General features: G+C 74.8%; 46 protein-coding genes (2 of these 46 cut by a window edge). 27 read left to right on the top strand and 19 right to left on the bottom strand.

Annotation, left to right across the window (positions count from 1 at the left end):
• Positions 1–697 carry the 5' portion of a carotenoid oxygenase family protein gene (locus IE329_RS17805; protein WP_190211879.1) on the bottom strand. 668 nt of this gene lie to the left of the window's left edge, so only the first 697 of its 1365 coding nucleotides appear in the window; it begins with the start codon at positions 695–697; its stop codon lies beyond the left edge, outside the window.
• Positions 698–773: 76 nt separating this feature from the next.
• On the opposite strand from IE329_RS17805, the gene IE329_RS17800 reads away from it, so the two are divergent.
• Complete coding sequence (locus tag IE329_RS17800; RefSeq protein WP_190211878.1) at positions 774–1415, top strand: TetR/AcrR family transcriptional regulator; 642 nt, start codon at positions 774–776, stop codon at positions 1413–1415.
• 37 nt (positions 1416–1452) lie between these two features.
• On the opposite strand, the gene IE329_RS17795 is transcribed toward IE329_RS17800, so the two are convergent.
• Positions 1453–2430, bottom strand: coding sequence for a hypothetical protein (locus tag IE329_RS17795; protein WP_190211877.1), 978 nt, complete (start codon positions 2428–2430; stop codon positions 1453–1455).
• Between the two features lie 187 nt (positions 2431–2617).
• Between IE329_RS17795 and IE329_RS17790 the strand changes: the two genes are divergently transcribed.
• Together IE329_RS17790 and IE329_RS17785 are read left to right on the top strand one after the other, a co-directional pair.
• A complete protein-coding gene (locus tag IE329_RS17790; RefSeq protein WP_190211876.1) occupies positions 2618–3598 on the top strand; it encodes a DUF1702 family protein in 981 nt (326 codons plus the stop codon).
• The gene (locus IE329_RS17785) at positions 3595–4968 is read left to right on the top strand and encodes a cytochrome P450 (RefSeq protein ID WP_190211875.1); all 1374 of its coding nucleotides are present in this window, start codon (positions 3595–3597) and stop codon (positions 4966–4968) included. The genes IE329_RS17790 and IE329_RS17785 overlap by 4 nt, the downstream gene beginning before the upstream one ends.
• A gap of 74 nt (positions 4969–5042) precedes the next feature.
• Here the strand turns inward: IE329_RS17785 and IE329_RS17780 are convergent, their stop codons facing one another.
• Genes IE329_RS17780 through IE329_RS17760 form a run of 5 tightly spaced genes read right to left on the bottom strand, consistent with a single transcriptional unit; the run spans position 5043 to position 14936 of the window.
• Positions 5043–5597 (bottom strand): flavin reductase family protein, encoded by a 555-nt coding sequence (locus IE329_RS17780; protein ID WP_190211874.1) that lies wholly within the window; start codon positions 5595–5597, stop codon positions 5043–5045.
• A 3-nt stretch (positions 5598–5600) separates the two neighbouring features.
• Complete coding sequence (locus tag IE329_RS17775; RefSeq protein ID WP_190211873.1) at positions 5601–6089, bottom strand: acyl-CoA thioesterase; 489 nt, start codon at positions 6087–6089, stop codon at positions 5601–5603.
• Between the two features lie 2 nt (positions 6090–6091).
• Entirely contained in the window at positions 6092–11974 is a 5883-nt protein-coding gene (locus IE329_RS17770; protein WP_190211872.1) for a type I polyketide synthase, read from the bottom strand.
• Complete coding sequence (locus IE329_RS17765) at positions 11971–12987, bottom strand: enediyne biosynthesis protein (protein ID WP_229927531.1); 1017 nt, start codon at positions 12985–12987, stop codon at positions 11971–11973. The genes IE329_RS17770 and IE329_RS17765 overlap by 4 nt, the downstream gene beginning before the upstream one ends.
• Positions 12984–14936 carry a CRTAC1 family protein gene (locus IE329_RS17760; RefSeq protein ID WP_190211871.1) on the bottom strand — a complete coding sequence of 651 codons (1953 nt, stop codon included), beginning with the start codon at positions 14934–14936 and terminating at the stop codon, positions 12984–12986. The genes IE329_RS17765 and IE329_RS17760 overlap by 4 nt, the downstream gene beginning before the upstream one ends.
• A gap of 292 nt (positions 14937–15228) precedes the next feature.
• Between IE329_RS17760 and IE329_RS17755 the strand changes: the two genes are divergently transcribed.
• From IE329_RS17755 to IE329_RS17715, 9 genes are all read left to right on the top strand, one after another.
• Positions 15229–16779 (top strand): GMC family oxidoreductase, encoded by a 1551-nt coding sequence (locus tag IE329_RS17755; protein ID WP_190211870.1) that lies wholly within the window; start codon positions 15229–15231, stop codon positions 16777–16779.
• 162 nt (positions 16780–16941) lie between these two features.
• Positions 16942–17643: a DUF899 domain-containing protein gene (locus IE329_RS17750; RefSeq protein WP_190211869.1), complete on the top strand. Its 702-nt coding sequence runs from the start codon at positions 16942–16944 to the stop codon at positions 17641–17643.
• Positions 17613–17819 carry a hypothetical protein gene (locus IE329_RS17745; RefSeq protein WP_190211868.1) on the top strand — a complete coding sequence of 69 codons (207 nt, stop codon included), beginning with the start codon at positions 17613–17615 and terminating at the stop codon, positions 17817–17819. Before IE329_RS17750 ends, IE329_RS17745 begins: the two co-directional genes overlap by 31 nt.
• Positions 17820–18364: 545 nt before the next feature.
• The gene (locus IE329_RS17740; protein ID WP_190211867.1) at positions 18365–18736 is read left to right on the top strand and encodes an ArsR/SmtB family transcription factor; all 372 of its coding nucleotides are present in this window, start codon (positions 18365–18367) and stop codon (positions 18734–18736) included.
• Positions 18737–19062: 326 nt separating this feature from the next.
• Entirely contained in the window at positions 19063–19725 is a 663-nt protein-coding gene (locus tag IE329_RS17735) for a carboxymuconolactone decarboxylase family protein (protein ID WP_308438384.1), read from the top strand.
• On the top strand, positions 19725–20600 hold the full coding sequence (locus tag IE329_RS17730) for an SDR family NAD(P)-dependent oxidoreductase (RefSeq protein WP_190211906.1): 876 nt from the start codon (positions 19725–19727) through the stop codon (positions 20598–20600). Before IE329_RS17735 ends, IE329_RS17730 begins: the two co-directional genes overlap by 1 nt.
• 20 nt (positions 20601–20620) lie before the next feature.
• Positions 20621–21409, top strand: coding sequence for an SAM-dependent methyltransferase (locus IE329_RS17725; RefSeq protein ID WP_190211865.1), 789 nt, complete (start codon positions 20621–20623; stop codon positions 21407–21409).
• Between the two features lie 80 nt (positions 21410–21489).
• Positions 21490–22494: a carboxymuconolactone decarboxylase family protein gene (locus tag IE329_RS17720; protein WP_229927530.1), complete on the top strand. Its 1005-nt coding sequence runs from the start codon at positions 21490–21492 to the stop codon at positions 22492–22494.
• 73 nt (positions 22495–22567) lie between these two features.
• A complete protein-coding gene (locus IE329_RS17715) occupies positions 22568–23335 on the top strand; it encodes a helix-turn-helix transcriptional regulator (protein ID WP_190211863.1) in 768 nt (255 codons plus the stop codon).
• Between the two features lie 136 nt (positions 23336–23471).
• On the opposite strand, the gene IE329_RS17710 is transcribed toward IE329_RS17715, so the two are convergent.
• Together IE329_RS17710 and IE329_RS17705 are read right to left on the bottom strand one after the other, a co-directional pair.
• Positions 23472–24467, bottom strand: coding sequence for an ABC transporter permease (locus IE329_RS17710; protein WP_190211862.1), 996 nt, complete (start codon positions 24465–24467; stop codon positions 23472–23474).
• Positions 24464–25405 carry an ABC transporter ATP-binding protein gene (locus IE329_RS17705; RefSeq protein WP_190211861.1) on the bottom strand — a complete coding sequence of 314 codons (942 nt, stop codon included), beginning with the start codon at positions 25403–25405 and terminating at the stop codon, positions 24464–24466. Before IE329_RS17705 ends, IE329_RS17710 begins: the two co-directional genes overlap by 4 nt.
• Positions 25406–25666: 261 nt before the next feature.
• Here IE329_RS17705 and IE329_RS17700 point away from each other — a divergent pair, with 261 nt between their 5' ends.
• The 8 genes from IE329_RS17700 (at position 25667) to IE329_RS17665 (ending at position 40083) form a co-directional block, all read left to right on the top strand.
• Positions 25667–25831 carry a hypothetical protein gene (locus IE329_RS17700; protein ID WP_190211860.1) on the top strand — a complete coding sequence of 55 codons (165 nt, stop codon included), beginning with the start codon at positions 25667–25669 and terminating at the stop codon, positions 25829–25831.
• A 171-nt stretch (positions 25832–26002) separates the two neighbouring features.
• Positions 26003–27310 (top strand): cytochrome P450, encoded by a 1308-nt coding sequence (locus IE329_RS17695; RefSeq protein WP_190211859.1) that lies wholly within the window; start codon positions 26003–26005, stop codon positions 27308–27310.
• Between the two features lie 206 nt (positions 27311–27516).
• On the top strand, positions 27517–28350 hold the full coding sequence (locus tag IE329_RS17690; RefSeq protein ID WP_190211858.1) for an acyl-CoA carboxylase biotin carboxyl carrier protein subunit: 834 nt from the start codon (positions 27517–27519) through the stop codon (positions 28348–28350).
• Entirely contained in the window at positions 28347–30713 is a 2367-nt protein-coding gene (locus IE329_RS17685; protein ID WP_190211857.1) for an ATP-binding cassette domain-containing protein, read from the top strand. Before IE329_RS17690 ends, IE329_RS17685 begins: the two co-directional genes overlap by 4 nt.
• A complete protein-coding gene (locus tag IE329_RS17680; protein WP_190211856.1) occupies positions 30710–32920 on the top strand; it encodes an ATP-binding cassette domain-containing protein in 2211 nt (736 codons plus the stop codon). The genes IE329_RS17685 and IE329_RS17680 overlap by 4 nt, the downstream gene beginning before the upstream one ends.
• Before the next feature lies 1 nt (position 32921).
• Positions 32922–36242, top strand: coding sequence for a DUF4135 domain-containing protein (locus tag IE329_RS17675; RefSeq protein ID WP_190211855.1), 3321 nt, complete (start codon positions 32922–32924; stop codon positions 36240–36242).
• 28 nt (positions 36243–36270) lie between these two features.
• Positions 36271–38532 (top strand): TOMM precursor leader peptide-binding protein, encoded by a 2262-nt coding sequence (locus IE329_RS17670; RefSeq protein ID WP_190211854.1) that lies wholly within the window; start codon positions 36271–36273, stop codon positions 38530–38532.
• A gap of 60 nt (positions 38533–38592) precedes the next feature.
• Entirely contained in the window at positions 38593–40083 is a 1491-nt protein-coding gene (locus IE329_RS17665) for a SagB/ThcOx family dehydrogenase (RefSeq protein WP_190211853.1), read from the top strand.
• 156 nt (positions 40084–40239) lie between these two features.
• Here the strand turns inward: IE329_RS17665 and IE329_RS17660 are convergent, their stop codons facing one another.
• From IE329_RS17660 to IE329_RS17650, 3 genes are all read right to left on the bottom strand, one after another.
• Entirely contained in the window at positions 40240–40908 is a 669-nt protein-coding gene (locus tag IE329_RS17660; RefSeq protein WP_229927529.1) for a response regulator transcription factor, read from the bottom strand.
• Positions 40909–40969: 61 nt separating this feature from the next.
• Positions 40970–41215: a hypothetical protein gene (locus IE329_RS17655; RefSeq protein ID WP_190211852.1), complete on the bottom strand. Its 246-nt coding sequence runs from the start codon at positions 41213–41215 to the stop codon at positions 40970–40972.
• A gap of 289 nt (positions 41216–41504) precedes the next feature.
• Complete coding sequence (locus IE329_RS17650) at positions 41505–41831, bottom strand: hypothetical protein (protein ID WP_190211851.1); 327 nt, start codon at positions 41829–41831, stop codon at positions 41505–41507.
• 360 nt (positions 41832–42191) lie between these two features.
• On the opposite strand from IE329_RS17650, the gene IE329_RS17645 reads away from it, so the two are divergent.
• Complete coding sequence (locus tag IE329_RS17645; RefSeq protein WP_229927528.1) at positions 42192–43196, top strand: LuxR C-terminal-related transcriptional regulator; 1005 nt, start codon at positions 42192–42194, stop codon at positions 43194–43196.
• A gap of 96 nt (positions 43197–43292) precedes the next feature.
• On the opposite strand, the gene IE329_RS17640 is transcribed toward IE329_RS17645, so the two are convergent.
• Together IE329_RS17640 and IE329_RS17635 are read right to left on the bottom strand one after the other, a co-directional pair.
• Complete coding sequence (locus IE329_RS17640) at positions 43293–43508, bottom strand: hypothetical protein (RefSeq protein WP_190211850.1); 216 nt, start codon at positions 43506–43508, stop codon at positions 43293–43295.
• A gap of 83 nt (positions 43509–43591) precedes the next feature.
• Positions 43592–44734: a sulfite oxidase gene (locus IE329_RS17635; RefSeq protein ID WP_190211849.1), complete on the bottom strand. Its 1143-nt coding sequence runs from the start codon at positions 44732–44734 to the stop codon at positions 43592–43594.
• Positions 44735–44904: 170 nt separating this feature from the next.
• Between IE329_RS17635 and IE329_RS17630 the strand changes: the two genes are divergently transcribed.
• Together IE329_RS17630 and IE329_RS17625 are read left to right on the top strand one after the other, a co-directional pair.
• Positions 44905–46251 (top strand): MFS transporter, encoded by a 1347-nt coding sequence (locus IE329_RS17630; protein WP_229927527.1) that lies wholly within the window; start codon positions 44905–44907, stop codon positions 46249–46251.
• Positions 46252–46483: 232 nt separating this feature from the next.
• On the top strand, positions 46484–47239 hold the full coding sequence (locus IE329_RS17625) for an alpha/beta fold hydrolase (RefSeq protein ID WP_190211848.1): 756 nt from the start codon (positions 46484–46486) through the stop codon (positions 47237–47239).
• Positions 47240–47400: 161 nt separating this feature from the next.
• On the opposite strand, the gene IE329_RS17620 is transcribed toward IE329_RS17625, so the two are convergent.
• Positions 47401–48393, bottom strand: coding sequence for a hypothetical protein (locus IE329_RS17620; protein ID WP_190211847.1), 993 nt, complete (start codon positions 48391–48393; stop codon positions 47401–47403).
• Positions 48390–48737, bottom strand: a complete 348-nt coding sequence (locus IE329_RS17615) for a PadR family transcriptional regulator (protein ID WP_190211846.1) — start codon at positions 48735–48737, stop codon at positions 48390–48392. Before IE329_RS17615 ends, IE329_RS17620 begins: the two co-directional genes overlap by 4 nt.
• 144 nt (positions 48738–48881) lie before the next feature.
• Here IE329_RS17615 and IE329_RS17610 point away from each other — a divergent pair, with 144 nt between their 5' ends.
• The gene (locus tag IE329_RS17610) at positions 48882–49361 is read left to right on the top strand and encodes a hypothetical protein (RefSeq protein ID WP_190211912.1); all 480 of its coding nucleotides are present in this window, start codon (positions 48882–48884) and stop codon (positions 49359–49361) included.
• A 104-nt stretch (positions 49362–49465) separates the two neighbouring features.
• Here the strand turns inward: IE329_RS17610 and IE329_RS17605 are convergent, their stop codons facing one another.
• The 3 genes from IE329_RS17605 to IE329_RS40715 are packed head-to-tail and all read right to left on the bottom strand — an operon-like array spanning position 49466 to position 52338.
• The gene (locus IE329_RS17605; RefSeq protein WP_190211845.1) at positions 49466–50140 is read right to left on the bottom strand and encodes a hypothetical protein; all 675 of its coding nucleotides are present in this window, start codon (positions 50138–50140) and stop codon (positions 49466–49468) included.
• A gap of 51 nt (positions 50141–50191) precedes the next feature.
• The gene (locus tag IE329_RS17600; RefSeq protein ID WP_190211844.1) at positions 50192–51100 is read right to left on the bottom strand and encodes a hypothetical protein; all 909 of its coding nucleotides are present in this window, start codon (positions 51098–51100) and stop codon (positions 50192–50194) included.
• Positions 51097–52338 carry a ParA family protein gene (locus IE329_RS40715; protein WP_229927526.1) on the bottom strand — a complete coding sequence of 414 codons (1242 nt, stop codon included), beginning with the start codon at positions 52336–52338 and terminating at the stop codon, positions 51097–51099. Before IE329_RS40715 ends, IE329_RS17600 begins: the two co-directional genes overlap by 4 nt.
• A gap of 213 nt (positions 52339–52551) precedes the next feature.
• Here IE329_RS40715 and IE329_RS17590 point away from each other — a divergent pair, with 213 nt between their 5' ends.
• From IE329_RS17590 to scpA, 3 genes are all read left to right on the top strand, one after another.
• On the top strand, positions 52552–53388 hold the full coding sequence (locus IE329_RS17590) for a nucleotidyltransferase domain-containing protein (protein ID WP_190211843.1): 837 nt from the start codon (positions 52552–52554) through the stop codon (positions 53386–53388).
• A gap of 434 nt (positions 53389–53822) precedes the next feature.
• Complete coding sequence (gene mutA, locus IE329_RS17585; protein WP_190211842.1) at positions 53823–55715, top strand: methylmalonyl-CoA mutase small subunit; 1893 nt, start codon at positions 53823–53825, stop codon at positions 55713–55715.
• Positions 55715–57671, top strand: partial view of a methylmalonyl-CoA mutase gene (gene scpA / locus IE329_RS17580; protein ID WP_190211901.1) — the 5' portion only. Its footprint extends 248 nt past the window's final position; the window shows 1957 of its 2205 coding nt (coding positions 1–1957); the start codon lies at positions 55715–55717; its stop codon lies beyond the right edge, outside the window. The genes mutA and scpA overlap by 1 nt, the downstream gene beginning before the upstream one ends.

The following is a 57671-nucleotide window of genomic DNA, read 5'->3' as shown; positions in this document are numbered from 1 at the left end:
AGCCGGCGGCGGCCGCCGCCGGGTCGTAGGTGACCGGCAGGTCGTAGATGATCGCGTGCCGGTCGGTCAGTGAGAAGGCGTGCACCATCGGCGTGCCCTTGACGGTGATCGGCTCGGCCCGCCGGACCTTGCCGAGCGCGTCGACGGTGAGGTGGGTGAGGTGCGGCAGGGTGTGGTCGTGGGTGAGCGCGTGCAGTTCGCCGGTGAGCGGGTCGCAGACCGGGTGGGCGGCGAACCCGGCCGGCAGGGTGCCGTCGAGGTCGATCCGGGCCAGGGTCTCCAACTCGTCGCCGATCTGGACCGGGAGCGCGCCGCCGTCGCCGAGCGCGAGGGTGCGGCCGGCGTGCCGGACCAGGCCGGCGTTGACGGTGTCGGCGAGGCCCCGGCGGGGCCCGGGGGCGGGCAGTTCGCCCAGGGCGCGGGCGACCCGGTCGCTGCGCAGCCAGCGGTTGCGGTACCACTCGGCGCGGCCGCCGCGCAGCCGCAGGCCGTGGACCATCGCGTCGCCGGCGAAGGCGTGGTCGAGCGCGGGGTCGTGCGCGCCGAGCGGGTTGGCGCCGATCCGCAGCAGGGTGCCGTCGAGCTCGGGCGGGAGCTGGCCGCGGACCGGCAGGCCGTGCTCGGTGGTCTCCTCGGTGACCGGCCGGTATCCGCCGGTCAGGAGGTGGGAGGTGGTGTGGGCGTGGGCGGTGGGCATCCGGCGTCTCCTTGCATATCGACGTTATATAACACTGTTGTGTCAAGGTTCGCGCGGCCGTGAGAGGATGTCAAGGGTGAGCCCACGTCAGATCGACCCCACGCTAGGACCGCAACTCGTGGAGGCTGCCGCGAGGTTGCTCGCGGAGGAGGGCCCGAAGGCGCTGTCCACCCGCCGGCTGGCCGCCGAGGTGGGCACCTCCACGATGGCGGTCTACACGCACTTCGGCGGCAAGGGCGACCTGGTCCGGGCGATGGTCCGGGAGGGCTTCAGCTACCTCAACCGCAGCCTCACCGAGGTCCGCGAGAGCGAGGACCCGGTCGCCGACGTGGCCGTGCTCGGCTGGGCCTACCGCCGCAACGCCCTGGAGCACCGCAACCTCTACAACGTGATGTTCGGCGGCTCCGTGCTCGGCAGCTTCTCGCTCGCCGACGAGGACCGCCAGCACGGGCGGTACACCCTGGAGACCCTGATCCGCGCCGTCGGCCGCTGCATGGAGACCGGACGGCTGCGGCCCGGCGACCCGCAGTCCGTGGCCCACCAGCTCTGGATCGCCCTGCACGGGCTGGTCACCCTCGAACTCGGCGGTTACCTGATCCCGCCGAACGACGCGGACACCTGCTTCGAGGCCCAGGTCGGCGGGCTGCTGATGGGCGCCGGCGCCGACCCGGCGCAGACCCTGGCCTCGCTGGAGCGGGCACGCGGACGGCGGACCTGAGCGCGTCGCGCCCAGGTCCGCCGAGGTGCCGCTCGGGTCAGTGCGGGGCGTTCCAGGGCGCCGTGGGCCACCAGATGTAGCCCAGCCGGCCCAGGATCCGCACGTCCCAGTACACCAGCGTGAAGACGCCGGCCACCAGGAAGGCCGCGGCCGTCACCGCCGCCACCCGGCCGGGCGAGGCCGACAGCCAGCGCTGCAGCCGTCCGCCCAGCCCGTACGTCAGCGCCACCACCAGCACCGACATCACCAGGATGTTGCCGAGCGACTGCAGGGTGAAGGCCGCGGCGCCGTACAGCGGGTTGTGCGTGGTGGCGGCGTGCCGGAAGAGATCGCGGAACAGCGGGTACGGGCGCCCGATCAGGAACCCGCCGACCAGCGCGCCCAGCACCACCATCGGCGCGTTCGGGAACCGCCGGGACAGTGGGCCCAGCGGGTCCTTGACCACGCCCGCCGCGGCCAGCCCCAGCACGATCATGGCCAGCCCGATCAGACCGAAGGCGATCATCGACTGGGCGCTGCGCGCCGAGATGGTGCCGGGCGCCGCCGTGGCCGTCGAGAACTGCGGCATCCGGGTGCCGACGAACCCGACCAGCGCGCCGTACGCGGCGGACACCGGGATCATGCCCGCCGCCATCCAGGCCAGCGGCCGTGCCGTCTGCAGGAGCTTCTCCCGGCGCGAGCCGGCCCGGCCCACCATCGGGCCCACCGCGCCGAACACGGCGATGTTGCAGGCCGTGAAGGAGCCGGCCAGGCCGGTCACGAACGCGAACAGCACGCCCGACGCGACACCCGCGATCGGTGTCTTGTGGGCGTCGTGGCCGAGCAGCGCGTTGGCCGTGTTGACGCCGATCTCGGTGTCGACCAGTTTCGAGGACCACGCGTAGGAGAGGAACAGGGCGAAAGCGGCGCTGAGCAGTACCAGGAGTCCGCGGCGGCGCGGAAAGCTCCCACTGACGAAGAGCGAGGTACGGGGGGCCTCGGTGACGGGCTCCGGCGCACGCTTGAGATCACTCACGTAGGTGTTCTTCCTCTGGAGGGGCGGTGCGGGACGGCTTGATTCTGGGGGGGCCGGAGCCGCCGCGGCTTCTTCCGTCGTGCTCTCGGCTGGGCACGTTCGAAGTAGACGGCCCTTCGGGCGGACCGCAAGGATTTCGGTTGGAGAGCTGCGCCCAATAGCAGCTCCGATCCCCGGAGGAAAAAACATGACGGGTTCCTGGCGTGCGCTCAGGCGCCGCATTCTGACCCCAGATCATTCGGAAACACTGCTTTCCAAGCGGGGCTTCCACGAGAAGAGCGCGGAATCCAGGGACCTCCTGGAGACGGTCGGCGCGACCTTTCTCACCGGCTACGCCTACGTGATGGAGGCGCGGACGGTCGCCGACGCCGAGACCCGGTTGGAGGGGATTCCCGAGCAATTCCGGGGATTCGCCTACGAGGGCGCCGGAATGGGCGCCGCGATGCTGGACGGCCTCGGCCTCGGCAACGGCCGCAAGGTGGCCGACCTGCTCGCCGGCCGCGGCCGCCACCACAGCTACATGGTCTACGTCGGCGTGGGCTGGGCGATGGCCCGGCTGCCGCGGTTCCGGTGGGCGGCGGTCAGCCCGCCGGACCCGCTGCTGCGCTGGCTGGTGCTGGACGGCTACGGGTTCCACCAGGCGTACTTCCACACCCGCAAGTACGTGCACGAGCACTACCAGGAGCGCGGCTTCCCGTGGCCGAAGGGCGGCCCGGCCGGCTACTCGGACCGTGCGCTCGACCAGGGCATCGGCCGCGCCATGTGGTTCGTCGGCGGCTCCGCCCCCGACGTGGTGGCCGACCTGATCGACCGGTTCCCCGAGTCCCGCCGGCAGGACCTCTACAGCGGCGCCGGGCTGGCCGCGACGTACGCGGGCGGCGGCGACGAGTCCGAGCTGCAGGTCTTCCTGCGGCGGGCCGGCCGGCACCGCCCGCAGGTCGCCCAGGCCTCCGCCTTCGCCGCCACCGCGCGGGTGGAGGCCGGCCTGGTCACCCCGCACACCGAACTCGCGGCGCGGTTCTTCTGCGACCTGACGCCGCAGCAGGCGGCCGCGCTGTGCGACAAGGCCCGGCCCGTCCCGGTGGTGGACGGCGCGGTGCCCGCGTACGAGGTGTGGCGCCGGCGGATCGCCGAACAGCTGGTCGCCCAGGGCGACGTGGTCGCATGAGCGCCCCCGACGCCGCGCGCACCCGGGCCCGGCGGCTCCCGCCCGGCCCGCCGGCCCGCCGGGCCCCGGCCCTGCTGGCCAGCATGGCGCGCGACCGGCTCACCGTGATGACCTCGGCGGCGCTGCGCTACGGCGACGCCGTCCGGCTGCCGCTGGGCCCGAAGACGCTGTTCTTCTTCAACCACCCGGACCACGCCAAGCGGGTGCTGGCCGACAACGCGGCCAACTACCACAAGGGGATCGGCCTGGTGCACGCCCGCCGGGCGCTCGGCGACGGGCTGCTGACCAGCGAGGGTGAGCTGTGGCGCACCCAGCGCAAGGTCATCCAGCCGGTCTTCCAGCCGCGCCGGATCAACCGGCAGACCGGGGTGATCGCGGAGGAGGCGGCCAAGCTGGTCGCCCGGCTGCGGGCCCGCGCCGGCACCGGCCCGGTCGACATCCGGGAGGAGATGACCGGGCTCACCCTGGGCATCCTCGGCCGCACCCTGCTCGACGCGGACCTGGGCGCCTACGAGTCCATCGGGGAGTCCTTCGAGGTCGTCCAGGACCAGGCGATCTTCGAGATGATGTCGCTCAGCGCCGTCCCGTCCTGGCTGCCGCTGCCCCAGCAGCGCAAGTTCCGCCGGGCCCGGGCCGACCTGGAGCGGATCACGGCGGCGCTGGCCGCCGAACGCGCCGCCAACCCCGGCGAGGACGGCGACGACGTGCTCTCCCGCCTGATCGAGGCGACCGCCGCCGAACCGGACGAGGCCGTCCGCCGGCAGCGGATGCGCGACGAGCTGGTGACCCTGCTGCTGGCCGGGCACGAGACCACCGCCTCCACCCTCAGCTGGACCTTCACCGAGCTCGACCAGCACCCGCTGGTGTGGCAGAAGGTGCACGACGAGGTGGTGAGCGTGCTGGGGGACCGCCAGCCGACCCCCGAGGACCTGCACCGGCTGACCTACACCTCGATGGTGCTGGAGGAGGTGATGCGGCTCCACCCGCCGGTCTGGATCCTGCCCCGCAAGGCGCAGCAGGAGGACGAGATCGGCGGGTTCCACGTGCCGGCCGGCGCCGAGGTGCTGATCTGCCCGTACACGCTGCACCGCCACCCCGAGTTCTGGGAGGCGCCGGACCGCTTCGACCCGGAGCGGTTCGCGCCGGACCGCGCGGGCGGCCGGCACCGGTACAGCTACATCCCGTTCGGCGCCGGCCCGCGCTACTGCGTGGGCAGCAGCCTGGGTCTGCTGGAGGCGACGGTGGTGATCGCGGCCGTCGTCCGTGAGCTGAAGCTGGCGAAGGCCCCGGGCCACGTGGTCCGGCCGGAGCCGATGCTGACCCTGCGGGTCCAGGGCGGTCTGCCGATGACCGTGCACCCGGTCGACTGACCCGGTCCCGCCCATGAAGGAGCCCCCCGGCCGGGTGCACGGCCGGGGGGCTCCTTCAGGGGCGGGGCGGTCGGTCAGTCGTCCAACCGGTGGAAGCCGCCCGCGAAGTAGAGCAGCGGGTCGTCGGCCGGCCCGCGGCCGATGTCCAGCACCGAGCCGAGGAAGATCGAGTGGTCGCCGCCGTCGTACTCGGCGGTCAGCTCGCACTCCAGCCAGGCCTGCGCCCCGACCAGCACGGGTGCCCCGGTGAACCGGCCGGGGACCGTCTCCACGGCCTCGAACTCCTGGGCGCCGCGGGGCCGGTGGCGGTCCGCGAAGTGCCGGGCCGCCTTCTCCTGGGTGCCCGAGAGCACCGAGACGGCGAAGGCCTGCTCGGCCAGGATGGTCTCGTGCACGGCGGCGGTCCGCAGCACGCAGACCAGGATCACCGCCGGGTCCAGCGAGACCGAGGTGAACGAGTTGGCGGTCATCCCCCGGGGGGCGGTCCGGCCGGCCGTGAGCACGGTGACCCCGGTGGCGAACCTCCCCAGCACGCCGCGCAGTTCGCCCCGGTCGTGGGCGGGGCGCGGGTGCCGGCCGGGCCGGGCGGCCGGGGGGCCGCCCGCGGGCAGTCTGTCGGTCGAGGTCATCGGCTACGCCTCGCTCGGGACGGGGACGGGCTGCCCGGCGGCCCGTGCGGCGGCGCCGGCCGGCACCGCCGCGAACGGCTCCAGGGCAAGGCGCAGCTGCTCCGGGACCCTGGTCGGCCGGGTGTCGTTGTTCGGCCCGCGCATGCACGCGACCCGCTGCTGACCCCGGGCGACCAGCTCCTCGCCGCCGCCGGCGGGCAGCCGGACGTAGTCGAAGGCGAAGCCGATCTGGGTCTGGGTGAGGTCCTGCAGCCGCATCCGGATCGACAGCTCGTCGAAGGCGGTGATCTCCGCGAAGAACTCGCAGTCCACCTTGAGGGTGAACAGCTTCAGGTCGTCGCGGATGTCCGCCAGCACCTCGGGGGCCAGCTCCCGCAGGAACATCTCCCGGCAACGTCCCTGCCAGCGCAGGTAGTTGACGTAGTACACATTGCCGACCAGGTTGGTCTCCTCGAAACCGACGAGGTGGCGGTACTCGTAGAACGGCTGCATGCTCAGTCCTCGCTTTCCGACATCAGGGCGAACATCACCGGCACGTCGACCCCGTGCAGGGCCGTCGGGAAGGTCGCGATCAGCGCCTGGCCGGACCGCAGCATCACCCAGCGCTCCGGCACGTCCGGCGCCTCGGCCAGCGTCAGGCCGGCCAGCGCACGGCCGTTCTTGCGCAGGCACTCGGTCGCGCCCCAGACCCGGGCCGCCGCGGGGGAGAGCTCCTCGCCCTGCTCGGTGGCCAGCAGCTCGGCCAGGGCGAAGCCGTCCGGGCCGAGCAGTGCGGCCCAGTCGGCCGCCGAGCGGTCCGTCACGGGCTCCACGTCGCAGCCCACCGGGCCCGCCCCGAGCACCGTGAAGGTGACGCCCGCGCCGTGCGAGGAGGACACCCGGCCGGCGTCGATCTCCGGCCGGCCGTCCGGGCGGTAGCGCACCGGCGTCTGCTGCCCGAGCGCCCAGGCGACGGCGGCCGCCGTCCGCTCCCGCCGCTCCGCCACGCCCTCCGCGGGCCGGTAGCCGTCCGGCAGGACGACCCCCCGCAGGGGCGTGCCCAGCAGCGTCTCGGCGCGGCGCTCCAGGTAGCCGCCGAGCAGCGCGGGGTGCCAGGGGCCGGTGCCGTCCTGCTTGCGCACCGCCCGCAGCTCCAGGCCCTCCCAGCGCTCGACCAGCAGGCCCGCCTGGTCGCGCACGTCGAGGTCGTACAGATAGGTGTCACCGTCGCGGGAGCGCTCGACGGCGTGCAGGGTGACCTGCTTGTCGGTCGCCCCGTTCGCCGGCGCGGCCAGGTGCAGCCGCCGGACGCTGACCGGGAGCAGGGTGGCGTCCGGGACGCAGGCCTGGATCGAGTGCATCAGCGCGTCCCGGGTGCCCGGGTCGGCCAGCACCATGCCGTCCGGCAGGTAGCCGGCGAACCAGGGTGCGGTCGAGGCGGTGGCGATCTCCGCGACGCAGCCCTTGGCGGCCAGCTCCCGGTAGCCGAGCAGGCGCTGGAAGCGTCCGCCCTGGAAGAGCACCGGGCCGTAGAGGTCACGGGCCGGGTCCAGCGGCACCCGCGGGGCGTCCTCGGCGACCGGCCGGGGGCCGGCGTCCTCGGGAGCCGGGGCGCCGAAGCGCAGGGTCGCCCGGAAGTGGTCCGCCAGGAAGCCGGTCTCGCTGCTGCGGATCACCGCCTGGACGGTCCCGGCCTCCTTGGCCAGCACCGCGACCCGCACGGTGGTGGTGCCCCCGACCGGGACGACGATCGGCCGCAGGAACTCCATGTCCTCCAGCGTCGGCACGCCCGGCAGCCCGAGCAGGGCCGAGCCGGCCTGCGACATCGCCTCCATGCCCAGCACGGCGGGGAAGAGCAGGTCCCCGTCGAGCAGGTGGTCGGAGAGGTAGGGGTCGCCGGCCGCGGAGAGGTCCGCGTCGGCCACCAGCTCGATGCCCGGGTAGTACGCCTGCGGCCGCTCCAGGAAGCGCAGCAGCGGCAGTTCGCGCCGGCCGAGGTCGAGCGTGGGCAGGCCGCCGGCCCGGCCCATCACGACCATCGCGGTGGGCGCGGCCGGGTCGGCGAGCAGCTGCTTGAGCAGCGCGACGCCCTGCTCGGTCGGGATCGGCTCGATGCCCTCGCGGATCAGCGCCTCCAGCACGCCGAGCCGCTCGCCCATCCCGGCCCCCGACCACACCGACCACTCCAGGGCCAGGCAGCGGCAGTCCGGATAGTCCTCCTGCACCCGCAGGGTCAGGTCGGTGAGCCAGTCGTTGGCGGTGGCGTAGTCCGCCTCACCGCGCAGGCCGGCCCGGCCGATGATGGAGCCGAAGGTGACCAGCAGCCGCAGCGAGGCCGGGTCGGTCGCGGCCAGCACGTTCTCCAGGCCGGTGATCTTGGTGGCCAGGGTGCGCCGGAACGAGGACTCGTCCAGGTTGGCGAGGCCGTGCGGCTCGTTGCGGCCGGCGCCGTGCAGCACGGCGGTGACCGGCCCGAGCGCGGTGCGGATCTCGCTGACCGCGTCCTTGACCTCGTCGGCGGAGGTGACGTCGGCCCGCGCGTAGTGGAACGCCACGCCCGCGGCCGTCATCCGCTCCAGGTTCGCCGCCAGCTCGGCGTCCTGCGCCGGGTCCGAGCGGCCCAGCAGGCCGATCGAGGCGCCGGTGTCGAGCGCGAGCTCCAGGGCGCACTCGGCGGTGATGCCCTTGCCGCCGCCGGTCACCAGCAGCACGTCGGTGCCGTCCAGCGCCGGGCGTCCGGCCCCGTCGGCGGCGGGTGCCAGCGGCCGCAGCACCGGGACCCGGCGCACGCCCTCCCGGTCGTAGTGGATCTCGGCGAAGCCGGAGGTCCCGGCGACGTCCGCGGCGATCCGCGTGCTCAGCTCCCGCGCGGCGGCGTCCGCCAGGTCGTCCGGCAGCGGCAGGGTGACCAGCGTGGTGGTGACCCCGGGGGCCTCCAGGTGCAGGGTCTTGGCCAGGCCCGCCGCACCGCGGCGGTCGCCGACCGCGACGAACCGGCCGCCGCCGCCCGTGGACAGCGCGGCCCGCGCGGCGCTCAGCATCAGCGCCGCGTGCTCCTGCCCGCAGTCCCGCGGCAGGCAGAGCAGCACCCCGCCGCCCAGGCCGGCCGCGTCCAGCGAACGGCGCAGCGCCTCCGCCAGCGGGTGCCGCTCCGGGGCGAAGAGCTGCCACCGGCCGGGCGTCTGCCCGGGCCGGGCCGGCGCCGCCGCCGGGGCCGGGACGAGGTCGACGGCGAACGCCCGGACCCAGGGCGCGACGCCGGTCGCGATCCGCGGCGCCTCCTCGCTGCCGTTCGCAGTCTCGGCCAACTCGTCCAGCATCCCGGCGAGTTCACCCAGGGTGGAGGTCGCGAAGGCGGAGGTGACCATCGGGGCGGAGATGCCGAGCTCCTGCGCCGCCTGGTTCATGATCTGGCCGACCGTGATCGAGCTCAGGTGCAGCTCGTCCAGCGGGTTGATGCCCGGGTTGACCGCCTCGATGGGCAGTTCGGCCCGGTCGGCGGCCAGCTTCAGCAGCACCTCCAGGCTGCCGGCGCCCGGCTCGGCGGTGGCCGGGGCCGTGGCCGTTGCCGTGGCCGGGGCGGCCGTCGTGGCGACGGCGGCCGGCGCCGCGGGCAGCGCCTCGCGCCGCACGCCCGCGAAGGAGAAGTCCCCCTCGGGGGCCGACTCGGCGGGGCTGGCGAAGAAGCGGAACTCCTTGTCCAGCGGCAGCGGCCGGGTGAACCGGTCGCGGAACAGCTCCGCGTGCCGGACGGGCGCGCCCAGCGCGAACGCCGCCGCCACCGCGCCGAGCAGGCCGGCCAGCGAGGCGCTGTCCGACTCCAGCGAGACGGTCGGCACCGACGGCGCGATCTCGCCCGCCAGCCCGCGCAGCACCCGCCCGGGGCCGACCTCGACCAGCAGGTCGACGTCGGAGGCCAGCGCCCGGACGGCCTCGTCGAAGCGCACCGGGTCCAGCACCTGCCGGGTGAGCAGCTCCACCACGTCCACCTCGGGCGGGAGTTCGCCGCCGGTGACGGTGGAGAGCATCCGACCGGTCAGCGGGGCGAAGGCCTCGGTCGCCAGGTGGGCCCGGAGCCCCTCGGCGGCCGGGGCCACCGCCTCCGAGTGGAAGGCGTGCGACACGTTGATCCGGGCGGTGCCGAGTCCGGCGGCGGCGGCCTTGGCGCAGACCCGCTCCACCGCCGCGACCGGCCCGGAGACGACGGTCTGCGCGGGGCTGTTGTAGCCCGCGATCACCACCGGCTCGCCCGCCAGCAGCGGTTCGACCAGCGCGGCCTCGGCCGCGATGCCCGCCATCGTCCCGCCGCCGTCACTGGCGTCCGCCATGATCCGGCCGCGGGCGGCGGCGGTCCGCAGCAGCGCGGCCTCGTCCATGGCGCCGGCCCAGTGCAGGGCGGTCACCTCGCCGAGGCTGTGCCCGGCGGCGCCGACGGCCTCGATGCCGAGGGCGGACAGCACCCGCAGCCCGGCGACGGAGGCGGTGACGATCCGCGGCTGCGCCACGGCGGTGGCGACCAGGTCGCCCTCGGCGGGCTGGGCGTGGGTGCGGTACAGCTCGTCCACGGTGGCGAAGCGCTTGCGGAGCGCGCCGCCGTCGCCCCGTCGCCCGGCGCCCTGGCCGGGGAAGAGGAAGCCGATCCGCGGGTCCGTCCCGGCGTTGCCGAGGTACACCCCGCCGTTCGGGTCCAGCACCGAGCGGGCGCCGGAGTCCAGCAGGGACAGCAGCTTGGTGAAGCGCTGCTCCGCCTGCTCGGGGTCGGCGACGACCACGGCGGCACGGAACCGGCGGTCGGCGAGGTCGCCCTGCAGCGTGGCGGCCAGGTCGCCGAGTTCGGCGAAGGACAGCCGGGGGGTGAGCCCCGCGAGGGTGGCCACCTTGCCGCGCAGCTCGGCCATCCCGTCGGCGTCCAGGAGCAGCAGTTCGACGTCCTGCCGGGAGGCGACGAGCCGGCGGGTGGTCGACCCGACGCCGGTCTTGCGGACCCCGTCGGCGTGCTCGACCACCACGTGCGCGTTGATGCCGCCGAAGCCCATCGAGGAGACGCCGGCCCGGATCGGCGCGTCCGCCGGCCACAGCTCGGCCTGGTCGGGCACCCGCAGGGCGGGCCGCTCGCCGGTCAGCTCCGGGTGCGGGTCGTGGTGGCTGGTGGCCGGGGGGATCACCTGGTGGCGCACCGCGAGGATGGCCTTGAGCAGGCCGGCCACGCCGGCCGCCGCCTTGGTGTGGCCGAAGTTGCCCTTGACGGTGCTGATCGCGGCGGGCGGCGCGTCCGGGTCGGCCGCGCGGCGGGCCTCGGTGAAGGCGCGCAGCTCGGTGGCGTCCCCGACCGCGGTCCCGGTGCCGTGGCCCTCGAAGTACGAGACCGTCTCGATGCCGAACCCGGCCGTGGCGTAGGCCCGCTGGAGGGCGAGCCGGTGCCCGCTGGCCTCGGGGCGGGTGATGCCGCCCTTGCCGTCCGAGGAGTAGCCCCAGCCGGCGATCGACGCGTAGCGGAACCGCCCCTCGGCCCGCGCGTCCTGGTCGCGCATCAGGACGAGCATGCCGCAGCCCTCGCCGGGCCAGAAGCCGTTGGAGCCCTTGTCGTAGACCTTCATCTCGCCGGTGGCCAGCGCGCCGGTCTTGGCGAAGCCGATCACCTCGAAGGGGTCGATGCTGAGGTCCACGCCGCCGACGATCGCGACGTCCAGCCGCCCGTCGACCAGCGCGTCGCAGGCGGTGGCGACCGACAGCAGCGAGGAGGAGCAGGCGCCGTCGACGGTGAACCCGCCGCCCTTGAAGTCGAAGTGGTTGCAGATCCGGCCGGCGATGGTGTTGGCGAGCCCGCCGGCCAGGGTGTCCTCGCCGATCGGCGGGAACGGGCTCTTGTAGCGCTCCTCCAGCCCCTCCAGGAAGCCGGCCAGCGAGGCGTCGTCCCAGCCCTGCTCGCGCAGGGCCGCGCCGACCGTGCGCCGCACGTACGGCCAGCGCAGCCGCATCAGGTTGGCCCGGCTGAACTCGCCGGTGAGGGTGTTGCCGATGATGACGCCGGTGTTGGCGTCGGCGAGACCGGCGCCGAGCGGGAACCCGGCGTCCTCCAGGGCCCGGGCGGCGGTGTCGAGCGCCAGCCAGTGCGTCATGTCGGTGGCGCGGAAGGTCGAGCCGGCGACCCGGTGCTTGACCCGGTCGAACTCGAAGCCCTCGATCACCGCGGCCTTGGCGGAGTAGAACTTGTCCGGCGCGGACGGGTCCGGGTCGTAGTAGTCCTCGGCCCGCATCCGCTCGTCCGGCAGCCGGCGGAACGCCCGGCGGCCGGTGAGCACGTTCTGCCAGAGCTGGTCCGGCGAGTCGGCGTCGGGGTAGCGGCAGGCGACGCCGACGACGGCTATCCCTGTCGGTTTGGCGGGGTTGGTGGTCATGCGGCCATCGCCTCGGATCCGGTCTGTTTGCCAAGCTCGGCGGCGATGCTGTCGCCGAGTCCGGTCCCGTTCGCCTTGGCGGCCCGGGACCGCTTGATCAGGTGCGCCACCCACCAGCCGGCCCCGCGCAGCCCGCAGACCACGGTGACCGCGAAGAACAGGGTGTAGACGACGTTGAAGAGCATCAGGACGCCGTAGACCATGGCGACCCAGGAGCCGAACATGAACTGGTTGCGGGCCTTGGACGGGGTGGTGCCCGGGTCGCTGATCATGTAGTTGGTGAACAGCACGAAGGCCACGCCGCTCATCGGGCCGAGCGCCGAGAAGATGGCGACGTCCCAGACCCAGTGCCGGATCAGGGCCTGGATCACGAACCCGCCGAGCCAGCCGACGATCAGCGCGACCTTCTTGGTCAGCAGCGCGTTGATCACGGTGCCGGAGGTGACGATGATCAGCGGGATGGCCACCCGGAAGAAGGTGTTGGCGTTCTCGGTGAACTCGTACGGCGGGGCGATGCTCACCCAGGAGCCGTAGCAGACCAGGGTGACGGTGATGCCGAAGTTGGACGGGTTCATGAAGTGCCGCATCCGGCCGGCGACCGGTGCCTGCAGCGCGTGCTTGCCGGCCACGCCGACGAAGGTGGCGAAGAGCACCGGGAGGATCTGGTCGTTCGCGTAGAGCAGCATGTTCGCGGCCAGCGCGGTGATGTGCGAGGGCAGCAGGAACTCGTACATGCCGCGCATCCCGTTGCCGAGGAAGCGCGGGGTGCGGCGCTGCGCCCAGGCGCTGAGGACCTCGAAGACGATCTCGGTGAAGTACGCGGTCAGCACCGCGATGATCGGCCAGAGCCAGGGCTGCTCGAAACCGAGCAGGGTGTAGCCGAAGGCGTTGAAGACCGAGATGGAGATCGCGAAGTTGCGCAGCGCGAGGTAGCGCGGGTCCTTCGCGGCGGGGGGCGCGGTGGCGGGCACGGGCACGGGCTTGGGCGCCGTGCGGGGGGTCACGGGACTCATCGGTTCGGAACCTCCTGGGCGTCACTGGTCAGCAGCAGCGAGTGGGTGCCGGGCCGCAGCTGCTCGGTCTTCTCGTGCATGGCGCCGGAGGTGTCCCGCCAGCAGAGCTCCACGGTGACCGGGCCGTCGTAGGCGGCGAGGCCGAAGTGCACGTCGAAGCTGCGGTACCCGCCGTGGCCGCTGCCCCCGTCCAGCTGGGACACCCGGGTGCCGTCCGGCGTGGTGATCTTGACGGTGGCGCCGTAGGCGGGGGTGCCGGTGTTGGTGATGCCCTGGCCGGCCGTGCTCTCGCCGGACGGGCGGTACAGCCGCAGGTTGAGGAAGTTGCCGGGCTTGGGAGCCTGGTTGGCGTAGAAGGCCGGCGGCCCCCACTGGCGGGCGACGGCGAAGTCCAGCAGGCCGCTGCCGGTGGTGTCCCCGGTGGCGATGGCACGGGTCGGGGTGGGTACCGCGAGACCCAGCTGCTTGCTGATGTTGGCGAAGGTGCCGCTCGGCGTCCGGGCGTAGAAGGCGAGCGCGTCGTCGCCGGCCAGGTCGTCGCCGGGCTGGACGTTGGGCCACATCGCCGGGTTGGAGAGCAGGTCGTCGTTGGTCATGGCCATCTCCTGCAGCCAGGGCCACCGGTCGATGTTGCCCTTGACGAAGCCGTCGGCCTGGAGGATGGCGAGATCGCCGTCGTTGCGGAAGTCGGCCATCTTGGTGTCCCAGCCCCAGCCGGTCCACGCGACGCCGTGCTCGCGGGCCTCCTGGGTGAACGGCGCGACGCCGTCCTCCAGCTGCCGCTTCATGTCGGCGTTGTCCTTGGCCTGGTTCACCCAGAGGAAGTTGGACTCCTCCAGGCCCCAGGCCGCGGTGATGTTGCTGACCATCATGTCGAAGCTGCCGTTGTTGTTGATGTCGGCGAAGTCGACGCCCATGCCCTTGAACGAGCCCTTGCCGAGCACGAAGGACTTGGGGGTGGTCGCGTCCCGCCGGCCGGTGGCCTCGATGAACTTGATCCGGCCCGGGGTGGACTGGTTGTGCAGCAGGTGCGCGTGGCCGAAGTCGTTGGCGATGTAGAGGTCCGGGCGGCCCTGGCCGGTGAGGTCGGCGCCCGCGATGGCCAGCGTCCAGCCGGTGGAGGCGTCGAAGGGGATGGCGTCCCGCTCCTCGACGAAGGTGACGTCCGGCTCGGGGCCGGCGCTGGCCTGCGCCCAGCGCAGCACGTGGTCGCCGCCGGCGTTCTTGGCGCTGGAGAGCGACTCGTTCATCTCGACGTTGTTCAGGCCGTTCGGGTCGAGCACGTCCGAGTCGGGGAAGTAGTTCCCGATCACGATCGACGGGTGGCCGCTGCCGTCCAGGTCGCCGACGTAGGCCGCGTCGGTGTTCCAGCGGGGGCCGTGGTACCGGCCGTCGAGGGACTGCGAGGGCACCACCTCGCGCGGTGTGTAGCTGCTGGGCGAGAGGGTGCCGGCGTCCGAGTTGGCCAGGAAGACCACCGGGGTGCGGCCCCAGTAGGTGGCCAGCAGGTCGGTGCGGCCGTCGCCGTTGAAGTCACCGGGGGTGCAGCCGGTCGGCGCCATGGTCTTGTCCATCGGCAGCGGCGCGGCGTCCAGCACGAACGGGGTGAAGCGGTCGGCCTGGCGGGCCGTGGGGGTGTACGTCACCACGATCTGGTCGGTCCTGGTGTCGACGATGCACATGCCGTCGGCCAGGCCGTGACCGGTCAGGTCGTTGATGGCGATGCCGGCGCCGACCGACGAGATCCAGGAGCGGATCTTGTGGTACGCCGGGTTCACCACCCGGACGGTGTTCATCGGCTGGGACTCGTACCCGGGAGGCAGCGCGATCGGCATCTCCTGGAACTTGTACTGGGTGGCGACCTCGTCGCCCCCGGCCACCGCCACCCCGTCCCTGACGGCGAAGAACAGCGAGGTGGCCACCACCACCGTCGCCACTCCCGGAATCATTCTACGAATTCGCTCGCGATACAACGCATTCCCCTCTCCATGCAGGCATTCCGTGCAGGAATAACAATGTGATGGATGCTCGGCCGATAGGCGCTTCAACTCCCTTTGTAGGCCGTCATAGTTTTTGAGCATGGATGAGCCCCTGCCGTGACGCTTCTCTCATCTTGCCCACCGGTTCTGCGGCCCCGGCCAGGAGGGAGAGCACGCTGGGAGAAGACAGCCGACCCGGCGGCTGTGAAGCTCGTGGACAGAAGGTTGTTCCAATCGGAATCCGCGACCCCGAGGACGTTCCATGACGCAGACTTATGACGACATCGTTGTCGGATCGGGCTCGGCCGGCGCGGCGATCGCCGCACGGCTCAGCGAGGACCCGGCGCGCAAGGTGCTCCTGCTGGAAGCAGGTCCCGACTTCCCGGGGAAGGACGACCTCCCGGCCGACATCCGGGACGGCAACGCGATGTCCCTGAGCGCGCACGACTGGAAGTTCAGGGCCGAGATCAGCGACGGCCGCCGGATTCTCTTCCCCCGCGGGAAGGTGTCCGGTGGATCGTCCTCGGTGGGTGCGACGATCGCCCTGCGCGGCGTTCCCGAGAATTTCGACGAATGGGCCGGCGCCGGAAACCCGGAATGGTCCTGGTCCGAGGTGCTGCCCTTTTACCGCAAGCTGGAGGACGACCTCGACCGGGGCGACGAGGAGATTCACGGAAAGGGCGGCCCGATACCGATCCGGCGGTGGCGCGCGGACGAGCTGACGCCCGCCCAGGCGGCATTCATCGACGCGAGCCTGGGGGCCGGCTTCCCCGAAGTTGCCGACCACAATCACCCGGAGGCCACCGGAATCGGGCCGATTCCGTCCAACCGGCGGGACACCGAGGTCCGGGTCAACGCGGCCCTGGGCTACCTCACCCCCGAGGTGCGGTCGCGGGAGAACCTGACCGTCCGGTCGGGCGTGCTGGTCCACCGGGTGCTGTTCGAGGGCGTCCGCGCGGTGGGCGTGGAGCTCTCCGCCGGCGGCGGGCCGGCCGAGGAGGTGCGGTCGCGGCGGGTGGTGCTCTCCGCGGGCGCGGTCAACTCGCCCACCATCCTGCTGCGGTCGGGCATCGGGCCGGCCGAGGACCTGCGCCGCCTGGGCATCGACGTCCGGGTGGACCGGCCCGGCGTCGGCGCCAACCTGATCGACCACCCGCGCACCGGCGTCTTCATGAAGCCGGCCCCCGGGGCGATCGACCGCAGCGCGCCCTTCCTCCAGGCCATGGTGCGCACCACGGCGAAGGGCTCCTCCGACTTCAACGACCTGCAGTACTACATGGTCAACCACTTCGACCTGACCATGTTCCCCGACCTGCAGATGCTGGCCGGCGGCAACGTGATCCTCGGCGTGATGGTGGTCGACCAGAAGCCCCAGTCGCGCGGGCGTCTGCGGCTGAGCTCCGCCGACCCGGCGGCCGCCCCCGACATCGACCTGAACTTCCTCGCCACCGAGCGCGACCTGGAGAAGCTCGCCGACGCCGTGCGGACCTGCTGGGAGCTGGTGAACCACCCCGGCATCCGCAGCCTCGGCGAGGACTTCATCGTCCTCAACGACCAGCTGATCGAGAACGAGGAGATGGTCCGGCAGTACACCCGGATCAGCCTCGACAGTGCCTACCACCCGGTCGGCACCGCCCGGATGGGCCTGGCCGAGGACGAGGGCGCGGTCGTCGACGGACACCTCAAGGTGCACGGCACCGAGGGCCTCTACCTGGCGGACGCCTCGGTGATGCCGGGCATCGTCAACTGCAACACCAACCTGACCTCGACCATGATCGGCGAGCGGCTGGCCGACTGGCTGCGCGCCGGCTGATCCGGTGGCCCCGGGGCGGACCCGGGAGGCCACGCGTCCCCACCCGCACGCGTACGCGCGCCCAGGACCAGCGCCAGAGCCGGCTTCGGAGCCGGCGCCGGGACCGGTACCGGAACCGGAGACCAGACCCAGAACCGGAACAACCAGAACCAGGAGAGTCCGATGAACCTGCCCAAGGTGGCAACCCGCGAGGAGTGGCTCCAGGCCCGCAAGGAGCTGCTGGAGAAGGAGAAGCAGCTCACCCGGCTGCACGACGAGGTCGTCGCGGCCCGGCCGGAGCTGCCCATGGTCAAGGTCGACAAGGACTACGTCTTCCACGGCCCCCAGGGCGAGCTGTCCCTGCTGGACCTGTTCCAGGGCCGGCGCCAGCTGATCGTCCGCCACTTCATGTTCGGCCCGGACCAGGAGGAGGGCTGCATCGGCTGCTCGATGCAGGCCGACTCGGTCGGGCACCTGGCCCACATCAACGCCCGGGAGACCACCTTCGTGATGGTCTCGCGCGGCCAGCTGCCCAAGCTGGAGGCCTTCAAGGCCCGGATGGGCTGGGACATCCCCTGGGTGTCCTCGTTCGGCTCGGACTTCAACGTGGACTACCACGTCACCACCGAGCAGGGCGAACTCCCCGGCGTGAGCGTCTTCATGACCGACGGGACGGACGTCTTCCACACCTACTCGATCTACGACCGGGGCGGTGACATCTTCAAGAACTTCTACAACTACCTGGACCTGACGCCGCTCGGGCGCCAGGAGGCCCAGCTGGAGCAGCCCTGGGACTGGTGGCGCCACCACGACATGTACGACAACGCGGACGCGGTCACCGCCGGGACGAACTGGTGGAACGGTACGGACAAGTTCGCCAGCTGATGCGCCGGCCCGGCTGGCTCGCCCAGTACCCGGCGGTGGCCGGGGCGGTCCTGCTGCCGCTCGCCGGCGGCTGGATCGGCTGGTGGGTTCGGCACCACCCGCTGGGGGCGGTGCTGGGCGCGGTGGCCGGCCTGCTGGCCGCCGTGGCCCTGGTGGTGCTGGTGGAGTCCGGCTGAGGCCGGTCACGGCTCGGGCCCGGGCCCCGGCCCGGGTGGGCCGGCCCGGCCCGCTCCGCGCGCACGAGCCGTCCGCGCGTGAGCCGTACGACCTGTACGACGCGTCCGCCCCGAGCGCCGGGGCCCGTCCGTCCGACCGCGAGCAGCGGTCGTGCGAGCGGGCCCCGGCGCTCGTCGGTGCTCCCTGCCGGTGCTCCCTGCCGGTGCTCCCGGCCGGGCCGGGCGGTCCGGTGGGGCCGGCCGTCGGGTGCGGCCGCGCCGGGCGGTCTGCAGGCCTCCCGTCCGCGTCGGGCCGGGCCGGGCCGGTCGGGGGCACGGGAACCGCCGCGGCCGCGGAATCGGTTCGCGCCCGGAGTGCAACTCCCAGGTTGCTCCTGGGAGGCCGATGTGCCACTATGGAGTCGTATCCATTGGCGGCAGTGAAGGAGCCCTCGCATGGGTGGCCGGCTGATCGAACGCGATGCCCTGTTCGAGGCGCGGCCCGGGCTGCTCCGGTCGGCGACGGCCGGACCGGGACTCCGGGCCCCGGTCGAAGAGTCGTCCGTGTGACGGAGAAACCCGCCGGCGCCGCCGAAGGGGTCGACAGCGTCCTCGCTGCACTGGCCGACCCCACCCGCCGTCGCCTGCTCGACCTGCTCGCCGCCCAGGGCGAGGTCACCGCGACGACCCTTGCCGGAAGCCTTCCGGTGACCAGGCAGGCGGTGGTCAAGCACCTCGGTGTCCTGGACGCCGCCGGGCTGGTCTCCGGCACCCGGGTCGGCCGTGAGGTGCGGTACTCGGTGCAGCCGGCCGCACTGGGTGCCACCGCGCGCTGGATGGCCACGCTCGCGGCCGACTGGGACCGCCGGCTCGCCACCGTCAAGCGCATCGCGGAGGCGGCCGAACGGGAGTCGCGCCCGCCCGAGACGCCCCGGTAGGGGCCACCGGACCGGGCCCGTACCGCCGGACCGGGCCCGTGCTGCGGGTGCGGGCCCGTGCCGCGGTACGGGCCCGCACCGCGGCTGTGCCCGCCGGTCACGCGTCACCCGCCGGGCCCGGGGCCCGCGCGGCCCCCGCACGTCAGCGGTACCCCTTCACCCCTCGTCCCGTCGGCTCCGGGGCGCAGGGGGGAGCGGTGCCGGTCCACTGCACGGGGTGAATTTGCCTGCGGCAAATACGACTTGGGATTCGGACGGTTGAAGGAAGAGGGCAATTTAGGAGACAAACGCTCTGCGCGCCCCTGACAACATCGGGTTGCTCGTGAATGTCCGTCCACCGCGAAGGAGTCACTTCCATGGGTGAGCAGCAGGGTCCGGCGGCGCGTGTTCCGCTGATCGAGGAGTCCGAGGCGACCGGCAGGACCGCGGAACTCTACGACCTGATCAAGAGCAGGACCGGTCTCCCATTCGTACCCGATATGTTTCGGCTCGTCTCCACCCGGCCGGATCTGATGGAGGTGCTCATCACCGGATACACCGGCGTCTTCAACGACGGTGTGCTGCCGCGGGCCACCCGCGAGATGATCTCCGCCTGGAGTTCCAAGGTCAACGGCTGCCCCTACTGCGTCGGGACCCACAACTGGTTCCTCTCGCAGTTCGGCGGCAGCGAGGAGCTGACCCACGCGATCGCCACCGCCGACAAGCCCGGTGAACTGCCGCTCGACGAGCGGACGCTGGCGCTGATGGAGCTGGTCACCCAGGTCTGCACCGGCGCCTACCGGATCACCGACGAGGACTGGGACCGGGTCGCCGCCGCCGGCTGGAGCAACGAGGAGATGCTGGAGGCGGTCTTCACCGCCGGGCTCTTCGCCTTCATCAACCGGCTGGTGGACGGCTTCGGCCTGGGCACCTCGATGACCCGCAGCCGGATCTCCCGGCAGTCCGACGCCGACGCCGGCGCGGACGGCGGAGCCGGGACGGCGGCGTGATGACGCCGTCCCGGGCGATCCTGCTGACCGGTGCCTCCTCGGGCACCGGGATGTCCTCCGGGACCGGCCAGGCCGCCGCGCTGCGGCTGCACCGCGCGGGGTGGCCGGTCTACGCGACCGGCCGCAACCTGGAGGCGCTGGCGGGCCTGGCGGCCGAGGGGATCCAGGTGCTCCACCTGGACGTGACGGACGAACAGTCGATGATCGACGCGGTGGACAAGATCACCGCCGAGCACGGCGCGGTCGGCACCCTCATCAACAACGCGGCCTACAGCCTCAACGGCACCATCGGCGAGACCCCGATCGAGGAGGTGCGCCGGCAGTTCGAGACCAACGTCTTCGGGCTCTCCCGGCTCACCCAGCTGGTGCTCCCCGGGATGCGCGCCCAGGGCAGCGGCCGGGTGGTCATCATGTCCTCCATCTTCGGCCAGTTCGCCACCCCGGGCCGCGGCTACTACCAGGCCACCAAGCACGCCCTGGAGGCGATCGGTGACTCGCTGCGGCACGAGGTCTCCGGGTTCGGCATCAAGGTGGTGCTGATCGAGCCCTCGCCGGTGCTCGGCGGCTTCGTGCCGATGTCGGTGGCCGACCTCGGGATGTCCGGGCAGGAGAAGACCGGCCTGTACGACGACTTCTGGCAGTACTTCGTCGACTGGCACGGCGCCTACCGCGAGACCGACCGCCCGACCGGGCGCGGCCGGATGGCCGTCCGCGCGGAGACCGTGGCGAAGGTCATCGAGAAGGCCGTGAGCAGCGACAACCCGCAGATCCGCTACCGGATCGGGGTGCCCTCGCGGCTGCTCCCCCGGATGCGCTGGACGATCGGAGACCGGCTCTTCGAGAAGTTCGTGCGCGCCTTCTTCCCGATCCCCTGACAGTTCAGCTGAGGAATGGTGTGACCGAGGAGTTCGACATCCCCAGTCTGGCGCGGGCCGTGGACTACCTGCTGGGTGGTGCGGCCAACGGGCCGGCCGACCGGACGGCCGCCGAACTGGCCTGCACCGCCTGGCCGGTGGGTGACCTGCGGGCCGAGCTGCGGACGGCCCGTGCCGCGCTCGGCCGGATCGTGGGCCACCTGGTCGGCGAGGCGGACGTGCGGCAGCTGCTGCACATCGGCGCGGGCCTGCCGACCATGGGCAGCACGCACCAGGTGGCCCAGCGGGTGTCCCCGGACACCCGGGTGGTCTACGTGGGCCGGGACGACGGCGTGGTCGACCATGCGCGGCGGCTGCTCCGGCAGCAGCCGCGCAGCCCGACGGCCTACGTGCAGGGGGAGTTGAGCGATCCGGACCAGGTCCTGCGGGACGCCGCGGCGACCTTGGACCTGTCCCGCCCGGTCGGCCTGCTGCTCTTCGGCGGGCTGCACTTCGTCCCCGGCGAGGAGGACCCGGCGGGCCTGGTCCGGCTGCTGGTGGACGCCGTCCCGTCCGGCAGCTGGGTGGCCTTCGGGCACCTGGCGCCGCACGAGCTGGCCGGGCCGATGGACGCCGCGCTGGAGCTGATGCTGCCCGGCTGGGGCGCCCAGGTGGTGCGCCGGGGCCGGGCGGAGGTCACCGCGTTGCTGGGCGAGGGCCTCGAAGTGGTACCGCCGGGAGTGGTGGTCCCGGGGGAGTGGCGTCCGGAGTCGCCGGCCGAACAGGCCGCGGCTCCGGCGATGTGGTGTGCCGTGGCACGCAAGCCGTGAACCGACCGCTGACCGTTCGAACCGGGGAGAGTTCCGTGCGCAGAAAGTTTGTCCAGTCGCGCCTGCGAGGACTGTCGTTGATGCAGGTGCGTCATGTGAAGCCGGTCGGCTTCGACCGGGCGCGCGGCGGCGTCGCCCAGGTCTACCAGGAGCTGGAACGGGACTTCGGGGTGCTCGCGCCGCCGATCGCCCTGCACGCGCCCGCGGCCGGCCCGCTCGCCGCCAGCTGGCTGATGCTGCGGGAGACCATGCTGGTGGAGGGCGCCGCCGCACGGCCGGCCAAGGAGGCGGTGGCGTGCGCCGTCTCGGCGGGCAACGAGTGCCCGTTCTGCGAGCGGATGCACACCGCCGTCCTGCACAGCCTGACCCCCGGCCGCGACGCCGCGTGCGGCGCGGGGCAGTTCGACGAGGTCACCACCTGGGCCCGGCTCGGCGCCGCCCGGGACACGGCGGCCGCGAACCCGCGGCCCTTCCCGGCCGCGCACCTGCCCGAACTGCTCGGCACCGTCGTCATCATGCAGTACCTCAACCGGATGGTGAACGTCTTCCTCGGCGCGGTGCCGCTGCCGCCGGGCGCCCCGGAGAGCTCATTGCGCCCGGTGCTGCGGGTGCTCACCTGGCTGATCCGTTCCTCCGCCCGCTCCACGCCGGCCCCCGGCGTCTCGCTGGACCTGCTGGCGCCCGCCCCGCTGCCCGCCGACCTCGCCTGGGCCGAGGGCAACCCGGTGATCGCCTCGGCCTTCGCCCGGGCCGCCGCCGCGGTCGAGGAGGCCGGGCGCAAGGACGTGCCGAAGGCCGTCCAGGAGCTGCTGCACGACACCCTGGCGCGCTGGGACGGCCGCCCGCCCGGGCTCGGCCGGGGCTGGGCCGACCAGGCCGTGGCCGCGCTGGTCCCCGAGGAGCGTCCGGCGGCCCGGCTGGTGCTGCTGACCGCCCTCGCCTCCTACACCGTGGACGAGACCGTGATCGCCGACTTCCGGCGGGCCGCCGGCCGGCCGGACGACCAGGCGCTGGTCGGGCTGACGTCCTGGGCCAGCCTGACGGCCGCCCGCCAGGTCGGAGCGTGGATGCAGCAGGACGGCTGACCGCCGGCCCGGAGCGCCGGCAGCACCTTGTTCGTACGGATACCCCCGGATTCGCACGGAAGGAAGAGATGTCTTGCAAGCCGCTGTCGAGCGTGCCATCGCCACGATGTGGGAGCGCTACGAGGAACCGCTGTCGTTGGACGACATCGCGGACACCGCCATTCTGAGCAAGTTCTACTTCTCCCGGGTGTTCCGGAGCCTCACCGGCACCTCGCCGGGACGCTTCCTGTCCGCGATCCGGCTGCACAAGGCGAAGAACCTGCTGCTCCGGACCCCACTGAGCGTCACCGACATCTCCTACCAAGTGGGTTACAACAGCCTCGGTACCTTCACCAGCCGCTTCACCCGCAGCGTCGGGCTCTCCCCGGGCCGCTACCGGACGCTGGCGAGAGCGGGCATGCCGCGGGAGCCGGGCGCCTTCCGCTCGGCGGCCTCCCACCGGCCGTGCGCGGTGCGGGGCGTGGTCGGCGTCCCGGACGTGGGGCTGCCGACCCGGATCTACGTGGCGGCGTTCAGCGACCCGATCGTCCAGGGCGAACCGGTCGCCTGCGACGTTCTGGACGGGCCGGGGGCCTTCCGGCTGGACGGCGTCGCGGAGGGGGTGTGGCACCTGCGGGCCGCGGTGGTCGCGATGCGCGACGTCGAGCCGCTGCCCTGGAACCGCCGGCCGCTGTTCATCGGGGCGAGCCGCCCCTTGACGGTCCGGGCCGGACAGGAGATCGATGTCGACCTGGAGACCCGTGGGTTCTGCCCGTTCGACCTGCCGATCCTGCTCGCCCTGCCCGAACTCGACTGCTGGCAGCTGCCCCAGCCGCAACTGGTGGCCCGGACCCTCGGCTGAGGCCGGTCCGTCCGGAGCGGGGCGACCCGCCCGTGACCGGGGCCCCGGACGCGCCGGGGCCCCGGTCATCGGCGTGTCCGCCCGGCCGCTCGACCGGCCGGGCGGACACCTCGGTGACCGGGGCCGCCCGCACGTCTCATCCGTGGCGCGGCTCCCAGCGGAACAGCCGCCGCCCCAGCACCGCGGCCCCGGCCGTCCAGGCCGCCACCAGCAGCAGCGAGCCGGCCGCGTGCTGCCAGCCGTGCAGCAGGTCGATCCGCGCGAGCGCGCCGCCGGACCAGGTCTCGGCGCCGAACGGGCGGCCGAACCAGGCCGTCCGCAGCGTCTCCACCACCGGCGCCAGCGGCAGGTTGTGGGCGGGCCCCTGCAGCCAGTGCGGCATCGAGCTGAGCGGTGCCACCACGCCGCTGCCGAACATGCAGACCAGCAGCACCGGGGTGGCGACCATCGGGGCCGCCTCGGCGCTCCGGGTCAGCCCGGACAGTGCCACCGCCAGCACCGCGAAGAGCAGGTAGCCGGCCACCAGGGTGAGGGCGAACAGCAGCGGGTCGGCGGGCAGCGGCGCCCCGAACCAGCCCACCGAGAGGCCGCCCAGCAGCAGCACCTGCAGCAGCACCACCGCGCCGGCCGCGCCGAACTGCCCGGCGAAGATCGCCGTCGCCGGGACCTCGGTGCCGCGCAGCCGCTTGAGCACCAGGTCGTCGCGGCGCGCGACCACGCCGTTCAGCAGGTTGATGAACGAGGTGACCAGCGCGAAGCCGATGAACCCGACGGTGCTGTACGCGGCCGCGTTCACCCCGCCGATCTCCTTGTCCCGCAGCGGCGCCGCCACCACCAGGTTCAGCAGCACCGGCAGCAGGAAGCCGATGAAGGTGGAGCGCCGGTTGCGCCAGAACACCCGCCAGGAGAGCAGGAACTGGCCGCGCGCGTACTGCGGCCAGCCGAGCTCCCGGCGCCGCTCGGCCGCCGGGCCCGGCCGCTTCGCCGCCCGGCTCCCCGTCGCCGTCCTGGCCGCCGCACCGCCTCTGTTGTCGCCCCTGCCGTCGCCGGCGCCACCGGTGAGCACGCCGGTGATCACGCCGCGGTCGGTCGCACTGCGGTCGGTCGCGCTGCTGTCGGTCGCGCTGCTCATCGGGATCCCGCCCTCTCGTGTGCCAGCTCCAGGAAGACGTCCTCCAGCGAGGCGTTGCGCGCCTCGATGCCGTCCAGCTCCACCGACCTGCTCGCCGCCCAGCCGTGCAGCACGGCCAGGGCCGGCGCGGTGCGGGCCGCCGTGTAGACCACGACGCCGTCCTCCACCGCCGGTGACTCGCCCAGCACGGTGGGCAGTTGGGCGGCAGTCAGGCCGGCCGGCAGCGGGAAGGTGATCCGGGTGCGGTGCCCGGAGAGCACCTCCTGGACCGTTCCGACCGCGGCCAGCCGGCCCCGGTCCATGATGGCCACCCGGTCGGCCAGCTGCTGGGCCTCCTCCAGGTAGTGGGTGGTCAGCAGGACGGTGGTGCCGGCCGCCCGGAGGTCCTGCACCAGACGCCAGGTGATCCGCCGGGCCTCCGGGTCCATGCCGGTGGTCGGCTCGTCCAGGAACAGCAGCTCCGGTGCGTTCAGCACCGCCAACGCCAGGTCCAGGCGCCGCCGTTCGCCGCCGGACAGCTGCGCGACCCGGGTGCCGGCCCGCTCGGTGAGGCCCACCTGGCCGAGCACCTCGGCGGCGGGGCGGGCCCCGGACAGGAAGGAGCGCCAGGCGTCGACCGTCTCCCCGACGGTCAACTCCTTGAAGAAGCCGCCCTCCTGGAGCATCACCCCGGTCCGGCGCCGGACCAGGGTGCCCCGGGCGTACGGATCCCTCCCCAGTACCCGGACGGTGCCCGAGCTCGGCGGGCGGTACCCCTCCAGCACCTCCAGGGTGGTCGTCTTGCCGGCGCCGTTGGTGCCCAGCAGGGCGAACAGCTCGCCCCGCGCGACCGTGAAGGAAATTCCCCGGACGGCTTCGTAATCGCCGTAGCTGCGGTGCAGGTCCCGCACCTCCACGGCCGGTGTCCCGGGAATTCCCGGGCCTGTGGTGAGTGTCATGGAATACAGCGTGACCTGCGCCCACCGATGAACGCAAGAGAGGGCATCAGTGCATGTCAGATGGGGTGCAAAATGTCATGGATCAGGGTGTGGCATTTTGTAGAGGGGAATTCCTGACATCCCCTACTGACGAACTCCTCTGCCCCGGGTGCATAGTTTTCTCATCGCCACCAGCGAGCCGGAGAAAAAGCCGGAAAGCGAAATGGCGCCGAAGGTGACCAGCCCCGCCGGGGCCGGCGCCTCACCCGGAGGGAGACCATCATGGCCGACAACGAGATCACCTCGAACGAGCAGTTCGACATCGAGATCGAGGAGCTGGACACCGTCAACGGTGGCATCAGCGTCAGCTCGCTGGCCTGCGCCGCCTGCCCCGTCTCCAGCTTCTCCTCCGTGTCCAACGCGGCCGCCGAGACCGCCGCGGAGTAACGGGTCCTGTGCCGCGGTGGTTCCGTCAAGGCGGGGCCATCGCGGCACCCCTGTTTCCGCCCCCCGCACCGCACCGGGGCGGGCCCCCGGCCGACCTGGCGCCGGGCATCGCCCCCGTCGGGCGGGACGCCGACACCCTTCCGAACACCAGAAGTTAAGGAGAGCCGGGCCATGGAGAGCCTCCGGCACGAGCTCGCGCGGTTCATCCAGCAGCCCGCCGCGCAGCAGGACCCACCCGCGCTCTACCGCCGGCTGCTGGCCGAGGCGCCGGTGCTCGACCTCGGCCGGGTCCACGTGGTCTCCGGCTACCAGGAGATCGTCACCGTCCTCATGCACCCGGGCACCGCCGTCGACCCGACCGCCGTCGGCCTGCCCAGGGCCGGCTCCACCGCGCTCGCCCGGATCGTCAACCGGATGCTCCCGATGCGCGACGGCGCCGACCACACCCGGCTGAAGCGGCTGGCCACCACGGCCTTCAGTGCCCGCCGGCTGGAGCAGATGCGGGCCCGCATCGAGTCCACCGCCGCCCGGCTGCTGGACCCGCTGCTCGCGGCCGGCTCCTTCGACGTGGTCGCCGACCTCGCCGTGCCGCTGCCGGTGGCCGTCTCCTGCGCCATCCTCGACATCCCCGACTCCGAGCAGGACCGCGTCACCGGCTGGGCGCAGCTGGTCGCCCGCTCGCTGCTGGACGACTTCGGTGAGCAGGCGGACCCGGCGCACATCGCCGCGCTGGACGCCGAGTTCGACGAGTTCCGTGCCTATGTGGAGGAGCTCTGCGCGGCCCGCGCGGCCGCCCCCGGCGACGACCTGATCAGCCGGCTCACGGTGGCCCGGGCCGACGGCCGGCTGGACCACGACGACCTGCTCGCCTTCGTGGTGATGCTGCTCGCCAACGGGCTGGAGACGCTGACCTCCGGCCTCGCCCTGGCCGTCTGGCAGCTGCTGCGCGAGCCTGCCCTCGCCGAGCTGCTGCGGGCCCGGCCCGAGCGCGCGGAGGCGGTGTTCGACGAGGCCCAACGGCTAGGCAGCCCGGTGCGCGCCAGCGCCCGCGCCCTCACCGGCGAGGTCGCCGTCGGCGGCACGGTGATCCCGGCCGGGCGGGTGGCGCTGCTGCTCTACGCGGCGGCCAACCGCGACCCGCGCCGGTTCGCCGAGCCGGACCGCTTCGACCCGGACCGGGCCGAGCTGCGCCATCTGGCGTTCGGCCACGGCGCGCACCACTGCCTGGGCGCCCCGCTGTCGCTGATGGCGGGCGCCGCCGTGCTGCGCGGCCTGGCGCGGGCGGGGGAGACCCGCGAGCTGAGCACGCCGCTGACGCCGGACACCGTGCCGTGGAGCACCCAGTTCGTCTTCGGCGGGATGCGGGAGCTGCCGCTGCGCTGCCCGCCGAGGGCCGGGGGCGGCCCGGACCTCGCCGGACCTGACGTGCCGGGCCGCCTCGCGGAGCCCGCCGGCCTGGCAGGGGCGGTGCGCGGATGAGCGGTGCGGCGACCAGGAGGCGACCGGGCCGCCCGCCCGCGAAGGCCCGGCCGGGCGACCGCCCGGCGGACGGCGCCACCCCGGGCCTGGACGCGCCCGAGCAGGACGCGTCCGAGCAGGACACACCCGAGCACGACACACCCGAGCACCACACACCGAGGGACGGCACACCGGGCCCGCGACGGAGATCGGACGGCGGGACGAGCGTGAGCGTATCGACCGAGGTGCACGCCCCAGGGGCCGCCGACGCCACCGGCACCGCGGCGGAAGGCACCACCCGCGCCACCGCACCCGCGTCCGCACCCCGCGGCGCCGCCGTCCTGGAACCCGGGCTGGACCGTCCGGTCGGACTGGTCGGCGCGCGGCTGTGGGCCGCCGCCGCCGCGCTGCTGCTGGTGGTCGGCGCGGGCACCGGCTGGGCGCTGTTCGGCACCCTGCCGCACACCCAGGCCCTGCCCGCGCTGCTCGCGCACGGCAGGGCGCCGGAGACCGTCCGGGCCGACCGGGCGGGCGCGCTGCTCGCGTACCGGGTCGCGCCCGGCCAGCGGGTGGCCCAGGGCCAGCCGCTGGCGCTGCTCCGGACCGCCGACGGGACGGAGGTCGCGGTGCCGGCGCCCGAGGACGGGACGGTCACCTCGCTGCTCTCCGCCCCCGGCGCGGAACTCACACCGGGCGCCGCCGTCGCCTCGCTGGACGCCGGCGGACAGCCCCGTACCGTGCGGCTGTTCGCCACCACGCTCAAGCAGGCCGGCCTGCTGGCACCCGGCCGGACGGTCCTCGTCCCGGTGCCCGGGAAGGGCGTCGTCCGGGCGACCGTCACCGCGGTGGACCCGCTGCCGGTCCGGGCCGACTCGCTGGGCGGGAGCTTCACCGTCCCGCTGCCGGGCCTGCCCGCCGGGGACGCCCCGGTGTGGACGGCCTACGCCCTGCTGCCGGACGCCGGGAGCCCGTCGGCCGGGCCGGTGCCGCTGACGGTCTCGCTCGATCTCGGCGCCCGCCACCCGTACCAGGCCGTGTTCGGAACGGGGGCCAAGCGGTGAGCCTCGACGTCCGGGAGAACGCGGCGCCCGCCGCCGCGGGGAAGACGGAGAAGACGGAGAACGCGGAGCAGGCCGGGGAGGCTTCGCACGGATCGGCGCGACAGCGGCCGGACCGCACCCGGCGCCCGCGGGCCCGCCGCTACCTACGCACCCCGGTGGTGCCGCAGATGGAGGAGCAGGACTGCGGGGCGGCCTGCCTCGCGGTGGTGCTCGGCGCGTTCGGCCGGCGGGTGACCCTGCACGAGGCCTCGCGGTCCTGCGGGGTGAGCCGGGACGGCGTCAGCGCCGCGGCGGTCGCCCGGGCGGCCGGCCGGTACGGGCTGCTGGCGCGGGGACGCCGGGTGGTCCGCGGGGAGGGGCGGCTGCTCGGGCTGGAGCAGGTGCCGGTGCCGTCGATGGTGCTGGTCACCGGCCCGCACTTCGCGGTCTTCGAGGGCGTCAAGCGGGGCCGGGTGCACGTCAACGACCCCTCGCTGGGCACCTATTCGGCGACCCCGGCGGAGTTCTGGGACTCCTTCGCCGGCATCGCGGTCGGCTTCGAGCCCGGGCCGGACTTCGAGCCGGGCGGCCGGCGGTTCCCGCTGCTGCGGGCGCTGACCGCGCGGATGCGCCCGTTCGCCGGGCCGCTGCTGCTGGCCGTGCTGCTCGCGGTGCTGCTGGCGGTGCCGGGCGTCGCGGCGGCCTTCCTGCTGCGGGCCTACCTGGCCTCGGTGGTGCTGGGCGGCTCGACCGCCTGGGCGCTGCCGCTCACCCTGACCGCCGCCGTGGTCGCCGCCACCGTGCTGCTCGGCACCTGGCTCCAGCAGAGCCTGGTCAACCGGGTGCTGGAGGCGATGGCGGCCCGCGCCTCGGCCGGGTTCCTGTGGCGGATGCTGAGACTGCCCGGATCGTTCTTCCACCGCCGCCAGCTCGGCGGCCTGGTGACCCGGGTGCAGATGAACGACGGCCTCGCCATGCTGCTGTCGCACCGCTCGGCCGGCGCCGCCGCCTCGGTGGCCTCGGCCGCCGTGCACCTGAGCGCGCTGGTCTGGCTGGAGCCGCGGCTGGCGGCCGTGCCGGTGGTGGTGGCGGTGCTGGACGTGCTGGCCCTGCGGGTCGCCGAGCGGCGCCGCGGCGGGCTGGTGCACCGGATGCACGCCGAGCAGTACAAGCGCGACGGGGTGGCCTTCGCCGGGGTGTCGGCGATCGAGACGCTGAAGGCGGAGGGCGCGGAGGACTCGTTCTTCCGCTCCTGGGCGGGCTGGCAGGCCCGGGCGATGGAGACCGGGCAGCGGGTGACCTCGGCGGTGATCGTGCCGCTGTCGCTGCCCGGCGCGCTCAACTCGGCGGCCACCGCGACCGTGGTGGTGGCGGGCACCTCGCTGCTGATCGGCGGTTCGCTGTCGGCCGGCACCCTGCTGGCCTTCCTGCTGCTGCTGAACGGGTTCCTCCTGCCGGTCGGGCAACTGGTCGGCACGGGTTCGGAGTTCTCGATGGCCAGGGCGCAGAACGCGCTGCTGGAGGACGTCGAGAGCACCGAGCCGGACCCGTACCTGACGCCCGTCCTGGACGCCCCGGATCCCGAATCCGGTGACCAGGAGGCCGGACTGACCGGCGAGTTGGAGCTACGGGAGGTCTCCTTCGGCTACGACCCCAACCGCCCGCCCGCGCTCTCCGGGATCTCGCTGCGGATCCGCCCGGGGGAGTGGGTGGCCGTGGTGGGTGGCAGCGGCAGCGGCAAGTCGACGGTGGCCAGGATCGCGGCAGGGGTGCTGCGCCCGTGGGGCGGCGAGGTGCTGCTGGACGGCCGGCCGCGCGACGACTGGCACCGGGCCGTGGTGACCGGCCAGGTCGCCTATGTGGAGCAGCAGTTGAGGCTCTTCGAGGGCACCGTCCGGGAGAACCTCACGCTCTGGAACCCGGCCGTCGGCGAGGACGCCCTGCGGCGCGCGCTGGACGACGCGGAGGCCGCCGGACTGGTGGCCCGCCGCGGCGGGCTGGACGGCGGGCGGATCGAGGAGGACGCCCGCAACCTCTCCGGCGGGGAGCGCCAGCGGCTCGAACTGGCCCGCGCGCTCGCCCTCGACCCGGCCCTGCTGGTGCTGGACGAGGCCACCTCCGCGCTGGACGCGCACACCGAGGCCGCCGTCAACGAGAACCTGCGGCGCCGGGGCACCACCTGCCTGGTGCTGGCCCACCGGCTCAGCACCATCCAGGCCGCCGACCGGGTGCTGGTGCTGGCGGGCGGCCGGATCGTCCAGCAGGGCACGCCGGCCGAACTGGCCGCCGTCCCCGGCCCGTACCGCGCGCTGCTGGCCGAGAAGGCGCCGGCCGCGGACCCGACCGCACGTCCCGTCGAGCAGAAGAAGGAGGAGAACGCATGAGCGCCACGGCGACCCGGCCGGTGACCCCGGTGGCGACGACCGCCGCCGCCACCGCCGAGGCCAACCGATCGGCCCTGGCGGCCGCCGTGGGCGCGCTGCACGCCGGCCGGGGGCGGGCGTCCGCCGCCCGGCCCGCCCCCTCGCACCCGGCCGAGCAGGCCCGCGCCGTGCTGCTGGCGCTGGGCCTGGCCGGCGAGGCCGGCCAGCAGGGGGCCGAACTCCCGCCCGCCGTGCGGAACTCCCGTGACCCGCTGACCGTACTGCTGCGGTCGGCCGGGGTGCGGTACCGCCCGGTGACGCTGCCCGTGGGGGCGGACGGCGGTGGGGACCCGACCGGGACGGCCGGCCCGATGGTGGGGTTCGCGGCGGACGACGGCCGCCCGGTCGCCCTGGTGCCGCGCCCGGGCGGCGGCCACCGCCGGGTCGACCCGGCGGGCGCCGGCCCGGCCACCCTGCGGACCGGGGCGCTGCTGCTCTACCGGCCGCTGCCCGCGGGGGACCTGGCACCGGCGGATCTCGCCCGCTTCGTGCTCTCGGTCCCGGGGGCCCGGCTGGACCTGGGCCGGCTGGCCGTGGCCGGTCTGCTGTCCGCGCTGCTCGGGCTGCTGATCCCGCTGAGCACGGGGGTGCTGCTGCCGAACCTGCTGGCGGCGGACCGGCACCCGGTCCGCTGGCTGGCGGTGCTGCTGGGCTCCGCGGTGCTGGCGTCCTGGCTGCTGGTGATCGTCCGCAACACCGCCGCCGTCCGGCTGACCGGGCGGGTGCAGAGCGCGCTGGAACCGGCCGTCTGGGACCGTCTGCTCGGTCACGACGCCCGTTTCTTCCGCGACTTCACCACGGGTGACCTGGTGCACCGCGCCAACGCGGTCGCCCAGGCCCGGCAGGCGCTGTCCGAGGTGCTGGTCGGCGCGGTGCTGGGGGCGGTGTTCGCCACCTCGGGGCTCACCGTCCTGCTGCTGGTGGACCCCTGGCTCGGCGGGCTGCTGCTGCTCGCCGTGCTGGCGGTGACCGGGCTGCTGCTTCTGCTCGGTCGCCGCCGCCAGCGTCACGAGAGCACGGTGTTCGAACTGCACGGCCGGCTGCACGGCGTGCTGTACGGGCTGCTGCTCGGCATCGACAAGATCCAGACGGCGGGCCGGGAGATCCAGGCCTTCGCCCGCTGGGCGGTGCCGTTCGCCGAGCAGAAGCGGGCCGACGCCGCCGCCCAGCGGGCCGACGCCGCGGCCGGCGCCCTCACCGCCGCCCTCCAGCCGCTGCTGCTGGCGGTGCTGCTGGCAGGGGCGACGGCCGCCGGTTCGACACCCTCCGGGCACCTGATGGCGGCCGGTGTGGCGGCCGGCCAGGTCGCCATGGCCCTCGGCCAGGTCACCCACGCCGCCGCCAGTGCCTACGGCATCGCGCCGGTGCTGGACCGGATCCGGCCGATCCTGGCCGAGGTCCGGCCGGTGGACGGCCCGCAGCAGCTCACCGACCCCGGGGAGCTGCGCGGGGCGGTCGCCCTGGACCAGGTGACCTTCCGCTACCCGGGAACGGCCGCGCCCGCGCTCGACGGCGTCTCGCTGCACGCCGGGCCGGGCGAACTGGTCGCGGTGGTCGGCCCGTCCGGGGCCGGCAAGTCCACCCTGGTACGGCTGCTGCTCGGCTTCGAACGGCCGGAGTCCGGCGCCGTCCGGTACGACGGGCGGGACCTGGCCGGCCTGGACGCCCGGCTGGTGCGGCGCCAGCTGGGCGCCGTCCTGCAGCACGGCCGGATGCTGCGCGGCTCGCTGCTGGAGAACCTGGCCGGCACCGACACCGACGTCACCGAGGACCAGGTCTGGGAGGCCGCCGAACTGGCCGGCATCGCCGGGGAGCTGCGCCGGCTGCCGCTCGGCCTCGGCACCCGGGTGGGGGAGGACGCCCAGGGTTTCTCGGGCGGCCAGGTGCAGCGCCTGCTGCTGGCGCGCGCACTGGTCCGACGGCCCGCCGTCCTGCTGCTGGACGAGGCCACCTCCGCCCTGGACAACGCGACCCAGCTGCGGGTCGCCGAGGCCGTCGCGGGGCTGGACCGCACCCGCGTGGTGATCGCCCACCGACTGAGCACCATCCGCACCGCCGACCGTATCCACGTGCTCTCCGGCGGCCGCCTGACGGCCTCCGGCACCTACGACGAACTACTCGGCCACGACCCGCTGTTCACCCGACTCGCCCGACTCCAGGAGATGTGAGATGCCGCTCGACCTGCAGACCTGGCTCCGCCCCGTCGACGGCGCCACCGCCCCGGCCGACGGCCACCCCGGCACCGAGGACCCGGCCCCCGCCGCCGAGCTGCTGCTGCCCGGCCCGGCCCGCGGCGACGAACGGCTGCGCGCCCTGGTCGCCGCCGCCGCCCCGTTCGACGAACGGGCCGCCGCCCGACCGGACGGCAGCGCCTTCTTCGCCCCCGACCCGGACGAGGACCGCCGCGCCCGCGGCGCCGCGGTCGACACCTGGCTGCGCCGGGCCGGCGGCCAGCACGGCGGCGCCGCCGTCCTGCTGGAGCACTTCGCCGAGACCGGCCGCCCGCTCGGCGAGGGCCTGCGCGGCGTCGTGCTCGCCGACCCGGCGAGGCTGCCCGGCTGGGCACTGGTGCTGGCCGCCTTCCTGCGGACCCTGCCGGTCGCCCCCGGCCCCGGGACCGCCGGGCCCGGCGCCCTCACCGCCGCCTTCGCCGCGGCCGCCGACGCGCTGCTGCCGCACGGCGACGGCGGCATCCTGGGCGTCCCGGTCACCGAGCGGGCCCGCGCCGACCTGGCCGGCACCCTGGTCGCCCGGCTCACCGAGGCGTGCAACCTCTCGTTCTGCCACGAGCTGCAGGCCGCCACCGGCCGCCCGCGCGCCACCGACTGGGACACCGCCGGCGGCCTGGACACCTCCCAGGAGGGCTGGCTGGCCCGGCTGGAGCGGCTGCCCGCGCTGGCGTACCTGGTCGGCACGGTCTGCCGGCAGTGGCAGCACGTGCAGACCGAGCTGTTCGCCCGGCTCGCCGCCGACCGCTCGCTGCTGGTCGAGCGGATGTGGCAGGGGGAGGACCCGGGCGCGCTGGAGTCGGTCCGCGGCGACGCGGGCGACCGGCACGCCGGTGGGCGCTCGGTGTCGCTGCTGCACTTCGCCGGCGGCCGGGCCGTGGTCTACAAGCCGAAGGACATGCGGCACGCCACCGCCTACCTGGACCTGGTCCGCCGGCTCAACGCCGAGCTGTCGCTGGACCTCCCGGTGCGCACGGTGCTGGTCCGCAGCGACCGCGGCGACGACGGCCACGCCGCCTCGCTGGCCGCCGACTGCGACAGCGACTACGGCTGGGAGGAGCTCGTCCCGCACCGTCCGGTGGCCGACCGCGGCGGCTTCGCCCGGTTCTACCGCCGGCTCGGCATGACCGTCCGGCTGGTGCAGCTGCTGGAGGGCCGCGACCTGTGGGCCGACAACCTGCTCGCGGACGGCGAGCACCCGGCGCTGATCGACCTGGAGTGCCTGCTCTACCCGCGGGTGCAGACGCCGCCCGCGATCAGCCCCGAGCACCACGGCCTGCTGGACGACCTGGAGTCCACCGTGGTGCGGACCGCGATGGCGTTCCAGCCCTGGACCCCGGCCAAGCAGAAGCACGCCCTGGACATCGGCTGCCTGTCCCGGATCGGCGGCCTGGAGGTCGCCCCCGGGGTGCCCGCCCTGCCGCTGCCGCCCTACCGCCCGGTGCTGCGCACCGAAGACGGAGCCACCGAGGCCGCCGACCCGTGGGAGTACACCGACGAGGTCGTCGAGGGCTACCGCGAGATGCACCGGGCGCTGTACCGACTGCGCGAGGAACTCGCCTCTCCCGAGGGCCCGTTGGCGGCATTCCGGGGGATCTGGGTGCGCTACATCTGGCGCCACACCTGGGACGGCTACAAGATCCTCTCGGCCTCCACCAGCCCGCTCGCGCTGGACAGCGGCGCGACCCGCGAGACGGTGATCGCCGGCGCGCTGCAGGGCGCCACCACCGCCCTGGCCGGCGACGGCGACCGCGGTGACCTGCTGGAGGTGGTGCTCGCCGAACTCGACTCCTTCCGGCTGCTGGACATCCCCTTCTTCCGCTCGCTCACCTCCTCCTCCTCGGTCTTCACCGCCGACGGCCGGGAGATCCCCGGCCACTTCCGCGGCACCGGCTGGCAGCGCCTGCAGCAGCGGGTCGCCGAGCTCGACGACTTCGACCTGGACGCGCACCTGGCCGTCCTCAGCGGCTGCGTGGACGCGGCCCGCGGCGGCACCGAGCGCCCCGCCCCCGCCGCCGCCCGCACCGCCCGGGCCACCGTGCCGACCGGCGCGGACCTGCTCGGCCACGCGGTGCGGATCGGCGACCGGATCCTCGCCCACCGGCGCGGCAGCGGCTGGCTCGGCCAGAGCTGGTACCCCGGCACCGGCCTGCGCCAGGTCGAGGTGCTCAGCGCCGACCTGGTCACCGGCACCCCCGGCCTGGCCGTGCTGTTCGCCGAACTCTGGGCCGCCACCGGCGAACCCCGGTTCCACCGCGCCGCCCACCGCACCCTGACCGCCGCCGCCCGGCTGATCGACCCGGCCGCCCCGCGGGCCTTCGCCTTCGCCGCCGACACCCGGCTGGCCGGCGGCACGCCCGTCCCCGGCGGCTTCGCCGGCCCCGGCTCGCTCATCCACGCCCTCGCCCGGGCCGGCAGCCTGCTCGGCTCGCCCGAACTCCTCGCCTCCGCCCAGGCGCTGGTGCCCGGCGCGCTCGGCGTGGCGGCCGCCGCACCGGCCCGCCCGGGCCGCCCGGTGCGCACCCCGCACCCGGACACCCCGCTCGGCAGCGCCGGCCTGCTGCTCAACCTGCTCCGGCTGCGCCGGGCCACCGGCCCCGGCCACGCCCCCACCGAGGAGGGCATCCGGACGCTGGCCGCCGCCGCCCTCGACCACCTGGTCGCCGACCGGGGCGCCGACGGCGAGAACGAGGCCGACAACGGCTTCCTCGACCTCGTCCCGTCCGGCGCCGACTCGGTCGCCGCCGCCCTGGCCCGGACCGTCGCCGAGGCACCCGCCCTGCTGGCCAGCGCCGACGCCGTCCGGGAGCGGCTGCGCGGCCACCGCTTCGCCACCGCCACCCGGGCCGGGCGGCTCGCCTGCCTGGACACCGCCGTCGCGCTCGGCGCCGGCATCGTCGACCCCGCCGAACTCGGCGCGCTCACCCCGCCGGTGGGAGCCCGGCAGATCACCGGCCGGAGCACCAGGGACTTGGTCGCCACCGCCGGCGAGGCGCTCACCGCCGCCGAGGCCGGGCTGCTGCACACCCTGCCCGAAGCCTCCGACTCGGCCCTGCCCGGCCCGTTCTACGACGGCCGGGAGGCCGCCGCCCTGCTGGTCGGCGAGCTGATCGCCCGCCACGACGCCACCGGCGGCTGGTACTCCGACCGGGCCGCGGACGACCGGATCAACCTCGGCGCGCTGGACGGCTCGGCCGCCGTCGGCCTGCTGCTGCTGCGCCTGCTGGACCCCGCCACCGCCCCGCTCGCCACCCTGCGCTGACCGCCGCACCAGAACCCGAGGGACCGCCATGTCCGACAAACCCACGATCGGCTTCAAGCGTCACTACACCCCGTACGTCGTCGACGGCGAGGCCGTCTACCTGGTCTCCGAGCGCGGTGTCTCGGTGGTCGACGGCAAGCTCGCCCAGGCCCTCGCCCCGCTGCTGGACGGCACCCGCACCGCCGAGCAGATCGGCCAGGCCCTGCACGGCACCGTCCCCGCCGACAAGGTGGCCACCGCCGTCGACCGGCTGCAGGCCGGCGGCTACCTGGCCCCCTCCGGCCGGGCCGAGGACCGGGCCGGCGCCGCGTACTTCGAGATGGCCGGCCTGGACGGCGACGCCGCGGCCGGGGCGCTGCGCACCGCCCGCGCCCGGGTCGAGGTCTACGGCGACCTGGACCCGCGGCCCTTCCTCGCCGCGCTCGCCGCCGCCGGCGTCACCGCCGACCCGGACGCCGAGTTCACCGTCGCCCTCACCGAGGACTACCTGCACCCCGGCCTCGCCGAACGCGACCGGCAGGCCCGGGAGAGCGGCCGCCCCTGGCTGCTGGCCCGCCCGGTCGGCTCGATCCTCTGGGTCGGCCCGGTCTTCGTCCCCGGTCCGGCCGGCGACACCGCCGCCACCGGCTGCTGGCACTGCCTCTCGCACCGCCTGTCCGCCAACCGGCAGTCGCTCAGCTACCTGCAGCACCGGCTCGGCCAGGACGAGCCGATCTCCACCGCCGGCGCCCACCTGGCACCCACCCTCGGCACCGGCGTGCAGCTCGCCGCGCTGGAGGCCGCCAAGTGGCTGGCCGGGGTCCGGCCGGCCGAGCCGGTGGTGCTCACCCTCGACACCGTCCTGCTGGAGACCGAGCGCCACCGTCTGGTGCGCCGCCCGCAGTGCGGCGCCTGCGGCGACGAGGGCATCATGGCGGAGCGCCAGCTGGCCCCGGTGCGGTTCGAGAGCCGCCCCAAGGTGTTCACCGCCGACGGCGGTCACCGCTCCGCCTCGCCGGAGGACATGCTGGAGCGCTACCGCCCCCAGCTCTCCCCGGTCACCGGCGTGGTGACCTCGCTGGTGCCCGCCGCCCGCACCCCCACCGGACTGCGGGTGTACGTCTCCGGGCAGAACCTGTCCCGGCAGAGCGGCGACCTGCGCCAGCTGCGCACCGGCCTGCGCTCGGTCAGCTGCGGCAAGGGCCGCACCGACGTCCAGGCCCGGGCCAGCGCGCTCGGCGAGGCGATGGAGCGCTACTCCGGGGTCTTCCAGGGCGACGAGGCCCGGCGCCGGGCCACCATCGCCGAGCTGGGCGACGCCGCGATCCACCCCGCCACCAGCCTGCTCTACAGCGAGCGCCAGTTCGCCGAGCGGGGCCGTTGGAACGCCAGCCCGTCGATGTTCAACACCGTCCCCGAGCGGTTCCGCGAGGGCGACCGGATCGACTGGTCGCCGGCCTGGTCGCTCACCCAGCAGCGCACCCGCTGGCTGCCCACCATGTCCCTCTACTACGGCTACCGGCACCGGGACGGCTTCTTCGCGGCCGGCGACTCCAACGGCTGCGCGGCCGGCACCTCCTTCGAGGACGCGACCCTCCAGGGCTTCCTGGAGCTGGTCGAGCGGGACGCCGTCGCCCTCTGGTGGTACAACCGGGTCCAGCGGCCCGCGATCGACCTGGACGCCTTCGGCGACCCGTACATCGACCAGCTCCGCGAGGTCTACCGGGGGCTGCGCCGGGAGATCTGGGCGCTCGACCTCACCACCGACTTCGGCATCCCGGTGGTCGGGGCGTTCTCCCGCCGGACCGACAAGCCCACCGAGGACGTGCTGATCGCCTTCGGCGCGCACCTCGACCCGCACATCGCGCTCACCCGGGCGCTCACCGAGATGAACCAGTTCCTCGGCCCGGTCGCGGGCGACGCCGAGGGCCGGGTCAGCTACGCGGGCGCCGACCCGGAGCAGAAGCGGTGGTGGACCACCGCCACCGTGGCCAACCAGCCCTACCTGCTGCCCGACCCGGCCGCCCGCCCGGCCGGCCCGGCCCGCTGGGCGAAGCTGGCCGGCGACGACCTCGCCGAGGACGTGGCCCTCGCCCAGCGCCTGGTGGAGGAGCGGGGGATGGAGTTCCTGGTGCTCGACCAGACCCGCCCCGACATCGGCCTGCCGGTGGCGAAGGTGATCGTCCCCGGGATGCGGCACTTCTGGGCCCGCTTCGCGCCCGGCCGGCTGTACGACGTGCCGCTGGCCCTCGGCTGGCTCGACGCGCCGACGCCGGAGGAGGAGCTCAACCCCGTCCCGATCTTCATCTGACCACGCGCCGGGCCGCCGCCCCGCCGGCGGCGGCCCGCCCAGCCCGGAAAGAGGTACCCGATGACCGTGACCGAACAGCTGCCTCCCGACCTCGCCACCGAGGGCGGGGCCCCGCGCACGCTGCTGCGGCTGCGCCCCGAGGTGGTCGTCACCGCGCAGGGTGACGACCTGGAGCTCAGCCACCCCTGGGGCCGCCAGCGGGTGCACGCGCTCGGCGCCGAGACCGTCCAGCGGCTTGCCGCGCTCACCCACAGCCATCTCGACGTCGACGAACTCGCGGGCAGCGGACGTTTGTTCCACCTGCTGCAGCGATTCCCCTACCTGGTCACCACCACCCTCGCCGACCCGCTCGGCGAGCCGCTGGCGAGCGCGGTGCCGATCGCCCGCTCGGCCGGCCTGCCCGGGGTGGTCCGGCCGCCCGCCAGCGTGGTGCTGTCCCGCTTCGCGTATCTGCGCCGGCTGCCGGAGGAGCACGCCGGGGCCTGCGTGCTGGAGTCCCCGACGGCGCCGTTCCGGCTGACCCTGCACCAGCCGGCGGCGGGCGCGTTCGTGGCCGCGGTGACCGCCTCCCGTTCGGTGGCCGAGGCCGCGCTGCTGGCCGGGATCGGGCCGGCCGCCGGGCAGGCGCTGGCCGGGCTGCTGGCGGGCGCCGGGTTCCTGGACGACGGCGCGACCGGCGAGCCGCCGCTCTGGGACTTCCACGACCTGCTGTTCCACGCCCGCAGCCGGCCCGGCCGGCACGACTACCCGAGCGGCGGCGTCTTCGCCCACCCGGAGGTCGAGCAGCTGCCCGCGATCCCCGGCACCGGCGCCCGCGAGGACGGCACCGGCATCGACCTGCCCGTCCCCGACTGGGACGCGGTGCTGGCCCGCGACCCGGCGCTCAGCGAGGTGCTGGAGGGCCGCCGCTCGGTCCGCTCGTACGCGGAGACCCCGGTCACCCTGGACCAGTTGGGCGAACTGCTGTACCGGGTGGCCCGGGTCCGCCGGATCATCCCGGGCGACCCGTCCGACCCGCACGGCTACGACATCGTCGACCGTCCCTACCCGGCCGGCGGGGCGACCGGCGAACTGGAGGTCTACCTGTCGGTGGTGCGCTGCGACGGCCTGGTGCCGGGCGTCTACCGCTACGACGCGGCGGCCCACCGGCTGCGGCCGCGCCCGTTCGCCGGCCCGGGCGACGAGGCCGCGTTCCGCGAGCTGATGACGGCGGCCTGGCGGGCGACCGGCTGCACGGTGGACCCGCAGGTCCTGCTGACCGTCACCTCCCGGTTCGGCCGGCTGTCCTGGAAGTACAGCCAGATCGCGTACGCGCTGACGCTCAAGCACGTCGGCGTGGTCTACCAGACGCTGTACCTGGTGGCGACCGCGATGGGGCTGGCGCCGTGCGGGCTCGGCTCGGGCGACACCGACGCGGCGGCGCGCGCGCTCGGTCTGGACTGGACGGCGGAGTCCTCGGTCGGCGAGTTCCTGATCGGCAGCCGCCCGGCCGACGTGCCGCGCACCGCGCACCGGTTCACCGACATGGTGGCCCAGGCCAGGGAGGGCTGACCCGGCCGGAGCCGTCGGGACCGACGGTGACGCAGTGGGACGTGACGCGCCGGACCCGGCGTGCCGCGGACATGCCGGTGCCCCGCCGTGGAGTGGCGGGGCACCGGCATGTCCGGGTGGGTCCGGGTGGGTCCGGGTGGGTCCGGGCGGGACCCCTCAGAGCCAGCCGCGTTCGCGGGCGATCCGGATCGCGTCGCAGCGGTTGCGGCTGCGGGTCTTGGCGATCGCCGCCGAGACGTAGTTGCGGACCGTCCCGGGGGAGAGCGACAGCGCCGCCGCGACCTCGTTGATGGTGGCGCCGTCGGCCACGTGGCCGAGCACCGTGAGTTCGCGCGGGGTGAGCGGCACCCCGCCCGTCCGGACCACGTCCACCACCAGCCGCGGGTCGTACACCCGTCCGCCCCGGGCCAGTTCGCGGACCGCGGCGATCAGGGCGGCCGGCGGTACGTCCTTGAGCAGGACCCCGGCGACCCCGTCGGCGACCGCCCGTTGCAGGTCGGCGGTCCGCGGCTGGGCGGTGAGCAGGAGGACCGCGGTGCCCGGGGCCCGCTCGCGGATCATCGCGGCGGTGGCCGGACCGCCGGGCCCGGGCATGTCCGGGTCGAGGACGGCGACGGCCGGCCTGGTCCTGGCGGCCTCGGCGGCGGCCTCCTCGGCGGTCGGGGACTCGGCGACCACGGCGAGGTCGGCCTCCCGGTCGAGCAGGGCGCCGAGCCCGGAGCGGAACAGCTGGTGTCCGTCGGCGAGCAGCACGCTCACCGTGGCGGTCCCGCGGTCCGCGGCCGTGGCCTGGTGGTACAGGGGTTGGTCCAGGAGGGTGGTCATCCGGCTACCTCGGTGGCGTTGAAGTGTCGGGCGAGCGGGTGGGCCGGCGGGCCCGGTCGGATCAGCCCCAGCCCCAGGTGTCCTGCGGGCCGGTGGGCAGCGGGGAGGGGGTGGCGGTGGCGGCGGGCTGGTTGCCCGGCGTGACGGGCTGGCCGGCGGAGGCGGGCGTGCCCCCGGTGGCGCCGTCGGCGGTGAGGACGGTGGCGTGCGCCTGGCTCGGTCCCGCCAGGGTGACGGTGGCGGCGGTGCCGGTCAGGACGCTGAAACCCAGGGCGACAATCGTGATGAAACGGACCTTCTGCGACATGGGGGTGCCCGATCCTCTCGCGTTCGGCTACGTCCCGGGCTGCTTCCGGGACGCGGTGGTCTGCGGCGGCGGGGGCGGATGGTCGGTTCCGGGCCCCCTGCGAGGGGCTGCTGTCCCGGTGTCCGGTCCGTCGTTCCTGCCGACACCATGAGAGTGGCGGTCGACCGGTGTCCGTGTCAGCACCTGGAGCTGGCACCAGAGTGCCGTGACACCCTGAGGCCAGCTCCGGCCACCACGGCCGGACGCGCGAGGGGGCCGCTCCGACTGTCCTGACCTGCGCGGACGGCGGTCAGGGGTGACTGGGCAGCTCGTGCAGGCCCAGGGCGAGCCGGGAGTCGGCCTCGCAGTGCAGAAGGTGCCAGCCGCTGAGCGGCCCGTCCGGGTCGGTGAGTTCGCCCCAGGCGGTGCGCAGTCCGTCCTCGGCCTCCAGCAGGGTGCCGGCGGCGACGAACACCATCGCGTCCACGGCCCCGGGCGTGACCAGGATCCGTGCGTGGCTGAGCCGGGCCGGCCCGCGGAGCCCCCGCTCCAGTCCGTCCCGTACGGCGGGCGCCCCCGGCGGTCCGGGCAGCGGCCTGTCGCCCGGCGTCTCCAGGTGGACGCGAATCGCATACACAACTGCAAGACTGACGGATCGTCCGCTGTTCGTACGGCCGCGGGTGGTGTCAGGTCGCCGCCTGGCAGCAAGATGCCGCCCGCGGGGCGCCGCCGGGCGGGTGCGCCGGCGGGCCGGGAGGCGGCGCGGGTGTGCCGGGGGATGCCGGGCGGTGCCGCAGGGGCGCCGGGGGCGGCGGTGCGCGGGCGTCGCCCCGCTGTCAGGTCCTCTTCACAGTTCGTCCATCGGACCGCCGCGATTGTCCGCAAGACTGTTCTATGTTCGCTGATGTGACGATACGCTGACCGCCAGTCAGATCGACCGGTAGCATTCCGGTCACGGGGAGGGTGTGATGTGTCCCGCACTTCTGGTGGCGGACTGTTGAGCGGGCCCCAGCCGATCGGCCTCGACCCGTTCGGCGAAGCGGTGTACCGGACCATGCTCCTGCACCCCGAGCTGGACACCCAGGGCATCGCCGACCGGCTGGAGGCACCGGAGCCCGAGGTGCGGGCCGCGCTCGACCACCTCGCCGACCTGGCCCTCACCAGACCCACCGGGGCCGAGGACCGCTGGCGCGCGGTCAACCCCGAGCTCGGCCTGGCCACCCTGCTGGCCCGCCAGGAGGCCGAGGCGGCCCGGCGCCAGCAGGAGATCGAACGCAGCCGGGCCGCGATGGCCGGGCTGATCGCCGAGTACGCCAGCGTGCACGCGCCCGCCAATCAGTCGGGCATCGAGCTGATCGCCAGCCTGGGCGACGTCCGCGACCGGCTGGTCCAGCTCGCCTCCGACGCCGCCGTCGAGGTGCTCTCGCTGGCCCCCGGCGGCCCGCAGCCGCCGCAGGTGATGGAGGCCAGCCGGGCCCTGGACCAGGAGACCCTGGAGCGCGGCGTCCGGATGCGCACCGTCTACCAGGACAGCGTCCGCAACGACCCCGCCACCGTGCAGTACGCCCGCTGGCTGCACGGCCTCGGCGGCGCGGTGCGCACCCTGCCCACCCTCCCGCTGCGGATGATCCTGGTCGACAACGCCACCGCCATCGTGCCGATCGACCCGGAGGACCCGCGCAAGGGCGCCGTGCTGCTGCACAGCCCCGGCGTGATCGCCGCCCTGCGCGCCCTGTTCGAGCAGCTCTGGGACCAGGCCCGCCCGCTCGGGGAGCCCGTCCAGCGCGGCCCGCACGGGCTCACCGCCCAGGAGCGCGAGCTGCTGCGGCTGCTGGCCGAGGGCCTCACCGACGAGCGGGCCGGGCAGCGGCTCGGGGTCTCGCTGCGCACCATCCGCCGGATGATGGCCGACCTGATGGTCCGGATGGACGCGCGCAGCCGCTTCCAGGCCGGCATCCAGGTCGCCGCGCTCGGCTGGCTCGGCGAGACCACCCCGCGCTGACGCCGGACCCCCGCCCGACCGGACCCCCGCCCGACCGTCCCCGCGCCGGCCCGGCGTCCCGCGCCCGGCCGGGTACCCGGCCACCCGCGGCCCGGGTCACTCGAACAGCGCCTGCTGGACGGCCGTCGGCCCGCCCGCCCGGCCCGGTCCCTGCGGCCGGGTCAGCGGAACCCGCCGCATCGACCCCGGGCAGAGCACCAGCCGGCGGGACTCCTGCTTGTGGTCGACGACGGCGCCCAGCCCGATCGCCTCGACCGGTGCCACGGCGATCGGACGGCCGCACACCGGGCAGGGAACGCGGGGAAGTCTCATACCGCCATGGTGCGGGAGCCCACTGACAGAGGCGCGCAGTCGTCGCCCGGGCCCTCGCCGCCCGGCGGCTCCCGCCCGCGACGTCAGGACCCTTCCGGCTCCCCGGCCGCGCCGTCCAGGCAGTGCACCTCGACCCGTTGCACCAGGTTGACGGCGAACCCGCCCCGGTTCCACGGCTGGTCGAGCGGCTGGGTGTGCCCCTGCCCGTCGGTGGCCCGGGCGCTCAGCACGTGCCGGCCGGGGGCGGCCGTCCAGCGGTGCCGCCACCGGCGCCAGGCCCACGGGTGAGCGGCGTCCGGCGGGTCGAGCTCCGCGTCCTGCCAGCCGGCGCCCCCGTCCGTGCTGACCTCCACCCGCGCCACCGGGGCGTGGCCGGACCACGCCCGGCCCTCCAGCCGCACCTCGCCGGGCCGCACCACCCGGACCCTGGACATGAAGTCGGGGAAGCCCGGCGGCAGCAGCAGGGCGCGCGGCGCGATCCGGGTGACCGGTTCGCCGGGCTCCTCCGGCGACTGCCGGAGCCGGTAGGCGGTCGTCTGCTGGAACCCGGTGAACGGGCGGTCGGCCAGCGTGATGTCGCGCAGCCACTTCACGTGCGCCATCCCGTACCAGCCGGGCACCACCAGCCGCAGCGGGTGGCCGTGCTGCGGCGGCAGCGGCGCGCCGTTCATCGCGTACGCGACCAGCACCCCGGGATCGTCCCCGGCGGCCACGGCCAGCGGGAGGCCGCGCCGGTAGTCCTGCTCGACGCCGCGCTCGACACCGTGGTCGGCTCCGGTGAAGACCGCCTCCACCGCCGCCGGCCGGACGCCCGCCTCGGCCAGCAGCGCCCGCAGCGGCACCCCGGTCCACTCCGCGGTGCCCACCGCCTCGACCAGCCAGGGCTGGCTCACCGGGCGCGGGGACAGCAGGGCCCGCCCGTTGCCGGCGCACTCCATGGTGACCCGCCGGGTGACCGCGGGCCGGGCCCGCAGGGCGTCCAGGTCCAGCGTGAGCGGTTCGCGGACCTCGCCGCGGACGGTCAGCCGCCAGGTGTCCGGGTCCGCGGCCGGGATGTCGTAGTGGGTCAGCACGTAGTGCAGCCCGGGCGGGGTGACGTCGTAGCGCAGCGCCTCCAGCGGCAGCCCGTGGTTGCGGGCCGCGAGCGCGAGTTCCTCGACGGTGACGCCCTCCTCCGGCCCGGCCACCCGGGCGGGTGCGCTCACCTCGCCGAGCCGTGCCGCCATGCTTCCATTCTCGTCCCGCGGGCCGAACGGCGCCCGGGGAATCGCGGCGAAACGCGGACGATATCGGCCCTTGGCATCTTCTGGTGGTGAGCGGGCACCCAGGGGGCCCGCGCTGCGGTGCGCGCGCCGCTTGCAGCGTGCGGCCACGTACCCGAGAGAGGTCGTGCCGGATGGCATCTTCCCAGCTCAAGACCGGTTCGAGAGCCGACGCCACGGCGGCGGGCGGCTTCCGTGCGGTGGCTCCCGTACTCGCGCTCTGCTGGCTGTCGGTCTTCTTCGACGGCATGGACGTCAACATCTACGGCGCCGTGATGCCGTACATGCTCAAGGACCACGGCCTCGGCCTCACCACGGGCGTGGCCGGCACCATCGGCAGCTGGACCACCTTCGGGATGCTGATCGGCGCCCTCGTCGCGGGCAGCGTCACGGACTGGCTCGGGCGCCGCCCGCTGCTCACCGTCAGTGTGCTGCTGTTCTCCACCGGCTCGGCGGTCTGCGCGCTGGCGAACGGCGTGACCATGTTCGGGGCCGGCCGGTTCCTGGCCGGTCTCGGCCTCGGCGGGCTGATGCCGCTCTGCCTGGCGATGGTGATGGAGTTCGCGCCGAAGGGGAAGGTCGCGCTGGCCACCGGCGTACTGATGACCTCGTACCACTCGGGCGGGATGGCGGCCACCGGCCTGGGTCTGTCGATCGCGCCCTCGCACGGCTGGCGCTGGGTGTTCGCGGCGGGGGCCGCCCCGGCGCTGGTGGCGGTGCCGCTGCTGCTGCGCTTCCTGCCCGAGTCGCCGGCGGCGCTGCTGGCGGGCGGCCGGCGGGCCGCGGCGGACGCGGTGGCCGACCGGTACGGGCTGGCCCGCCCGGTGGCGCCGGAGGAGCGGGCGACGGGTGCCAGGGGCCGCTGGGAGTCGATCCTCGCGCTCTTCGGCCCGGGGTTCCGCTGGGCCACGCCGCTGCTGTGGGCGGCCTCCTTCTGCGGGCTGCTGCTGGTCTACGGGGTCAGCACCTGGCTTCCGCAGCTGATGCGGGCCTCGGGCTACGGCCTGACCGACTCGGTGACCTTCCTGCTGGTGGTCAACGCGGGCGGGATCGTCGGGATGCTCTTCGCGGGCCGGATCGCCGACCGCTTCGGCCCGGCCAGGATCTCCGGCCTGTTCTTCGCCTTCACCGCGGTCGGGGTGCTGCTGCTCAACTCGCACCTGCCGCTGGCCGCCACCTATGTGATGGTCGGCGTCACCGGTGTCTGGCTGTTCAGCGCCCAGACGATGGTCTACGCCGCCGCCAACGCGATCTACAGCTCGGACAAGCGGGCCACCGGCCTCGGCTGGGTCACCGGTGTCGGCCGGTTCGGCGCGGTGGTCGGGCCCTCGCTGGCTGGCAGCCTGGTCGCGGGGGGCCGGCAGGACCTCGGCTTCACCGCCTTCGCGGTGGCCGGTGTGCTCGGGGCCGTGCTGGTGACCCTGGCCCAGTTCGCCGCGCGGATCGGGGCGCGCCGTCCGGTGGTCGCGGCGGCGGTCTGACCTGCCGCCGGGCCCGCGCGGCCCGTGGGCCCGTCCGGCGCAGCCCGTTCCACGCAGCCCGTCCGCCCGGCCGGGCGGACGGCCGGGCGGACGGGGCCGGGGCGGCGGCGCCGGTGGTGACGTTCCGTCGGCCGGCCGGCACGTTCGGCGACGGCGGGCGGGTTCGGCCGGGCCGCCGCGGGGGAGAGGTCCGGTGGCAGACCCACTCCACCACCACCGGAGGAAAACCCTCATGACGGTCGATCACCGCCTCGTCGGCACCGGGCCGAACCGGGTCGTCGTCCTGCACGACTGGTTCGGCACCGCCGCGGGCTGGGGCCCGTTCCTGGAGTACCTGGACGGCTCCGCCTTCACCTACGCCTTCCTCGACTACCGGGGGTACGGCGAGCGGGCGGACGTGGCCGGCGACTACACCCTGGCGGAGATCGCCGGGGACGTGCTGGCGCTGGCCGACCAGCTCGGCTGGGAGCGGTTCTCGCTGGTCGGGCACTCGATGGGCGGCAAGGCGGCGCAGCGGGTGCTGGCCGAGGCGCCGCACCGGGTGCGCAAGCTGGCCGGCGTCGCGCCCGTGCCGGCCTCCGCGTACCCGCTGGAGGGCGACGCGTACGACCTGTTCCACGGGGCCGCCGAGCGGCCGGCCAACCGGCGGGCGATCCTCGACCTGGTCACGGGCAACCGGGCGGGCGGGGTCTGGCTGGACCGGATGACCGCGCAGTCCCTGGCGGTCAGCCGCAAGGAGGCCTTCGCCGCCTACCTGGACGACTGGACCACGCTGGACTTCGCCGCCAAGGTGGCCGGCAGCCGGCTGCCCGTGAAGGTCTTCGTGGGGGAGCACGACGTGGCGCTGAGCGAGCCCGTGATGCGGGCCACCTGGCTGGCCCACTACCCGGACGCCGAGCTGGAGACGCTGGCGGGCTCCGGTCACTACCCGATGTACGAGGTGCCGGTCGCGTTCGCGGCCGCGCTGGAGGGCTTCCTGGCCGGCTGACGCGTGGGGGCGGGCGGCGCGGGCCCGGGGGCGTGCTGGCCGGGGCGCCCGCGCAGACGAAGGCCCGCGCACACGTACGCCCGCCCCCTCCCCTCCACCCGGCGTTCGGGAGAGGGGAGGGGCGCGGACGTGGACGCGGGCGCGGGCGCTCCGGGCCGAGGTCAGGCCGGGTCGGACGGGCCGGTCGTCCGGACCCGGCGGGCGAGCCGGACCGCCCCGGCCACCGCCAGGGCCGTGCCGAGCGGGGCCGCACAGGCTCCCGCGTACTCCAGCAAGGGGCGCAGACGCGCCGGCGGGTCGAAGGCGGCGACCGTGATGAGGGGCATCAGCCAGGGCAGTGTCCCGAGCCCGACGCCCACGGCCCGGAGCAGGTCGGTCCGGCGGCCGGACAGCCGGCTCAGCAGGACCGGCGCCGTCACCGTGCCGAGCCAGATCGGCAGCAGGCCCAGCACGGTCAGCGGCATCTGCTGGGCCGCGTACCGACCGGCCGCGATCATGGGGACGGCGACGGCGAGCGCGAGTCCGGCCATCTCCCACCGGCCCCGCTGCGAGACGTCCACCAGTCCGGCCGGTGCGAGCAGCACCACCGTGCCGACCAGGGCCGTGCCGGCCATCTGCCCCGCCATGTACGGGTACAGCCCGCCCAGGCTCAGCACGCCGGCACCGAGCAGGGCGGCCGCCACCCCCACGATCCGGGCGGCCCGCCAACGGCCGGTCACGGCGATCCCGAGGGCGAGCAGCCACGGCACGGTGAGGGCCACCTGGAAGACCGCGGTCAGCACGGCGTAGCCGAGGCCGAGGTTCGGGTAGGGGTACCGGATCCGGTGGACCAGCTCGCGCAGCTCGGGCAGCAGGACGACCAGGGCGCAGCCGGCCGCGAGCGCGAGCGCGACCGGTGCCGCACCGGCCAGGACGCGACCGGCCGGGTCGGTGGGGCCGATCCGCAGCCGCAGCCGCAGGGCATGGGTGGCGAGGTCGCGGTACTCCCGGAGCACCGCACGCCGTGGCCGGCCCTCGGTGGCCTCGGCGAAGGTGCTGCAGATGTCGTCGCCGTGCGCGGAGCGGTACCGGGCGGGGTAGAGGCCGATCAGCAGACGGCCCGGCCGCGGGGCGCCGGGGCCGGTCGTGACGTCGTTCATGAGGTCGCTGTTCATGAGGTCGCTCCCGTCGGCCGCGGTCGCAGGGCGCCCAGCCGGCGTTCGGCCTCGGCGGCGGCGGCCCTGAGGCGCCTGGCCTCCTGCGCCAGCACGTCCTGCCCCTGGCCGGTCAGGGCGAAGGTGCGGCGCAGCCGTCCGCTGACCACCTCCTCGCTCTCGATCCGCACCAGGCCCTGCTGGCGCAGCCGGTCCAGGGCGGTGTAGAGCGTGCCGGTGCTGAGGCGGCTGTGGCCGCCCGAGATGGCCAGCACCTCTTGGATGATCGCGTAGCCGTGCCGGGGGGCGTCGGCCAGGGCGGTGAGCACGAGCCGGGTCGGCTCCTGTAATTGACGGTCGGTCATGCGAGGAGCTTAGAGCGACGATCGCCATATGTCGATGGCCGGACGGTTGGTGAGGCCGGCCGGTCGCTGCGGCCGGAGTGCGCCGGTCGCGCCGGATCCCGGGCGGTGGCCGGCGGCAGTCCCCGCTGTGCGACGCTGTCCCGCATGGAGAACGTGACGGTTCGTGGACTGGCCCTGCCCGCGCTGCTGACCTCCCTGCTCGGCCGGGGCCGGTGGCGGCATCCGGGTGAGGCCACGCTCGCCGAGGTCGTGCCGTGGTTCGAGAGCCCGCTCAGCTTCCTGCCCGGTGCGGTGGCGATGGAGCGGGAGTCCCGTTCGATGGACATGTTCGCCGACGACCCGTCCTACGACTTCTTCCGGGAGGCGCGCGGCAGCGCCCGCGCGACGCCGGTGGAACTGCCCTGGCTGGACGTGGAGCAGGCGGTCCTCATCGCGGTGAACCGCATCCCCGGGGACGACGTCGCGCTGGCGCTGGACTACCGCACCGACCCGGCGGACCCCCGTGTCGTGGGCAGCGACTTCTGGACGGACCCGCGGCTGTGCAGTTGGCGCACGGTGTCACCCGCCTTCTCCGCCTTCGCCGTCGACCTGGGCCTCCTGGCCCCGGACGAGGCCCGCCGCTGACTGCGGATCGCACGAGCCGGGCCGGCCGCGCCAGCTCGCCCGTCCGCGCGCACCCCCGCCCCGGGCACGACCGGGTGGGGTGCCGGCCCTGCACCGACGAAGCGCTACGCGGGGCGGGGGCTGCTGTACCAGCGCCAGCCGGTCCGGCGGGCGCGGCCGGGCAGGTCGGCCCGGCCGGTGGCCCAGAGCAGGGCGGGCCAGGGGTCGACGTCCCCGGGGACGTCGGGGAACAACCGGGCCAGGGCCCGGGCGCAGAGCCCGGCGGGCGGGGCCCAGGCCAGGCCGAGGCCCTCCGCCAGGTCGTGGGTGTGCACCAGGGTCTCCACGACGCCCATCGCGGCGAAGCCCTCCGGGTCCGCGATCCCGTAGCTGTGGTAGGCGCGGACCTCGGCCGGCGCGGTGCGCACCATGGCGACCAGCAGCGCGCCGCAGGCCTCCAGGACCTGCAGAACGCCCTCGGGCCCGGCCGCCCGGTCGGTGTGCACGGCGTTCGCGGGGCCGGCGGGGCTGCGGCGCTCCCAGACGAAGGGCACTTCGCCGGTCAGCGGCGGCTGCCGGGGGCCCAGTTGGACGGCGTACGCGAAGAGGTCGTCGGCGAGGTGCTCGGCGGTCTCCCAGCAGTCCCAGGTGAGGGACCCGGCCGGGGCGTCCCAGTCGCCGGCCGCGGGCGCCCCGCGAAGGACGCCCACGGCGAGCTGTACGGCGCGGTCCACGTCGTCCGCGGTGACGGGGGACCGGGGGGATTCGGGTGCGCTGGCACCGGAGGCGGCACTGGACATGGCCCGACCGTACCGCGCGGACGGGCCGTCAGGGGGTTCCCGGCGGGGTGGTCAGCGGCGCCGGTCCGGGGCGGCGGCGCCGGCCACCAGGTCGGCCCCGATGATCCGGGCCGCCCGGCGGACCTGTTTGCGCAGATCGGCCAGCGCGGTCGCGGTCTCCTCGGGGAAGGACCGCGCGGCCATCGCGGGCAGGGCGTCGGGCAGGTCCCGCAGGGCGGCCCGCAGCACGCCGGCCAGCCGTTCCAGGTCCCCGAGGGCCAGCCGGCTCTCCTCCTGGTCCACGCCGGGCGCCTCGGCCGGGGCGGCCGGCGCCTCCTGCTCCCACTGCAGCGCGGCCGCCGGCGCGTAGCCGAGTTCGGTCCGGGCCGCGGTCAGCGCCTTGGCCGTCGGCCGTCCGCCGCCGGCCATCGCCTTCTCCACCACCTCCCGCACCTGTTCGGGCCCGCGTTCGCGCAGCACCGGGACGAGCACCCGGGCCTGGGACTCGCGGAGCACGATGTTGCCAAAAGCCGGATTTGGCAACAGCGCGGCCTGCACCGGGATCATCTCCAGCAGGCGGTGGGCGTAGGACCGCGACAGGTTCCAGCGCTCGGTCAGGTACTCCTCCCAGGTGCTGTGGCTGGCCCGGTAGAGCCGCCGGTCGTGGATCTCCCACAGGGCGGGGCCGGCGTCCGCCGCGAAGCGGGTGTGCGCCGCCTGCTTGTCCGCCTCGAACTGGGCCTCCGCCTGCCGGATCGCGTCGACGCCCTGTTCCTGCGCGGCGGCGACCCGGGCCTCCAGTTCGGCCAGCGTGCAGCCGGCCAGCGAGCCGGCCGGTGAGCCCGCCGGGCCCGGGGACGCTACGCCGGCCGGACCCGCCCCGGGCTGCCGCCGCCCGGGCCGGTTGCCGATCATCAGGGTCTCGGGGCCGGCCAGCTTGGCGGCGCTGTCGGGGCGCTGGAGCCGGGGACGCTCGGTCATGCGGCGACCTCCATGAGCTTCCTGACCTGCACGGCCAGCTTGTCGAAGTCCTCCGCGACCTCCCGGGCGGGGGCCGTGCGGAGCGAGCGGAGCGGGGCGACCGAGTCGGCGGCGGCCTTGACCACCGCGCGCTCCCGGATGTGCGGCGACCAGACCAGTCCGGGGAAGCACTCGTCGAGCCCGGCGATCTGGAAGTCGTGCACGCCGAGTCCGGAGCGGACCCGGGAGGGCACCACCCCGGCCACCCGCAGCCGGGGGTTGTTGAGGTCGTCGGCGTGGTCCCGGACGAAGTTCAGCACCCGCACCGCGCCCTCAATCCCGTCGAACTCGGGCTCGGCGACGATCAGCACCACATCGGCGGCGACCATCGCCAGCTGGGTCAGGTGGCCCAGCGACGGCGGGCAGTCGAGCAGCGTGACCCGCCGGTCGTCGCAGCCGGCCAACGCCCGCTTGAGCCGCTTCACCGCGCCGACCGTGCCGGCCTCGGAGATCCGGTTCTCCAGCTCGAACCTGGCCGGCAGCACCCTGATCCGCTCGCTGTACACGCCGCCCCAGCCGCAGGGCACGTAGGCGTCCCGGGCGGCGCCCAGCGCGTCGCGCTTGATCGCCTCGCTGATGGTCATCTGGTCGGCGGCCGGGCGGGCCGCCAGCCGCCGCGAGGCGTTCCCCTGCGGGTCCACATCGGCGACGTCCACCAGCTCACCCGCCTCGGCCAGCGCGGCGGCCAGATTCACCACCATCGCCGACTTCCCGGACCCGCCCTTGTTCTGACATACCGCGATCCGCATCCGTGGCCTCCTCCGCTCCACTCCGGCCACCGAGGGGGGCCGTGCTCGCAGAGTAGTCATCTCATCGCCCTGTGCTACCGACGTTCGCCCGTCCGGGCCGAGGAACACCCGGACGGCGGCGCCGCAGCCCGGACCGGAGCCCGGACCGGAGCCCGGGCAGCGGGCCGGCGGCTGCGGGGTGAGGGGTGGTCGGTGACCGGCTGCGGGGTGGGGGTGGTCGGTGACGGGCTGCGGTCGGTGCGGCCAGGGTCGGCGCGGGCGGCGGGTGGCCACGAGGATCCCGGTGCCCACCGGGAGGTCGGTCGGCACCAGTCCGTCGTCGGCGGCCGGCGTGGCGCGGACGCCGGCGATCGCGCGGAGGTGCTCCGGCAGTGCGTAGCGCGGGAAGGAGTGCTCGGCGGCGTGCCCGACGGCGGCCTCCACGGGCGCGGGCAGGGGCGGGGTGGACATGCGGCGGCTCCCGGGCCGGCAGGGGTGCACAAGACGTGTATCGCGTCGGGTCGGTGAAGGACGGTCAGGCCGGCCGAGCGCCCGGCACTCCTCTTCGGCGGGGCCGGCGGCCCGGGGGAGCCGCTCCCGGAGGGCCCGCGGTGCGGCCGCACGCAGGGGCACCGGCGGAATCCCCGTCGCCCGTCACCGGTGTCCCGTGAAACCCTGCCGGGCATGGATCCGCAGCCCACCGCCCCGCAGCCCGCTACCCCGCAGCCCACCGGCCAGGCACCCCTCGACCGGGCCCCGGTCGACCAGGCACCGCTCGACCGGGCCCCCGTCGAGCAGGCCCGGCGCCTCGTCCGGGAGCGGTTCCCGGACGCGCTCGCGGCGGTCCTGGCCGGGAGCACCGCCCGGGGCCGCGCCACCCCCGGCAGCGACCTGGACATCGCCGTGCTGGTCCCCGACGGCGCCGGCACCTTTCGCGAGACGCTCCGCTTCGAGGGCCGGCCGGTGGAACTCTTCGTCCACACCCGGGCGGGGCTCGCCGAACTCTTCGCGGCGGACGTCGCCACCCGGCGCGCCGTCCTCCAGGACATGTACCTGGACGGCCTCGTGCTGACCGACCCGGCGGGCGAGGCCGCCCGGGCCCGGGCACTGGCCGGGGCGGACCTCCGGCAGGGGCCGCCGCCGCTGCCGCCGGAGGCGGTCGAGACCCAGCGGTACGGGCTGACCGACGCCCTGGACGACCTGGCGGACGCCGGTGACCCGTTCGAGCGGCTGGCCGTCGGGGCCGTGGTGCTCGCAGGTGCCGCCGATCTGCTGCTGGACCACCACCGGGCGTGGACCGGCGGCGGCAAGTGGCTGCCGCGACGGCTGCTGGCGGCGGACCCGGGGCGCGGCCGCGCGCTGCTCGAAGGGCATCGGCGGCTGTGCGTCTCGGGGGAGCACGCGGCACTCGCGGCCGCGGCCTCGGAGGTCCTCGGCCTGGTCGGCGGCCCGCTCCGGGAGGGGTACCGCAGGACCTGGCGGGGCGTCATCGAGTCGGTCGCGGTGCAGGCCGGTCGCTGACCGGTCGTCGTGAGGCCGACGCTCATGACGCGGGCGGTCCTGAGACAGGCGGTCCTGAAGCAGGCGGTCCTAGGGCAGGCGTTGGGGGAGCAGGCGGTCGGGAAGCGGGCCGTCAGGTGGCAGGCCGTCGTGCGGCCGCGCCCGGTGGCGGCCGGGCCGCCGCCCCGGCCGCCGCGGGGAACGACACGCCCGGGCCGGAAGCCGGTTCGCCGGCCCTCCCGGGGGCGCCGGCCGCCGCCGCGCCGGCCGCCCGGGGCGGCCCGCGCACCCGCCCCGCACCCGCCCCGGCCCCGCCGGAACCCCTAGGCCGACCCCTAGGCCGACCCCTGTCTTGAGCGCCCCCGGAGACACTTTCCGCAGCCCAGAGTGCATGGAGGCTAACGTCACACCGATTGGCCCTGCAGCCCGGAGCCGCCGGACCTTAATCTTCCCTCATGACGGTCCCGCCCGAAGGGCTCCCTCTGGCCGCCGAGTTCCCGGACGCAACCCGCGAGCAATGGCAGCTCCTCGTCGAAGGCGTCCTGCGCAAGTCAGGCGCGCAGAACGTCGAAGGCGCACAGGCCGAGGACGCCCTCACCACCGAGCTTCAGGACGGGCTTCGCGCCCGCCCGCTGTACACCGCCGACGACACGGCGGCCGATCCCGGGCATCCGGGCTTCCCGCCGTTCGTGCGTGGCGGCCGGGCCCAGGGCTCGGTCCTCTCCGGTTGGGACGTGCGGCAGCGCCACGCCCACCCGGACGCCCGGCGGTCGAACGAGGCGGTGCTCGCGGACCTGGAGAACGGCGTGACCAGCATCTGGCTGGCCGTCGGCGCCGGCGGGGTGCCGGTCGACTCCCTGGACGAGGTCCTGACGGGCGTCTACCTGGACCTGGCGTCCGTCGTGCTCGACCCCGGCGCCGACTTCGTCGCCGCCGCCGGGCAGTTGCTCGCCCTGTACGCCCGGCGCGAGGTGCCGCCCCAGGAGGCCCGGGGCAACCTCGGCGCCGACCCGCTGGGCCTGCTGGCCCGCACCGGCCGCGACGAGGACACCGACCGCCACCTCGCCGACGCGGTGGCGCTGGCCGTCGACTGCGTGCGCGACCACCCGGGCCTGCGGGCGCTGACCGTGGACGCCCTCGGCCTGCACGACGCCGGAGCCTCGGACGCCCAGGAGCTCGGCGCCTCGCTGGCCACCGGCGTCGCCTACCTGCGGGAGCTGACCGCGGCGGGGCTGACCGTCGACCAGGCCTGCGGCCAGCTGGAGTTCCGCTACGCGGCCACCGCCGACCAGTTCCTCACCATCGCCAAGTTCCGCGCCGCGCGCAGGCTCTGGGCCCGGGTGGCCCAGGTGGCCGGCGCCGCGCCGGAGGCCGCCGCGCAGCGCCAGCACGCCGTCACCTCCGGCGTGATGATGACCGAGCGCGACCCCTGGGTGAACATGCTCCGCACCACGGTGGCCTGCCTGGCCGCCGGCGTCGGCGGCGCCGACGCGGTGAGCGTGCTCCCGTTCGACGACGCCCTCGGCCTGCCGGACGCCTTCGCCCGCCGGATCGCCCGCAACACCCAGTCGATCCTGCTGGAGGAGTCCCACCTGGCCCGGGTCATCGACCCGGCCGGCGGCTCCTGGTACGTCGAGCAGCTCACCGACGAGCTGGCCCGGGCCGCCTGGGCCTGGTTCCAGGAGATCGAGCGGGCCGGCGGCCAGCGCGCCGCCCTGCGCTCCGGGCTGATCCGCGAGACCGTCGCCGCCACCTGGGCCGAGCGCTCGGCCGGCCTCGCGCACCGGCGCGAGCCCATCACCGGCGTCAGCGAGTTCCCCAACCTCGGCGAGCAGCCGGTGGTCCGCGAGCGGGCCGCGGACCGCGGCCCGGCGCCGGCCGGCGGCCTGCCGAAGGTCCGGCGCGCGGAGGCCTTCGAGGCACTGCGCACCCGCTCCGACGAGCAGCTGGCCACGGCCGGCGCGCGCCCGTCCGTCTTCCTGGCCGCGATCGGTCCCGCGGCCGTGCACACCGGCCGGTCCTCCTTCGCCGCCAACCTCTTCCAGGCCGGCGGAATCGAGACGGTGACCGGCGAGGGCGACGGGGCGGCCGCGCTGGCCGAGGCCTTCACCGCCAGCGGCGCGAGCGTGGCCTGCCTCTGCTCCGCCGACAAGCTGTACGCGGAGCACGCCGAGGCCGTCGCGGCGGCACTGAAGGCCGCCGGCGCGCGGCGGGTGCTGCTGGCCGGCAAGCCGGGCGAGCACCGCGAGGCGTACCACAAGGCCGGGGTGGACGGATACGTCTTCGCGGGCTGCGACGCGGTCGCGGTCCTCACCTCGGTCCTCGACGAGATCGGAGCGGCACGGTGATCCCCGACTTCACCGAGATCGGCCTGGACGACGAGGCCGGCACCCCGGGCAGCACCGGCGGGCAGTGGCGGGAGGCCTGGCAGCAGGCCACCGGCAAGGACGTCGACGACCTGGTCTGGGAGACCCCCGAGGGCATCGGCGTCAAGCCGCTGTACACCGGCGAGGACCTGGCGGGCCTGGACTTCCTGGCCACCTACCCGGGCATCGCGCCGTACCTGCGCGGGCCGTACCCCACCATGTACGTCAACCAGCCCTGGACGGTGCGCCAGTACGCCGGCTTCTCCACCGCGGAGGAGTCCAACGCGTTCTACCGCCGCAACCTGGCGGCCGGCCAGAAGGGCCTCTCGGTCGCCTTCGACCTGCCGACCCACCGCGGCTACGACAGCGACCACCCCCGGGTGACCGGCGACGTCGGCATGGCCGGCGTGGCGATCGACTCGATCTACGACATGCGCCAGCTCTTCGACGGCATCCCGCTGGACCGGATGTCGGTGTCGATGACCATGAACGGCGCCGTGCTGCCCGTCCTGGCGCTCTACATCGTGGCCGCCGAGGAGCAGGGGGTGGCGCCCGAGAAGCTCGCGGGCACCATCCAGAACGACATCCTCAAAGAGTTCATGGTCCGCAACACCTACATCTACCCGCCGCAGCCGTCCATGCGGATCATCTCCGACATCTTCGCGTACACCTCGCAGAAGATGCCGCGCTACAACTCCATCTCCATCTCCGGCTACCACATCCAGGAGGCCGGGGCCACGGCCGACCTGGAGCTGGCCTACACGCTGGCCGACGGCGTGGAGTACCTGCGCGCGGGCCTGGCGGCCGGCATGGACGTGGACGCCTTCGCGCCCCGGCTGTCCTTCTTCTGGGCCATCGGCATGAACTTCTTCATGGAGGTCGCCAAGCTCCGCGCGGCCCGCCTGCTCTGGGCCAAGCTGGTGCAGCAGTTCGAGCCGAAGAACCCCAAATCGCTGTCGCTGCGCACCCACTCGCAGACCTCCGGCTGGTCGCTGACCGCCCAGGACGTCTTCAACAACGTGACCCGCACCTGCGTGGAGGCGATGGCCGCCACCCAGGGCCACACCCAGTCGCTGCACACCAACGCCCTCGACGAGGCGCTGGCCCTGCCGACCGACTTCTCGGCCCGGATCGCCCGCAACACCCAGCTGCTGCTGCAGCAGGAGTCCGGCACCTGCCGGGTGATCGACCCCTGGGGCGGATCCGCCTACGTCGAGAAGCTCACAGGCGACCTGGCCCGCCGCGCCTGGGAGCACATCCAGGAGGTCGAGGCGGCCGGCGGCATGGCCAAGGCCATCGACGCCGGCATCCCCAAGCTGCGCGTCGAGGAGGCCGCCGCCCGCACCCAGGCCCGGATCGACTCCGGCCGCCAGCCGGTGATCGGCGTCAACAAGTACCGCGTCGCCACCGACGAGCAGATCGACGTGCTCAAGGTCGACAACTCCTCCGTCCGCACCCAGCAGATCGAGAAGCTGCGCCGGCTGCGCGCCGAGCGCGACGAGGCGGCCTGCCAGGAGGCGCTGCGCGCGCTCACCGCCTCCGCCGAGGCCGGCCCGCAGAGCGGCGGCGGCCTGGAGGGCAACCTGCTGGCCCTCGCGGTGGACGCGGCCCGCGCCAAGGCCACCGTCGGGGAGATCTCCGACGCCCTGGAGGCGGTCTACGGCCGCCACTCCGGCCAGATCCGTACCATCTCCGGTGTGTACCGAGACGAAGCAGGCCCCTCCACGGCGGTCGAGCGCACCCGCGCGCTGGTCGAGGCCTTCGAGGAGGCCGAGGGCCGCCGCCCGCGCATCCTGGTGGCCAAGATGGGCCAGGACGGCCACGACCGCGGCCAGAAGGTGATCGCCACCGCCTTCGCCGACCTCGGCTTCGTGGTCGACGTCGGCCCGCTCTTCCAGACCCCGGAGGAGGTCGCCCGGCAGGCCGTCGAGGCGGACG

Origin of the sequence: Kitasatospora indigofera, assembly GCF_014655955.1 — a bacterium.
In the GTDB taxonomy this organism is placed as follows: domain Bacteria; phylum Actinomycetota; class Actinomycetes; order Streptomycetales; family Streptomycetaceae; genus Kitasatospora; species Kitasatospora indigofera.
Note: the sequence above shows the minus strand (reverse complement) of the source record. Positions and strands in the feature narration are given on the sequence as shown.

Bases quoted from the DNA above. Each gene is read 5' to 3' on its own strand.
- IE329_RS17755 (WP_190211870.1), top strand. From the start codon at position 15,229: ATGACGCAGACTTATGACGACATCGTTGTCGGATCGGGCTCGGCCGGC.
- mutA (WP_190211842.1), top strand. From the start codon at position 53,823: ATGACGGTCCCGCCCGAAGGGCTCCCTCTGGCCGCCGAGTTCCCGGAC.
- IE329_RS17775 (WP_190211873.1), bottom strand. From the start codon at position 6,089: ATGCAGCCGTTCTACGAGTACCGCCACCTCGTCGGTTTCGAGGAGACC.
- IE329_RS17655 (WP_190211852.1), bottom strand. From the start codon at position 41,215: ATGTCGCAGAAGGTCCGTTTCATCACGATTGTCGCCCTGGGTTTCAGC.
- IE329_RS17790 (WP_190211876.1), top strand. From the start codon at position 2,618: ATGACGGGTTCCTGGCGTGCGCTCAGGCGCCGCATTCTGACCCCAGAT.
- IE329_RS17590 (WP_190211843.1), top strand. From the start codon at position 52,552: ATGGATCCGCAGCCCACCGCCCCGCAGCCCGCTACCCCGCAGCCCACC.
- IE329_RS17710 (WP_190211862.1), bottom strand. From the start codon at position 24,467: ATGAGCAGCGCGACCGACAGCAGCGCGACCGACCGCAGTGCGACCGAC.
- IE329_RS17675 (WP_190211855.1), top strand. From the start codon at position 32,922: ATGCCGCTCGACCTGCAGACCTGGCTCCGCCCCGTCGACGGCGCCACC.
- IE329_RS17665 (WP_190211853.1), top strand. From the start codon at position 38,593: ATGACCGTGACCGAACAGCTGCCTCCCGACCTCGCCACCGAGGGCGGG.
- IE329_RS17780 (WP_190211874.1), bottom strand. From the start codon at position 5,597: ATGACCTCGACCGACAGACTGCCCGCGGGCGGCCCCCCGGCCGCCCGG.
- IE329_RS17695 (WP_190211859.1), top strand. From the start codon at position 26,003: ATGGAGAGCCTCCGGCACGAGCTCGCGCGGTTCATCCAGCAGCCCGCC.
- IE329_RS17610 (WP_190211912.1), top strand. From the start codon at position 48,882: ATGGAGAACGTGACGGTTCGTGGACTGGCCCTGCCCGCGCTGCTGACC.
- IE329_RS17670 (WP_190211854.1), top strand. From the start codon at position 36,271: ATGTCCGACAAACCCACGATCGGCTTCAAGCGTCACTACACCCCGTAC.
- IE329_RS17620 (WP_190211847.1), bottom strand. From the start codon at position 48,393: ATGAACAGCGACCTCATGAACGACGTCACGACCGGCCCCGGCGCCCCG.
- IE329_RS17660 (WP_229927529.1), bottom strand. From the start codon at position 40,908: ATGACCACCCTCCTGGACCAACCCCTGTACCACCAGGCCACGGCCGCG.
- IE329_RS17705 (WP_190211861.1), bottom strand. From the start codon at position 25,405: ATGACACTCACCACAGGCCCGGGAATTCCCGGGACACCGGCCGTGGAG.
- IE329_RS17605 (WP_190211845.1), bottom strand. From the start codon at position 50,140: ATGTCCAGTGCCGCCTCCGGTGCCAGCGCACCCGAATCCCCCCGGTCC.
- IE329_RS17760 (WP_190211871.1), bottom strand. From the start codon at position 14,936: ATGATTCCGGGAGTGGCGACGGTGGTGGTGGCCACCTCGCTGTTCTTC.
- IE329_RS17750 (WP_190211869.1), top strand. From the start codon at position 16,942: ATGAACCTGCCCAAGGTGGCAACCCGCGAGGAGTGGCTCCAGGCCCGC.
- IE329_RS17770 (WP_190211872.1), bottom strand. From the start codon at position 11,974: ATGACCACCAACCCCGCCAAACCGACAGGGATAGCCGTCGTCGGCGTC.
- IE329_RS17600 (WP_190211844.1), bottom strand. From the start codon at position 51,100: ATGACCGAGCGTCCCCGGCTCCAGCGCCCCGACAGCGCCGCCAAGCTG.
- IE329_RS17630 (WP_229927527.1), top strand. From the start codon at position 44,905: ATGGCATCTTCCCAGCTCAAGACCGGTTCGAGAGCCGACGCCACGGCG.
- IE329_RS17615 (WP_190211846.1), bottom strand. From the start codon at position 48,737: ATGACCGACCGTCAATTACAGGAGCCGACCCGGCTCGTGCTCACCGCC.
- IE329_RS17625 (WP_190211848.1), top strand. From the start codon at position 46,484: ATGACGGTCGATCACCGCCTCGTCGGCACCGGGCCGAACCGGGTCGTC.
- IE329_RS17640 (WP_190211850.1), bottom strand. From the start codon at position 43,508: ATGAGACTTCCCCGCGTTCCCTGCCCGGTGTGCGGCCGTCCGATCGCC.
- IE329_RS17735 (WP_308438384.1), top strand. From the start codon at position 19,063: ATGTCCGTCCACCGCGAAGGAGTCACTTCCATGGGTGAGCAGCAGGGT.
- IE329_RS17680 (WP_190211856.1), top strand. From the start codon at position 30,710: ATGAGCGCCACGGCGACCCGGCCGGTGACCCCGGTGGCGACGACCGCC.
- IE329_RS17765 (WP_229927531.1), bottom strand. From the start codon at position 12,987: ATGAGTCCCGTGACCCCCCGCACGGCGCCCAAGCCCGTGCCCGTGCCC.
- IE329_RS17635 (WP_190211849.1), bottom strand. From the start codon at position 44,734: ATGGCGGCACGGCTCGGCGAGGTGAGCGCACCCGCCCGGGTGGCCGGG.
- IE329_RS17720 (WP_229927530.1), top strand. From the start codon at position 21,490: ATGCAGGTGCGTCATGTGAAGCCGGTCGGCTTCGACCGGGCGCGCGGC.
- IE329_RS17785 (WP_190211875.1), top strand. From the start codon at position 3,595: ATGAGCGCCCCCGACGCCGCGCGCACCCGGGCCCGGCGGCTCCCGCCC.
- IE329_RS17730 (WP_190211906.1), top strand. From the start codon at position 19,725: ATGACGCCGTCCCGGGCGATCCTGCTGACCGGTGCCTCCTCGGGCACC.
- IE329_RS17700 (WP_190211860.1), top strand. From the start codon at position 25,667: ATGGCCGACAACGAGATCACCTCGAACGAGCAGTTCGACATCGAGATC.
- IE329_RS40715 (WP_229927526.1), bottom strand. From the start codon at position 52,338: ATGTCCACCCCGCCCCTGCCCGCGCCCGTGGAGGCCGCCGTCGGGCAC.